At 34.7% G+C, this 40,703-nt stretch carries 39 protein-coding genes and 5 tRNA genes; 21 read left to right on the top strand and 23 right to left on the bottom strand.

Annotation, left to right across the window (positions count from 1 at the left end; genetic code table 11):
- Positions 1-318 precede the first annotated feature (318 nt).
- From ABEG63_RS20615 to ychF, 3 genes are all read left to right on the top strand, one after another.
- The gene (locus tag ABEG63_RS20615) at positions 319-870 is read left to right on the top strand and encodes a ferritin (RefSeq protein WP_267406805.1); all 552 of its coding nucleotides are present in this window, start codon (positions 319-321) and stop codon (positions 868-870) included.
- 360 nt (positions 871-1,230) lie between these two features.
- Positions 1,231-1,419 (top strand): hypothetical protein, encoded by a 189-nt coding sequence (locus tag ABEG63_RS20610; protein ID WP_346587265.1) that lies wholly within the window; start codon positions 1,231-1,233, stop codon positions 1,417-1,419.
- 215 nt (positions 1,420-1,634) lie between these two features.
- Positions 1,635-2,726: a redox-regulated ATPase YchF gene (gene ychF, locus ABEG63_RS20605; RefSeq protein WP_267406801.1), complete on the top strand. Its 1,092-nt coding sequence runs from the start codon at positions 1,635-1,637 to the stop codon at positions 2,724-2,726.
- Between the two features lie 114 nt (positions 2,727-2,840).
- Here the strand turns inward: ychF and ABEG63_RS20600 are convergent, their stop codons facing one another.
- Genes ABEG63_RS20600 through ABEG63_RS20590 form a run of 3 tightly spaced genes read right to left on the bottom strand, consistent with a single transcriptional unit; the run spans position 2,841 to position 3,429 of the window.
- Positions 2,841-3,008 (bottom strand): hypothetical protein, encoded by a 168-nt coding sequence (locus tag ABEG63_RS20600; RefSeq protein WP_267406800.1) that lies wholly within the window; start codon positions 3,006-3,008, stop codon positions 2,841-2,843.
- Between the two features lie 26 nt (positions 3,009-3,034).
- Entirely contained in the window at positions 3,035-3,196 is a 162-nt protein-coding gene (locus tag ABEG63_RS20595) for a hypothetical protein (RefSeq protein ID WP_267406798.1), read from the bottom strand.
- 38 nt (positions 3,197-3,234) lie between these two features.
- Positions 3,235-3,429 (bottom strand): hypothetical protein, encoded by a 195-nt coding sequence (locus tag ABEG63_RS20590; protein ID WP_267406797.1) that lies wholly within the window; start codon positions 3,427-3,429, stop codon positions 3,235-3,237.
- Between the two features lie 158 nt (positions 3,430-3,587).
- Between ABEG63_RS20590 and ABEG63_RS20585 the strand changes: the two genes are divergently transcribed.
- On the top strand, positions 3,588-4,535 hold the full coding sequence (locus tag ABEG63_RS20585) for a helix-turn-helix transcriptional regulator (protein ID WP_346587263.1): 948 nt from the start codon (positions 3,588-3,590) through the stop codon (positions 4,533-4,535).
- An 87-nt stretch (positions 4,536-4,622) separates the two neighbouring features.
- A complete protein-coding gene (locus ABEG63_RS20580) occupies positions 4,623-5,387 on the top strand; it encodes an SDR family oxidoreductase (RefSeq protein ID WP_346587261.1) in 765 nt (254 codons plus the stop codon).
- A gap of 200 nt (positions 5,388-5,587) precedes the next feature.
- On the opposite strand, the gene ABEG63_RS20575 is transcribed toward ABEG63_RS20580, so the two are convergent.
- Entirely contained in the window at positions 5,588-6,736 is a 1,149-nt protein-coding gene (locus tag ABEG63_RS20575) for a methionine aminotransferase (protein ID WP_346587260.1), read from the bottom strand.
- Positions 6,737-7,003: 267 nt separating this feature from the next.
- Here ABEG63_RS20575 and ABEG63_RS20570 point away from each other — a divergent pair, with 267 nt between their 5' ends.
- Genes ABEG63_RS20570 through ABEG63_RS20555 form a run of 4 tightly spaced genes read left to right on the top strand, consistent with a single transcriptional unit; the run spans position 7,004 to position 12,671 of the window.
- Positions 7,004-8,893: a DNA topoisomerase IV subunit B gene (locus ABEG63_RS20570; RefSeq protein WP_346587259.1), complete on the top strand. Its 1,890-nt coding sequence runs from the start codon at positions 7,004-7,006 to the stop codon at positions 8,891-8,893.
- A 58-nt stretch (positions 8,894-8,951) separates the two neighbouring features.
- The gene (locus tag ABEG63_RS20565; protein ID WP_346587257.1) at positions 8,952-9,428 is read left to right on the top strand and encodes a hypothetical protein; all 477 of its coding nucleotides are present in this window, start codon (positions 8,952-8,954) and stop codon (positions 9,426-9,428) included.
- A 10-nt stretch (positions 9,429-9,438) separates the two neighbouring features.
- Positions 9,439-12,021, top strand: coding sequence for a DNA gyrase/topoisomerase IV subunit A (locus ABEG63_RS20560; RefSeq protein WP_346587270.1), 2,583 nt, complete (start codon positions 9,439-9,441; stop codon positions 12,019-12,021).
- Between the two features lie 8 nt (positions 12,022-12,029).
- Positions 12,030-12,671, top strand: a complete 642-nt coding sequence (locus ABEG63_RS20555) for a rhomboid family intramembrane serine protease (RefSeq protein WP_312392553.1) — start codon at positions 12,030-12,032, stop codon at positions 12,669-12,671.
- 125 nt (positions 12,672-12,796) lie between these two features.
- Here the strand turns inward: ABEG63_RS20555 and ABEG63_RS20550 are convergent, their stop codons facing one another.
- Positions 12,797-15,298 (bottom strand): T9SS type A sorting domain-containing protein, encoded by a 2,502-nt coding sequence (locus ABEG63_RS20550; protein ID WP_346587255.1) that lies wholly within the window; start codon positions 15,296-15,298, stop codon positions 12,797-12,799.
- Positions 15,299-15,657: 359 nt separating this feature from the next.
- Between ABEG63_RS20550 and rhaM the strand changes: the two genes are divergently transcribed.
- The gene (gene rhaM / locus ABEG63_RS20545) at positions 15,658-15,975 is read left to right on the top strand and encodes an L-rhamnose mutarotase (protein WP_346587254.1); all 318 of its coding nucleotides are present in this window, start codon (positions 15,658-15,660) and stop codon (positions 15,973-15,975) included.
- Between the two features lie 19 nt (positions 15,976-15,994).
- Here the strand turns inward: rhaM and prmC are convergent, their stop codons facing one another.
- The 3 genes from prmC to ABEG63_RS20530 all read right to left on the bottom strand — a co-directional run bounded on the left by prmC (position 15,995) and on the right by ABEG63_RS20530 (position 18,344).
- Positions 15,995-16,864 (bottom strand): peptide chain release factor N(5)-glutamine methyltransferase, encoded by an 870-nt coding sequence (gene prmC, locus ABEG63_RS20540; RefSeq protein WP_346587252.1) that lies wholly within the window; start codon positions 16,862-16,864, stop codon positions 15,995-15,997.
- Positions 16,865-17,623, bottom strand: a complete 759-nt coding sequence (yaaA, locus tag ABEG63_RS20535) for a peroxide stress protein YaaA (RefSeq protein WP_346587250.1) — start codon at positions 17,621-17,623, stop codon at positions 16,865-16,867.
- A 109-nt stretch (positions 17,624-17,732) separates the two neighbouring features.
- Positions 17,733-18,344: an L-threonylcarbamoyladenylate synthase gene (locus tag ABEG63_RS20530; RefSeq protein WP_267406774.1), complete on the bottom strand. Its 612-nt coding sequence runs from the start codon at positions 18,342-18,344 to the stop codon at positions 17,733-17,735.
- A 101-nt stretch (positions 18,345-18,445) separates the two neighbouring features.
- Between ABEG63_RS20530 and ABEG63_RS20525 the strand changes: the two genes are divergently transcribed.
- From ABEG63_RS20525 to ABEG63_RS20505, 5 genes are all read left to right on the top strand, one after another.
- A tRNA-Met gene (locus tag ABEG63_RS20525) sits at positions 18,446-18,518 on the top strand.
- 38 nt (positions 18,519-18,556) lie between these two features.
- A tRNA-Met gene (locus ABEG63_RS20520) sits at positions 18,557-18,629 on the top strand.
- 38 nt (positions 18,630-18,667) lie between these two features.
- Positions 18,668-18,740: transfer RNA gene (locus ABEG63_RS20515), tRNA-Met, on the top strand.
- Between the two features lie 38 nt (positions 18,741-18,778).
- Positions 18,779-18,851: transfer RNA gene (locus ABEG63_RS20510), tRNA-Met, on the top strand.
- 38 nt (positions 18,852-18,889) lie between these two features.
- Positions 18,890-18,962: transfer RNA gene (locus ABEG63_RS20505), tRNA-Met, on the top strand.
- A gap of 77 nt (positions 18,963-19,039) precedes the next feature.
- On the opposite strand, the gene ABEG63_RS20500 is transcribed toward ABEG63_RS20505, so the two are convergent.
- Complete coding sequence (locus tag ABEG63_RS20500; RefSeq protein ID WP_346587249.1) at positions 19,040-19,843, bottom strand: GLPGLI family protein; 804 nt, start codon at positions 19,841-19,843, stop codon at positions 19,040-19,042.
- Positions 19,844-20,001: 158 nt separating this feature from the next.
- Here ABEG63_RS20500 and ABEG63_RS20495 point away from each other — a divergent pair, with 158 nt between their 5' ends.
- From ABEG63_RS20495 to ABEG63_RS20485, 3 genes are all read left to right on the top strand, one after another.
- Entirely contained in the window at positions 20,002-20,412 is a 411-nt protein-coding gene (locus ABEG63_RS20495) for a hypothetical protein (RefSeq protein WP_346587248.1), read from the top strand.
- A 175-nt stretch (positions 20,413-20,587) separates the two neighbouring features.
- Positions 20,588-22,216, top strand: a complete 1,629-nt coding sequence (locus tag ABEG63_RS20490; protein WP_346587246.1) for a M1 family metallopeptidase — start codon at positions 20,588-20,590, stop codon at positions 22,214-22,216.
- A gap of 122 nt (positions 22,217-22,338) precedes the next feature.
- Positions 22,339-24,195, top strand: a complete 1,857-nt coding sequence (locus tag ABEG63_RS20485; RefSeq protein ID WP_346587244.1) for a PDZ domain-containing protein — start codon at positions 22,339-22,341, stop codon at positions 24,193-24,195.
- Between the two features lie 178 nt (positions 24,196-24,373).
- On the opposite strand, the gene ABEG63_RS20480 is transcribed toward ABEG63_RS20485, so the two are convergent.
- From ABEG63_RS20480 to pepE, 3 genes are all read right to left on the bottom strand, one after another.
- Positions 24,374-25,489, bottom strand: coding sequence for a HAMP domain-containing sensor histidine kinase (locus ABEG63_RS20480; RefSeq protein WP_346587268.1), 1,116 nt, complete (start codon positions 25,487-25,489; stop codon positions 24,374-24,376).
- Between the two features lie 57 nt (positions 25,490-25,546).
- Positions 25,547-26,920 (bottom strand): D-alanyl-D-alanine carboxypeptidase/D-alanyl-D-alanine-endopeptidase, encoded by a 1,374-nt coding sequence (dacB, locus tag ABEG63_RS20475; RefSeq protein ID WP_346587242.1) that lies wholly within the window; start codon positions 26,918-26,920, stop codon positions 25,547-25,549.
- A gap of 245 nt (positions 26,921-27,165) precedes the next feature.
- Positions 27,166-27,858, bottom strand: a complete 693-nt coding sequence (gene pepE / locus ABEG63_RS20470) for a dipeptidase PepE (RefSeq protein WP_346587240.1) — start codon at positions 27,856-27,858, stop codon at positions 27,166-27,168.
- Between the two features lie 198 nt (positions 27,859-28,056).
- Here pepE and ABEG63_RS20465 point away from each other — a divergent pair, with 198 nt between their 5' ends.
- The gene (locus ABEG63_RS20465; RefSeq protein ID WP_346587238.1) at positions 28,057-28,593 is read left to right on the top strand and encodes a tetratricopeptide repeat protein; all 537 of its coding nucleotides are present in this window, start codon (positions 28,057-28,059) and stop codon (positions 28,591-28,593) included.
- 36 nt (positions 28,594-28,629) lie between these two features.
- Here the strand turns inward: ABEG63_RS20465 and ABEG63_RS20460 are convergent, their stop codons facing one another.
- Positions 28,630-29,127: a YdeI/OmpD-associated family protein gene (locus tag ABEG63_RS20460; RefSeq protein ID WP_346587237.1), complete on the bottom strand. Its 498-nt coding sequence runs from the start codon at positions 29,125-29,127 to the stop codon at positions 28,630-28,632.
- A 222-nt stretch (positions 29,128-29,349) separates the two neighbouring features.
- On the opposite strand from ABEG63_RS20460, the gene fsa reads away from it, so the two are divergent.
- Entirely contained in the window at positions 29,350-30,003 is a 654-nt protein-coding gene (gene fsa, locus ABEG63_RS20455; protein WP_267406761.1) for a fructose-6-phosphate aldolase, read from the top strand.
- 57 nt (positions 30,004-30,060) lie between these two features.
- Here the strand turns inward: fsa and ABEG63_RS20450 are convergent, their stop codons facing one another.
- The 10 genes from ABEG63_RS20450 to ABEG63_RS20405 form a co-directional block, all read right to left on the bottom strand.
- Entirely contained in the window at positions 30,061-30,927 is an 867-nt protein-coding gene (locus ABEG63_RS20450) for a GLPGLI family protein (protein ID WP_346587235.1), read from the bottom strand.
- 16 nt (positions 30,928-30,943) lie between these two features.
- Positions 30,944-31,501, bottom strand: coding sequence for a sugar O-acetyltransferase (locus ABEG63_RS20445; RefSeq protein WP_346587234.1), 558 nt, complete (start codon positions 31,499-31,501; stop codon positions 30,944-30,946).
- Positions 31,502-31,607: 106 nt separating this feature from the next.
- Positions 31,608-32,507 (bottom strand): GLPGLI family protein, encoded by a 900-nt coding sequence (locus ABEG63_RS20440; protein WP_346587232.1) that lies wholly within the window; start codon positions 32,505-32,507, stop codon positions 31,608-31,610.
- An 80-nt stretch (positions 32,508-32,587) separates the two neighbouring features.
- Entirely contained in the window at positions 32,588-34,429 is a 1,842-nt protein-coding gene (locus tag ABEG63_RS20435) for a M56 family metallopeptidase (protein ID WP_346587230.1), read from the bottom strand.
- 3 nt (positions 34,430-34,432) lie between these two features.
- Positions 34,433-34,798: a BlaI/MecI/CopY family transcriptional regulator gene (locus ABEG63_RS20430; protein WP_267406752.1), complete on the bottom strand. Its 366-nt coding sequence runs from the start codon at positions 34,796-34,798 to the stop codon at positions 34,433-34,435.
- Between the two features lie 422 nt (positions 34,799-35,220).
- Complete coding sequence (locus ABEG63_RS20425) at positions 35,221-36,141, bottom strand: helix-turn-helix transcriptional regulator (protein WP_346587229.1); 921 nt, start codon at positions 36,139-36,141, stop codon at positions 35,221-35,223.
- A gap of 66 nt (positions 36,142-36,207) precedes the next feature.
- Complete coding sequence (locus ABEG63_RS20420; protein ID WP_346587227.1) at positions 36,208-37,035, bottom strand: SDR family NAD(P)-dependent oxidoreductase; 828 nt, start codon at positions 37,033-37,035, stop codon at positions 36,208-36,210.
- 199 nt (positions 37,036-37,234) lie between these two features.
- The gene (locus tag ABEG63_RS20415; protein WP_346587226.1) at positions 37,235-37,828 is read right to left on the bottom strand and encodes an HD domain-containing protein; all 594 of its coding nucleotides are present in this window, start codon (positions 37,826-37,828) and stop codon (positions 37,235-37,237) included.
- Between the two features lie 45 nt (positions 37,829-37,873).
- The gene (locus tag ABEG63_RS20410; RefSeq protein WP_346587224.1) at positions 37,874-38,263 is read right to left on the bottom strand and encodes a RidA family protein; all 390 of its coding nucleotides are present in this window, start codon (positions 38,261-38,263) and stop codon (positions 37,874-37,876) included.
- Positions 38,264-38,338: 75 nt separating this feature from the next.
- Positions 38,339-38,911 carry a Crp/Fnr family transcriptional regulator gene (locus tag ABEG63_RS20405; protein WP_346587223.1) on the bottom strand — a complete coding sequence of 191 codons (573 nt, stop codon included), beginning with the start codon at positions 38,909-38,911 and terminating at the stop codon, positions 38,339-38,341.
- A gap of 170 nt (positions 38,912-39,081) precedes the next feature.
- On the opposite strand from ABEG63_RS20405, the gene ABEG63_RS20400 reads away from it, so the two are divergent.
- The gene (locus tag ABEG63_RS20400) at positions 39,082-40,167 is read left to right on the top strand and encodes an NADH:flavin oxidoreductase (RefSeq protein WP_346587221.1); all 1,086 of its coding nucleotides are present in this window, start codon (positions 39,082-39,084) and stop codon (positions 40,165-40,167) included.
- Positions 40,168-40,703 lie beyond the last annotated feature (536 nt).

Below are 40,703 nucleotides of genomic sequence, written 5' to 3'. Positions count from 1 at the left end.
TCTATATCTATTTTTTTCTATTTGCAAACTTACCATTGCAGCGGCATCCTTTTTTGTTGCGGCTGGAGCAAAGCGGAAGCCGTAATGAAAAAGATATAGCGGAAAGCGGGATTAAGCTCCTAAAAAAGTTTAAACAAGTTCAATGAATAAAAAAGTATTCAGAATAGCAAAAGAAGTTTAGAATAACTATAAATTATTAACTTAAAATAAAGTCATTCAATAAATTATAAATTGATATTCTCTACTTTTGTTTAAATTAAAAACTTCTCGGAATCATTTTTGTATCGTATTCATTAATCACAACAAAAAATATACATTATGAATACTAAAAGACTTTCCGAGACTATCGAAAAAGCATTGAGCGACCAAATGAACAAAGAAATTCATGCTTCACACGTTTTTTTATCGTATGGAATCTGGGCAGATGATAAAGGATATCAGGGGATTGCCAATTTTTTATACAGACATGCTCAGGAGGAAAGAAATCATTCAATTAAGTTTATGGAATATGTACTAAACCGCGGTGGAAAGCCAAAAGTTGATACAATTCCTGCGCCGCCGGCAGATCCACAGAATTTAACGGAGTGTTTCGATGGCGTTTTCAAACATGAAGTAGATAATACGACGGCAATTTATAAAATTGTAGATCTTTCATTAGAGGAAAAAGACTGGGCAACATGGAACTTCATGCAGTGGTTTGTTCAGGAGCAGATTGAGGAAGAAACATTGGCTCAAAACCTGATTGATAAATTGAAAATCGCAGGTGGAGACAGAGCTACAGACGAATCTCTGTTTACTTTAGATAAAACTTTACAAAGCGCACCAAATGGTGTTCCGTTGGCTCAGGAAGCTACAGGAGATAATCCATAAAAACCGTTTGGTGAAATTTAAATTATTGAAAATCTGTCAGAATACTGGCAGATTTTTTTGTTGAGATCTTTACAACATTTGTTACTGTTTCCCGTAAAGATGGCCATACAAGTAATGATTATATTTGCAGAAAAATAATCATGAGAAAAATATTTTTGCTGATTGTAATTCTATTAATTAATTTCACTTTTTCACAACAATTTATTTTAACTGAAGCAAATTATAAATTAAAAGACGAAAATTCTAAAAATTACGTCGTTATCCGGACATAAAAAAGAAGATCTTTTCATCAATAGGAAAGGGGCAAATGTTTGGAAGGTTGTTAATAAATATGAAATCAATTTTAAGGATGATAAAATTATGATAAAGCCCAGTTTTGTAAATTTAACCAATACAAATAATGGAAATGTTGTCACAATTGGAAATTTTTTTGATAGCAGAGGAGTTGTTCGATTTCAAAATGCAATACTTTTTGCTGAAGCATTCACTAATACATTTATAAAAGATTTTAAAGTAGATTTAATTGAAAATAAAAGTAATGATTGGTAATAATATTGTTACAGCTTTTATATTATTGAAAATCTATCAAAATTATTGGCAGATTTTTTTATTATGAAACTCTCTTTAAAATCACTATCTTTGCACGCTGAAAGTTTAAAGTTCAATTCATCATTAAACTTTAAACGCTAAACCTTAAACTTAGAATTTTACAATATGAAACCGAAAGGTTACATAACACTATAAATAAAAAATAAAATTTCGTTATGAAATGTGGAATCGTAGGCTTACCGAATGTAGGTAAATCAACTCTTTTTAACTGTCTGAGCAACGCAAAAGCACAGTCAGCAAACTATCCTTTCTGTACAATCGAACCGAATTTGGGAACAGTTTCTGTACCAGATCACAGATTGTTTGAATTGGAAAAATTAGTAAAACCGGAAAGAGTTTTGCCGGCGGTTGTAGAGATCGTTGATATTGCAGGTCTTGTAAAAGGGGCGAGCAAAGGAGAAGGTTTAGGAAACCAGTTTCTTGCTAACATCCGTGAGTGTGAGGCGATTATCCATGTTTTGAGATGTTTTGATAATGGAAATATCGTTCACGTAGAAGGTTCGGTAGATCCTTTAAGAGATAAAGAAATTATTGATATTGAACTTCAATTAAAAGATTTGGAAACTGTTGGAAAAGCAGTTGAAAAAGCGAAAAAGTTCATTAAATCAGGTAAGAAAGAAGATATTTTGACGTATGAAACACTTCAGAATCTTCAGAAATTCTTAGAAGATGGTAAAAATGCAAGAGAATTTGCAATGGATGATTTTACAAAATCAATCATTGGAGAAGTCCAGTTGTTGACCAATAAGCCTGTTCTTTACGTTTGTAATGTGGATGAAAATTCAATTAAAAACGGAAACGAATGGATCGGAAAGATCGAAGAAATGGCGAAAGGTGAAGGTGCTGAAGTGGTAGTTTTAGCTGCACAAATTGAAGCAGATATCAACGAACTGGAAACTTTCGAAGAAAGAGAAATTTTTCTTGAAGAGCTTGGTCTTACTGAGCCGGGTGTAAACCGTTTGATCAGAAAGGCTTACGATTTATTGAAGCTTCAGACGTATTTTACAGCTGGTGTTAAAGAAGTGAGAGCTTGGACTATCGGGCAGGGTTGGACGGCGCCTCAGGCTGCTGGAGTAATCCACACCGATTTCGAAAAAGGCTTCATCCGTGCAGAAGTTATCAAGTTTGATGATTATATGACGTATGGTTCTGAAGTAAAAATCAAAGAAGCTGGAAAACTTTCTGTGGAAGGTAAAGAATATATCGTGAAAGATGGCGACATCATGCACTTTAGATTCAACGTATAAAAGAATATTAAAGTTAGTTATAAATGAAAAACGCTTCCGATGTATTTTGGGAGCGTTTTTTGCATAAAAAATACCATTCAGGTTAATGAATGGTATTCTTTTTTGAAAATATTATTAATCGATAGGGTTTATTTCTGGTCTGCATTCTAGTTGTGCGCAACCGATCGAGATCAATTTACATGCGCCGGTTTGAGGATCAATACAGTCTCTCAAACCTCCCGTAATAACTCTTAACTCTCTTTTGTTAAGCTTTTTGCCTTGTGGTAAGTTTTGATTTTTCATAGTGGTAATTTTATGATTTAGTTAAATTATGGTAAAATAGGGTATCTGCATTCAAATTCGCCACAACGAACGCCGTAAGCGATGCATTGTCCGGTTTCTCTGTCTAAGCACATCTGAAGTCCGCCTGTGATTACTCTCAGTTCCTTTTTGTTTAATTTTTTACCGTTTTGTAAATTTTGATTTTTCATAGCTGTTGAATTTTAATGATTTAGCTTAAGTTTAGTGATTAAAGAGGTCTGCAAATTTTCTGTGCGCAACCAATTGAAATTTGTGAGCAAGATCTCGGGTCGTCTGGCCCGTAAATTTCACATGGAGGATCTGTGCAGACAATGGGCTGCATACAGTCGAGTAATCCGCCTGCAATCATTTTTAACTGCTTTTTGTTGAGTTTCTTTCCTTTTGTTAAAAGTAAATCTTTCATAGTGTTTGATTTTTAGTAATTTAGCTTAAAACTAAGGTAAGAAAAATATCAATAGTAAATCACTATTTGTAGAAAAATTTTCAATAGTTATAATAAATGATAGATTCAGGATTCTATTTTTAGAAGTTTGTATATTTGAATTTTACAAATGTTCAGTTATGGAAAAAATGGCTCACACTTCGCATACTTCACTCGAAGATTTTTATCAGGAGATGACGAAAAAGCTGGGAAAGGATGTCGAAAGTATTTTCCCGAAAGGTCTTCATAAAGATATTGGTCATTTTAATGTTTTTGATATTGCCCAAACGATTGAAAAAATCCGGATGACTTCCCAAATGCCTTATAATAGAAGAAAATATTATAAAATTAGTTTAATAAGAGGAAAGAATAGGGCAGAGTATGCAGATAAAATTATTCAGATTCAGAATAATGCTTTGCTTTTTGCCACTCCCAAAGTTCCTTACCATTGGGTTCCTGAAGATCCACAGCAGTCGGGAAATTTCTGTGTGTTTACAGAAGATTTTTTTATCAGAGATCGCGTTCACAATGGTCTTCAGGATTTGCCTATTTTTCAGCCGGGAAATGTTCCGATCTTTGAAATTGATGATGAACTCGCCGATGAAATTCAATTATTATTCAATAAAATCAAAAAAGAAATTAATTCTGATTATATTTTTAAATATGATTTAATCAGAAATTATGTGGTTGAATTGATCCATTACGGACAAAAACTTCAGCCTGCTTCTAAGCTGTCAACATCCAATGATGCTTCTTTGCGGGTGGTTTCGTTGTTTATAGAATTGTTGGAAAGGCAATTCCCTATCGAAACTTCAGAGCAAAGAATTCAGTTGAAATCTGCCAAAGACTATGCCGATCGACTGTCGGTTCATGTGAATTATTTAAACAAAAAAATAAAAGAAAGCACAGGCAAAACCACCACCGAAATTATTGCGGAAAGAGTGATTCAGGAAGCTAAAATTCTATTGAAGCAAACAAAATGGAACGTTTCTGAAATTGCTTATGCGCTAGGTTTCGAGGAGATTGCTCACTTTTCTAATTTCTTTAAAAAGAAAACATCCCTGGCTCCTTTAGAATTTCGTACCTGATTTGAATTTTGCAAATTTCAGATTGATTCGAGCAAACACTTGCTTTCAAAAATACACCAACTTTGTATCATTAAATAACATAATAATATGAGCGCAAGAACAAAAATCGCATTAATAACTGGCGGAAGCCGTGGTTTAGGAAAAAATTCAGCTATAAAAACTGCTCAAAAAGGACTTGATATCATTATTACCTACCGAAGCAATAAAGAAGAAGCGGATGCTACCGTGAAAGAAATTCAGGCTTTAGGACAAAAAGCTATTGCTTATCAATTAGATACAAGAGATACGAAGAGTTTTGATGCTTTTGTGAAAATCGTGGGAGATCATCTGGAAGAAAATACGGGAAGCAGAAATATCGATTATCTTGTAAATAATGCAGGAACTGCTTTGTACGCTCCTATTCAGAACGTTACAGAAGAGCAGTTGGATGATATAGTAGATATTCACTTTAAAGGGGTGTTTTTCTTAACGCAGAAATTTTTACCATTTATCAATAACGAAGGCGGAATCATTAACGTTTCTTCAGGATTAGCAAGATTTGCTTTGCCGGGATCGTCTGTGTATGGTTCTATGAAAGCAGCAGTCGATATGCTGACTAAATATCAGGCTAAAGAATTAGGCGCAAGAAGAATCAAGTCTAATGTTGTGGCGCCTGGAGCTATTGAGACTGATTTCGGCGGCGGAAGAACGCGTGATGATGAACATGTAAATGCTTTGGTGGCGGGAAATACAGCTTTAGGAAGAGCAGGTGTTCCGGATGATATTGGCGGAGTAGTAGCTTTCCTTTGTACCGAAGATGCACGTTGGATCAATGGACAAAGAATCGAAGCTTCCGGAGGAATGTTTTTATAATAAATTGCGTGATTTTGAGAGCCTTAATAGTAGTTGAGGTTAAGAATCAATGATATAAAATTAAAACTGGCGACTTCAAGAATCACTCGGTTGCCAGTTTTTTATTTTTCTCTCACAGATTTTGCAGATTGCGCAGATTTTTTTTAATAAAAATTATACTCAATCATCTTTATCATCAGCAAAATCTGTGAGAGATTTATTTACAACTTTGCCAAATTCTCAATCGCCCTTTCCAAAGTTTCCTGTTTTTTCGCAAAACATAAACGAATCACATTTTCATTTAGTTTATTTTTATAAAAAGATGAAAAAGGTACGCTGGCAACTTTGTGGTTGATTGTCAGTTCGCTGGCAAAATCAAAATCATTTTTATCTGAAATTTTATCATATTTTAAAGCCTGAAAATAAGTTCCTTCGCAATCCAGCAATTCAAAAGATGTGTTAGCTAAACCTTTTCTTAAAAAATCTCTTTTTTCCTGAAAAAATTGGTTTAACTGATTGTAATGTTCGTCATTTTTCATGTATTCAGCCAAAGCCAGCTGAATAGGCGTGTTCACCGAAAAAACATTAAATTGATGGATTTTTCTGAACTCATCAGTTAAAATTTTTGGTGCAGCGCAATATCCAACTTTCCAGCCCGTGACATGGAAAAGTTTTCCAAAAGAGGCGACTAAGAGACTTCTTTCCTTTAATTCAGGATATTTGCAGATGCTTAAATGCTGTTTTCCATCAAAAACAATATTTTCATATACTTCATCACTTAAAATAAGAATTGAAGTTCCTTTTACAATATTGATAAGTTCCTGAATGTCATTTTCTTTTAAAATCTTTCCTGAAGGATTATTCGGATTATTCAGAATAATCATTTTTGTTTTGTCAGTTACCAGACTTTTAATCATATTCCAATCTATTTCATAATCGGGAGCTTTCATTTCAAAACGTTTTACAATTCCTCCGAAAAGTTCCACGGTTGGTTCGTAGCAATCATAAGCAGGTTCAAAAATAATCACTTCATCATCTTTTTTCACAAAAGTGGCAATGGCAGTGAAGATTGCCTGAGTTCCGCCTGCGGTAACTGTAATTTCGGAATCTGGATGATAAATCGCTTGATGCGAATTTTCAATTTTTCGGGCAATTTCTTCCTTCAAACCAATCATTCCGCCCATTGGAGCATATTGATTAAAACCTTTTTTAATGAAATGATCCACATGATCTAGCAATTCAGAATCTGGCATAAAATCCGGAAATCCCTGTGATAGATTAATTGCTTCATTTTCATTGGCAAGCTGCGTCATCTGACTGAAAATTGTGGTTCCGACATTGGAAAGTTTAGATAAAGGAAGTTGTATCATGTAACTGAGTTTTTAAAACTTCATCGAATTTAATTTATTTTTTATGAATTAAATCTAAAAATATTGATTTTCTTACCTTACATTTTAAATAAATTATTCTGTTCAGGATGATTTTAAAGAAAAAACAAAATTCACATTTGAGAATATATGATCGGGTGGTGAATTAATAATCAGAAAAATAAAATGAAATTTTACGTAAATCTGACTTGAAAATTACCTGATAATTTTGACAATTTTCGTATTTTTGTATGTTTGCTGAAAATACATATGTCACAAGAAATAAATCCAACTTATTCAGAAGATAATATCAGAACCCTCGATTGGCAGGAGCACATTCGTCTACGTCCCGGTATGTACATCGGGAAGCTCGGTGATGGCTCATCTGCAGACGACGGAATCTATATTTTGCTAAAGGAAATTCTGGACAACTCGATCGATGAGTTCAGAATGAGATCAGGGAAAAGAATTGAAATAAAATTGGACGATGGTAAGGTTACCATTCGTGACTTTGGTCGTGGAATTCCTTTAGGGAAGGTGGTTGACGCTGTTTCTAAAATGAATACCGGAGGTAAATACGACAGTAAAGCCTTCAAAAAATCGGTAGGTTTGAATGGGGTCGGTACGAAGGCGGTAAATGCCCTTTCTGATTATTTCCGTGTGCGTTCTTTCCGTGATGGAAGGTTAAAAGTTGCTGAGTTTTCGCGTGGTCTTATCACTGAAAATTTTGAGGAAAAAGAAACTTCAGACCGTAATGGAACGGAGATTTCTTTTATTCCGGATGGAGAAATTTTCCTTCATTTTAAATTCAGAAAAGAATATATCGAAAGAATGCTTCGTAATTATTCTTATCTGAATCCGGGCTTGAAAATTCTTTTCAACGGTGAAACTTTTTACTCTGAAAATGGTCTTAAAGATTTGTTGGAAGAAGAGTTGGAAAGTGAAACGCTTTATCCTATCATTCACCTGAAAGACAGTGATATAGAAGTAGCGATTACGCACACCGATAAATCTCAAACAGAAACGTATTTTTCTTTTGTAAACGGACAAAATACAACACAGGGAGGTACGCATTTGAATGCTTTTCGTGAAGCGTATGTAAAAACAATTCGTGAATTTTTTAATAAAAGTTTTGATGCTTCCGATGTTAGAAAATCGATTGTAGCAGCGGTTTCCATTAATGTGGAAGAACCTGTTTTCGAATCTCAGACGAAGACAAAATTAGGTTCCAATGACGTAGGACCCAACGGACCAACGGTAAGAACTTTTATTATTGATTTCCTTAAAAGTAAATTAGACAACTTTTTACATAAAAATCCTGAGATTGCAGAAGCGATTCAGCGTAAAATTTTAATTTCAGAAAGAGAAAGAAAAGAGCTTTCAGGAATTCAGAAACTGGCTCGAGAAAGAGCGAAAAAAGTGTCTCTTCACAACAAAAAACTTCGTGATTGCAGACAACATTACAACGACCAGAAAAATGAGAGAAAAGGGGAAACCCAGATCTTCATTACCGAGGGAGATTCTGCATCCGGATCCATCACAAAATCAAGAGATGTTGAAACCCAGGCGGTATTTTCATTGAAGGGTAAGCCATTGAACTGCTATGGTTTAACAAAAAAAGTAGTGTATGAAAATGAAGAATTCAACTTGCTTCAGGCTGCTTTAAATATTGAAGAAAGCTTAGAAGATTTAAGATATAATCAGATAATTATCGCAACCGATGCCGATGTCGATGGGATGCATATTCGTCTGTTGATGATCACGTTTTTTCTTCAGTTTTTCCCGGATTTAATTAAGAATGGTCATCTTTATATTTTACAAACCCCCTTATTCAGGGTAAGAAACAAAAAGGAAACGAGATATTGTTATTCTGAACTGGAGCGAATTAAAGCTTTGAACGAGTTGGGAAAGAACCCGGAAATTACACGATTCAAAGGTTTGGGTGAGATTTCTCCTGATGAATTTAAACATTTTATCGGAAAAGATATTCGTCTGGAGCCTGTGGTGGTAGGAAAAGATCAAACTATCGACCAGCTTCTTGAGTTCTACATGGGTAAAAATACACCAGACAGACAGACTTTCATCCTCGAAAATCTGGTGGTGGAAGACCCTGATATTAACAGCAAAGAAATGCTTACAGAAGCAGTAGAAGAAATTTAATAATAAAAAAACACAAATAAATCTGTATGAAACAAATTTTAAATCTAAACTAATAATTATGAGACTGAGTAATCGCAACAAAGCTCCGGTTTATAACTTTATCAATACTGTACTTCTTATGATTTTGGCAGTAGGCATTGCGGGGTTTTTGCTGGAAGAATTCAGATTTAATGTCTTAGGAGTTGAAAGCTATTTGCTGCTCGTTATTCCTGTCGCTCTCATTGTTTTCTTTTATCTAAACGGAAGACAGGTATTTGAATACGATAGCGATGGCGAGGCTCTGAACTTTAAAAACAGAAATGTGATTCCTTTTTTAGACAGGCCTCTACATGATGAATTCCCGAAATATAAGTTGATAAGCTATGATATCATCAATATATTTTTTGTAAAAAGGTTATATATTACAATTTCTAGTAAGAACAGCGGTTCTACGATATTAAAATATCAAATTTCGTACTTAACGAAGAAAGAAGTGAACGATCTGAAATTCTCATTAAGTAAGGTTATAAAAGCAAATAACGAGAAAAAGGGTTAAAAAATAGATGATGACAGAAGAATACTCGCATGAAGGTGAGAGTTTGAAAAAGGTGTCCGGTTTATACAAAGACTGGTTTCTGGATTATGCCTCTTATGTAATTTTAGACAGGGCGATTCCGTCGGTTTTTGATGGTTTCAAGCCTGTTCAACGTAGAATCATGCATTCCATGCGGGAGCTGGAAGATGGACGTTATAACAAAGTTGCCAATATCGTAGGAAATACCATGAAATATCACCCTCATGGTGATGCTTCCATTACGGATGCCATGGTGGGAATCGGGCAGAAAGAACTGTTGATAGATACTCAGGGAAACTGGGGAAATATTTATACGGGTGATTCTGCGGCGGCGGCGAGATATATCGAAGCCAGATTGACGCCTTTTGCGCTGGAAGTGGTCTTCAACCCAAAAACTACGGAATGGTCTAAATCTTATGACGGCAGAAATAACGAACCGATCGATCTCCCGGTAAAATTTCCTTTGCTTTTGGCTCAGGGAGTTGAAGGAATCGGGGTTGGACTTTCCACGAAGATTCTTCCGCATAATTTTAATGAATTAATTAATGCTTCTGTTGCTCATTTAAAGGGTAAAAAGTTTGATTTATATCCGGATTTCCTTACGGCGGGGATGCTCGATGTTTCGGAATATAATGACGGTCATAGAGGTGGGAAAGTGAGAGCAAGAGCGAGAATTACGCAGGTTGATAAGCATACCTTAATGATCACAGAACTTCCTTTTTCTAAAAATACGGGAGATCTTATTGATTCTGTGTTGAAAGCCAATGAAAAAGGAAAAATCAAGATCAAAAAAATTGAAGATAATACTTCAGATAAGGTTGAGATTTTAATTCACCTTCCTAATGATGCTTCGCCGGATAAAACGATTGATGCTTTATACGCGTTTACCGATTGCCAGGTGACGATTTCTCCGAATGCGTGCGTAATTGTTGGTGATAAACCAATGTTCTTGAATGTTTCTGAAATTCTTAGAAGAAATACAGATCACACCGTTTCTTTGCTTAAAAAAGAGCTTGAAATTGAACTTCACGAACTACAAGAAAGCTGGCATTTCTCTTCACTGGAAAGAATTTTCATTGAAAACAGAATTTACCACGATATTGAAGAGGTTAAAAGCTGGGAAGAAGTTCTTAAAACCATTGATGCAGGATTAAAACCTCATACAAAACATCTTTTAAGAGCGGTTACCGAAGAGGATATTTTAAAATTAACGGAAATTAGAATTAAAAGAATTTCGAGATTCGATTTAGATAAATTTAAAGAAAATATTGCTGCGCTTGAAGGTAAAATTGAGCAGGTAAAACATCATTTGGCGAATCTTATTCAGTATGCGATTGATTATTATTTAAATATTCAAAAAAAATACGGAAAAGACAGACAAAGAAAAACTGAACTTAGAATTTTTGATACGATCGATGCGACGAAAGTTGCAGTGGCGAATGAGAAATTCTACGCCAATTTTGAAGAAGGTTTTATAGGAACTTCTTTGAAAAAAGATCAGTATTTATTCGATTGTTCGGATATCGATGACATCATTACTTTCAGGAAAGACGGAAGTATGAAAGTCGTAAAAGTGGAAGCGAAAACGTTTATCGGAAAAGATATTCTTCACGTTGCGATTTGGAAGAAAAATGATAAGCGAACCGTCTATAACATGATTTATCGTGAAGGAAGGGAAGGACCTTATTATATGAAACGTTTTTCGGTGACGGGGGTTACGAGAAATACGGATTATCCTTTGGCTTCCGATAAAAAAGGCTCAGAAACGCTTTATTTTTCAGCTAATCCGAATGGAGAGGCAGAAACGGTGAGTGTTTTGCTAAAACCTAATCCGCGCATCAGAAAAAATAAAATGGACATTGATTTCTCTGAATTAGCGATCAAAGGTCGTGATTCTAAAGGAAATCTGGTGACCAAATATGCGGTGAAAAAAGTAGACATGAAAGAAGAAGGTGTTTCCACTTTAGCGCCGAGAAGAATCTGGTTTGATGATACCGTAAGGAGACTAAATGCGGATGCAAGAGGAACTTTGCTGGGTAGTTTCAAAGGGGATGATAAAATTTTAACCATCAATACGAACGGTGAGGCAAAACTCGTTTCTTTTGATCTTGGAAACCGTTTTGACGATGAATATTTAGTGCTTGAAAAATGGCGCCCAGATCAGCCGGTGACCTGTATTTATTATGATGGTGAAAAAGATATTTACTTCATTAAGAGGTTCTTATTCGAAAATACGCCAAACGTTCAGACCTTTATGCCGTCGGAACATTCCAAATCATTTATTGAAAATGTAATTGTAACGAATGGTGCTTCTGCGGAAATTATTTTCGCTAAAGATAAAGGAAAAGACCGCGATCCTGAAACGGTACATATTGATGAATTTATTACCGTAAAAGGAATTAAAGCCATTGGTAATCAGTTTACTAAATTTAAAGTGAAAGCTATTAATATTACAATTCCTGAACCTGAAGAGGAGGAACCGGAAGTGTATGAAGAGCCGGAACGTATTGAAGGTGAAGAAGATGGAGGAATGATAGGAGATTTGTTTCAAAGTGATGAAAATCCTGAAAATTAAATAAGATTATGAGTCCAATTGTTTTAATAGTCATAGCCGTTACCTGTATCATCAGTTATATGGGGCTTAATAATGCGAGTTTATTCGAAAAGTATAAATTTAATGTAAGTGCTATTACGAGTAGAAAAGAATATATAAGATTGATAAGCTCCGCGTTTTTACATGCTGATTTTATGCATCTATTCTTTAATATGTTATCATTATACCTTTTTCAAAGCATTGTCATCATGTTTTTTGGAAATATAGGATTTTTGGTACTTTATTTTGGTTCGATGATTTTAGGAAATCTATTCAGCCTATTAATTTATAAAAATCAGCCGTGGTATTCTGCGATTGGAGCTTCTGGAGCTGTTTCAGGAATTATTTTTGCAGCTATTGCAATGGCTCCGAATGATATCAGCGTGAATTTTTTGCCAGGCTGGATCTTCGGAACTTTATACTTCGGATATTCTGTTTATATGATGTTAAATCCTAAACAATGGGATAATTTAGGACATTCTGCACATTTAGGAGGTGCATTTTTCGGACTTGTATATTCTATCGCGTTACATCCGCAAGTGGCTTTAAGCAATCTTTATTACTTAGGAGTAATGTCACTTCCTTTAATTTATTTAGGCTATCAGATTTTCGTTAAGAAAAAAATTAGATAAAACAAATATTTAATTGAAAAAATACGAACCAATGTCTTAGGCATTGGTTTTTTTGTGTTTTAATTTAAATAAAAAACCGCCCCAAAATCTGAGACGGTTATGAAGTTTAAATTTAGATATGAAGCTTATTTTTTAATAATTTTTTGCTGAATAATTCCTTTGTTAGTTTTAATCTGAAGGAAATAAATTCCGCTCATCATACCTTCCATGCTGATAATTTTTGTATTTCCTTTGATGTTTTTCATTGTTTCTCCCATTGAATTGCTGATACTGATCTGTTCAATATCTTCTTTCCCTAAAGTGGAAATTGTGAAGAAAGTTTCCACGGGGTTAGGGTAAATTTTAACCTTTTCCACAGAATTTTCTTTTGTCGCTAAAACGATAGATGATGCGTATTGAATTTTAATATAGAATAAATTGGCAACGCTTCCTTTAGTGATTGAGTGGTTTCCTGCATTGAGATTAGGAATATTCACAATACCTGATGAAGCCGTGTAAGACACATTATCTACTTTTATGGTTCCGCTGAATGTTGGGTCAAAAACCAAAGTCAAAGCTGAAGAAGCTGTCGTTGTAAAATTAATAGCTGTCGATGATTCTATTTTTAATCTTTTGGTTAAAGTTAAACCGTCATAATTTGCAGAACCATCTGTGGAATTCATATTAGCTGAAGTAAAGCTGTAGAATGAACTGCTGAGATTGGAAGCTGTAAAATTATGAATTTCATTTCCTTGAGGATTCGTCCCTGTAGATGTTACCGTAATACTTCCCGTTCCCGAAACAGGATTTCCTGAACTTCCGGTTGTTGTGATGGTAAAGTCAACATCAGCTGTCGGAATTCCTGAAACAGTAATGGTTTTATTAGCTGAATTTTTCACGAAACTGATTCCTGAAGCCGGAAGTCCTGTCACATTAGCATCGGTTGCAGTTCCTCCCCAGGTGAAGATCATTGGAGAGATGGCGCTTCCTGAGCTTACGTTTTGCTCGTTGTTGGAAGCAATCGTTAATGTCTGAGAACTTACCGTAGCCGATGTTTCACCCTGAACCGATACAAGAGAAGAAGTATATCCTTGTAAAACGGCCATTAAACCTGTATTCACAGCATCGGAAGTATCATCATTGGCGTTACTGAAAGTCCAATTGATATCGCCACCCGAAACTCTTCCCGAATATTGCATGGTTTTATCTCTTGCCATGGTGGGAGAATCCGGAACTAAAGAATTAACATAAAGTGAAGCATCTGTGTCAAAATTATTATAATTTCCGTTGCCTTGAAGTGCCTTAACAGAAGTTCCTAATACTTCATTTCTAGCGGAAGCCACATACGCATCAAAATGACTTGCAGCTGAACTTACATTGTAAGGAATAAAAGCATTCTGACCAATCATGTAATTATTGAAAGCCTTTACCACACCACCGTTTTCACCAGAAAAAGTTCCTGTTGAGCCGTTCGCCACATCTGTTCCCTGTTTTGAGGTTAGCATCGGATATTTACAGTTTCTGAAATAATTTCCTTCCACAAAAACAGAAGAACCCATCGTAGAACCCACACCATATTTGGAATTTCCGTCATAGTAATTATTGTAAACATGCGCCGAATAATATCTCACTCTTGGATGCCTGGAATCAGAATGATCAAACCAATTATGGTGATAGGTAATATACAATCCTGAAGTTGTGCCTTCGCTTAAACCCAAAAGACAGCTTTTTCCATTGTCCCAAAAATGATTGTAAGAAAAAGTGACATACGTAGATTTTTTAGCATCTAAAGCGCCGTCTCCTTTTGCCTGATCGGCATCACCGCCCGGTTTTCCGTAAAAAAGATCACAATTGTGAGCCCAAACATAACTGTTGTTTTGCTGTAAACTCAGGTTGTCACCTTCTGCCGCATCGGTAAGCATGAAACCAAGGTTTCTCACCTCGATATTAGTCGCATTTTTAAGCCTGATTCCCCATCCGTTGGCCACAGCATCAGATCCGACACCTTCCAAGGTGATTGAACTTGCTGCAATATTTTTATTTTCTACCACGATGTCACCATTTAATAAGTAATTGGGGTCTGTGATATTTCCTATAAATCTTACGGCTAAAGGGCGGGTATCATTTCCTTTTTTGAATCCATCCAAGATGGTTTGAAGACCAACACAAGGGTTTGAATTGGCTCCCGTTACATTGAGAGAAACCGTGTTTTTTGTATTTTGAGTCACATAAATTACTACGGCATTGGCTTTTAACGTTCCATCCATATTATAAGCCCCCGGAATTCTTCCATTGCTGTGGGCAAAACCCGTTCTGTCTTGTGGAAGTACAGTGACAGAATTTGAAACAGTTGCCGCTCCTTCAATATTATTCGTTACCGGAACAACTTTTATGGTGTAATTGCCAGGGCTCAATCCCAGAATATCCGCTCTGAAATAGGAACCGTAACTTCGTATGAGTTGATTATCAATAATTTTGTCAGTTACGCCATTTCCTGAATAATATACTTTATAACTGTCGGCTCCATTTACAGGATTCCATTTTACATAAGCTGTTTCCAGCCAGCCCGTTGCTTGGGTAATTGTCACCTGTGCTTTCAGTAGAATACTACCGAATATAAGCACGAAAAAAGATAGTGTATTTTTCATGATTAGATAAAATTAGTTTAGTTTTGAAGTTAATTTGATAAAATGTAATCGATTACACACAAATATATATAAATAATTAACATAAATCATTTTGATGTGAATTTAGTGTTAAATTTATTTATAAATCATTTATTTAAAGGCTTTGTGAGATTATATTGAAAATTCCTTAATCGTATAACCTTACGTGTTTTCTTAAAATATCTCTGCTGAATTACATTGCTAAAATGATTATTTAGATAAGAAATAACAAATAAACGTTTTAGATTTTTATTAATTTTATAAAAAGTAAATAGTACTTTAGTCAAGAATTATAATTTTTCAAAATAATTCTTTACATTGATTGCTGAAAATAATTAAATATGAAAAAAAGAATATCCTTTAAAATGTTTTTAAAACCTGGCTTTGAAGAAGAATATGAAAAAAGACACAGCGAGATTTGGCCGGAATTGAAAGCCCTATTAAAAGATTCAGGTGTTTCTGATTACACAATTTATTGGGATAAAGATACCAATATTCTGTTTGCCCATCAGGTTATTTCTGAAGGCGCGGGTTCTCAGGATTTGGGTGATTCTGCAATTGTTCAACAATGGTGGAAATATATGGCTGATATTATGGAAACCAAAGCCGATTATTCACCAAAAACTATTCTTCTGCAGGAAGTTTTTCATTTAGATTAAAAGCAAATGAATGATCGATTTATTTCAGACCAAAAATAAATCGATCATTTTCAGATAAATCTTTAATTAACTGAACTTCTGCGAGCTTTTCGGTATAAAGATCAGCGGTTTCCGAGCCTAATTTTTGGTTTATTTCCAGAAATAATAATCCATTTTTATTTAGAAATTTTTCAGCATCATTTGCAATTTTCCTATAAAAAATTAAGGTATCGGAAGTAGGAGAGAAGAGTGCCATCTTCGGCTCAAATTCCTTTACTGAATCTGCGATTTCCTCTTCTTCATCAATGCCAATATATGGTGGATTGGAAATGATGACATCAAAATTTTCATTCAGGTCATCATTCAGATAATCTGCATGGATGAAATTAACTTCAAGTTGATGAAATGCTGCATTTCTTTTCGCCGTTTCCAATGCTTTTTCTGAAAAATCAATAGAAGTAACTTCTGCTTTTGGAAAATATTTTTTTAAAACCAAAGGAATAACACCGCTTCCTGTGCCGATGTCGAGGATTTTAATGGGAGCGTTTGAGAGTCTTAGCGTTTGATAATTTTCCGAAGTTTTTATTTTTTGTATTGCTAATTCCAACAATTCCTCTGTTTCAGGGCGGGGGATCAAAACGTTTTCATCCACAAAAAACTTCATTCCGTAGAATTCAGTTTCGCCTAAAATCTGTAAATAGGGTTTTCCTGTTTGTAATTCTGAAATAATATGAAGGAATTTTTCTTCATTCTCCAAATTAATTTCCTGATCCGCCAACTGTCTTAGCTGAATGCTATTGATAGCCAGAATATGTTCCGCAAAACCCTGAAAGATAAATCCACTTTCAGATTCAGTGTAGATTTCTTTCAGATTTTCTGAAAAATATTTTTTAAGTTCTGAAATCGTCATTTATCTTGTAAAAACCAGTTTAGTATCTGTCGATTTTTCCTCGTCAATTCTGTATCCTTCATAATTGAAAGCTTTTACGTCGTCTAATGTCTGAGCATTATTTTCTGCACAATATCTTACAACCAAACCTCTCGCGTGCTTTGTGTAGACAACGATAGTTTTCAGCTTTCCTTCTCTTAATTCATAAAAATCAAAATCAATAACGGTGTGGTTGAGTTTCTTACGATCAATCACTTTAAAATATTCATTACTTCCGAGATTTAAAAGAATTTCATTTTTCTTCATTTCGGAATTAAGCTGCTCGGTAATTTTTTCTTTCCAGAATTCATACAGATTTTTGTATTTATCAAATTGGAAGGGTCTTCCCATTTCAAGGCGGTAAAGCATCACTTTATCAGATGGCTTCAGTAAACCATATAATCCGGAAAGCATTCTGTAATTTTTTTGAAGATAATCTACTGCGTTTTGATCTAACGTTTTTGCATCCAAACCTCTGTAAACCTCTCCGGTAAAGGCGTACATTGCCGGAGCTGATTCTTTTGCAGTAGGTTTAGATTTCCAGTTTTGGTTTCTTTCCCAGTTTTCGTCTGCTAATTTCGGCGAAATCTCCATTAATTCGGAAAGATATTTTGGTGATTTTTCTTTTAAGTAGGTTTGAATATATTCTGCTTGCTCAATGAATTTCGGAGTTGTTGTTTTCAAAAGATCTGTTGAATTTTCTACGTTCATTAATTTCGCAGGAGATGTTACTATTTTCATGAAAAAAATAAAAATTTAAAAATATTGTGATGGGACGGTATTGAATTTTTGATTGTTTAATTTTGAACTATCAACTATCAACTATCAACTATCAACTATCAACTATCAACTAAATAATCCCTTTTCCTTGTCGGATAATTTCAGGTTCCCCAGAAGTAAGGTCTACGATTGTGGAAGCCATATTATCTCCATATCCTGAATCGATCACGATATCCACCAAGTGGTCATATTTTTCAGCAATCAGTTCGGGGTCGGTAGAATATTCCAAAACTTCATCATCATCTTTAATGGAAGTGGATGCAATAGGATGCCCTAATTTTTCAACAATAAGCTGCGGAATCGAGTGATCCGGAACACGAATACCAATTGTTTTGTGACCTTTATAAGCTAAAGGCAAACTTTTGTTGGCTTCCATAATAAAGGTGAAAGGCCCCGGGAGATGACTCTTTAAAAATCTGAAAACAGAAGTGTCAACAGGTCTTGTAAAGTCTGAAAGGTGACTCAAATCATTACAAATAATAGAGAATTGCGCCTTCTCGAGCTTAATTTTTTTCATCTGAGCCAACTTTTCCATGGCTTTTATGTCAAAAATATTACAACCTAACGCATAAACTGTATCAGACGGATAAATAATTAATCCGCCATTGTTTAAAGTTTTAATAACCTCATTGATAAGGTTTTCCTGTGGGTTGTCAGGATAAATTTTCAATATTTTTGCCATAGCACAAAGATACGAATATTAAAATAGTTTTCATAAAAGTCCTTTATTTAAAAGAAAAATTAGGATTTGTAAAAAATATTCGTACCTTTGCAATCCAATATCGCGGGATGGAGCAGTAGGTAGCTCGTTGGGCTCATAACCCAAAGGTCATCGGTTCGAGTCCGGTTCCCGCTACTAAGTAAGTGCTTTCGGTAAGCACTCTAAAAATACACCGCGGGATGGAGCAGTAGGTAGCTCGTCGGGCTCATAACCCGAAGGTCATCGGTTCGAGTCCGGTTCCCGCTACTAAGCAAGTGCTTTCGGTAAGCACTCTAAAAATACACCGCGGGATGGAGCAGTAGGTAGCTCGTCGGGCTCATAACCCGAAGGTCATCGGTTCGAGTCCGGTTCCCGCTACTAAGTAAGTGCTTTCGGTAAGCACTCTAAAAATACACCGCGGGATGGAGCAGTAGGTAGCTCGTTGGGCTCATAACCCAAAGGTCATCGGTTCGAGTCCGGTTCCCGCTACTAAGCAAGTGTTTTCGGTAAGCACTCTAAAAATACACCGCGGGATGGAGCAGTAGGTAGCTCGTCGGGCTCATAACCCGAAGGTCATCGGTTCGAGTCCGGTTCCCGCTACTACATTAAGAGAATCATAATTATGGTTCTCTTTTTTATTGTTTAAAAGCTCCGGCTCACCGAAGGTGAGCCGGAGTCTATTTTAATTCTATTGGATTATTTCCTTTTTTATTAATGTTTCGTTGAATATCAGCTTTATCTTTTGCTTGAAATGTTATTCCTTGACTTTCTACATTATTCACATAATTATTTTTTAGATTGTCCCTCGTCACAAAATATTCTTTCCTCGAAATTTCTTTATAATTATTAAAAGATTCATCATAGAAAATAGGATAATCCTTATTCGCTTGAACTTCTATTAAAGAAAAGTTGTATTGATTTTTAACATCATATAATTGGATAATCATTCCCGGTAATCCTTTAAATTTATAAGGACCTTCCGAGATTGGAATTTCGGTTGTATACCAAGCGATCCATTCTCTGCCACCATAAGTAAGAGTGGCTTTATTACAATTATAAGTATCAATCTTCTTTTTTTCTTTAGAAAGTTTCCAATCAAAAGATGCTTTTTCATTATATTTCAGTCCAAATGAATATACTTTTTCATAAAAAGCAATATCATTATTTTCTTTATAAATAGAATATCTGAAAGCACTTTTCGGTAGTTTCATAAGGTTTCCCGCAGCAACTGCCAATCCTTGGCCACTAGCTGCCATCATTCTGATGTTTTGATAACCAAATTTATAATTAGTACTGACAAAGCAGGATTTATTTCCTAAAATTTGCAAATCAAAATCTTCTTGTTTACTACTTTCCGTGTTCGTCGAATCTGAAAAATAAGTTAACCGATAAGTGAAAATTTTCATGTTCTCATTTTTTAAATTTTGAGAATGAATTGAATTAAAACAAAGAAAAAGCGTAAAGAATAATAATTTAATCATGGAAATAGTTGGTAAATAGAAATGATCACAATGATACGAATAAATTTTATTACCTAGTTTGAGATTATAATTTCTTTTAATAAATACCACATTTTATACTGTTTTTATCCGCTGGCTCAATTTATGTACATCTTTTACCACACCAAAATTTTAAAAATATGTATAAGAAAATTCTTGCAGGATTAGGCGGCGCAGTTGCCCTAAATGTTTTACACGAAACTCTAAGAAAAAACTTTGAGAATGTTCCGGAGGTTAATAAAGTAGGCGAGGAAGCTTTAAATATGGCTCTTGACAAAGTAGATATGAAAATTACAGACAAAGATCAGTTGTATGCTGCAACATTGGCTGGAGATGTTGTAAGCAACGGAATTTATTATGCAACTACAGCAACCAGCGGATTTAATATTGCTTCAGGAGTTGCGGCTGGCTTAGGAGCTGTATTTTTACCACAGAAAATGGGACTTGATGATACTCCCGTGGCGGAAAATAATCAGAAAAAAATAATGACGGTTGCCTATTATCTTTTTGGAGCCATTGTCACAAAATTGATCTACGACAAAATAAAATAGTAATATATTGTATCATTAAAAGCCACAAATTTTGTGGCTTTCATTTTTATATTTGAATAAAGAAGTCTTTTATTCTTACATACGAAATGAATGTATAATTAATTTAAAATACATTTTTCCTACCTTATTTGGCATTAAATTTTCTAATTTTGGAATGATTTAATTTAATTTCAAAATGAAAAAGCTGTCGTATACTCTTTTGTTCGCTTCCGGATTGGCTTTCGGGCAATTCTTCGAAAAAGATAAAACTTTCACAAAACAAGATACCTTAAAAGGTTCCAATACAGAATTCAGGAACTTTTGGGATGTCAAAAAATATGATCTTTCCGTAGAACCGGATTTTGTTTCAAAAAGTATTAAAGGAAATAATAAGATCAGTTTTGAAATTATTAAAGACGTAACGAACCCTACTTTTCAGATTGATCTTCAGCAGCCGATGAAAGCTGATAAAGTGGAAGGTAGTTTTCCTATTGCTGAATATAAACAAGAGGGCGATTTCATTTGGATTAAAACTAAAAAAAGCTTTAAAAAAGGAGAAAAATATACCATTGATGTTACCTATTCGGGAAATCCTACAATTGCTAAAAATGCGCCGTGGGATGGCGGTTGGGTGTTTACCCAAGATGAAAAAGGAAATCCGTGGATGAGTGTTGCTGATGAAGGAATTGGCGCTTCGATCTGGCTTCCGACTAAAGATATTTGGAGCGATGAGCCCGATAACGGAATCATCATGAAAATTATTACACCCAATGATTTGGTAGGTGTAGGAAACGGAAAACTGATCGATAAAAAAACAAGCGGAAATAAAACCACCTATACTTGGGAAGTCAAAAATCCTATCAATGCTTACTCTATTATTCCGAATATTGGAAAATATGTGAATTTTAAAGATACTTTTAACGGAGAAAAGGGAAAACTTGATCTTGACTACTGGGTAATTGATTATAATTTGGATAAAGCTAAAAAACAATTCCAGCAGGTAAAACCGATGCTTTCTGCTTTTGAATATTGGTTCGGGCCTTATCCTTTTTATGAAGATTCTTATAAATTGGTCGATTCTCCGTACTTAGGAATGGAACATCAAAGTAATGTTGCTTACGGAAACGGTTATCAAAACGGCTATCGAGGAAGAGATCTGTCAGGAACCGGAGTTGGGTTGAACTGGGATTTTATTATCATTCACGAAAGTGGTCATGAATGGTTTGCGAATAACATTACTGCAAAAGATCAGGCAGATATGTGGATTCATGAAAGTTTTACCAATTATTCTGAGGTCTTATTTACCGAAAAATATATGGATAAAAAATCTGCCGACACGTATGCCTTGGGAATCAGAAATATTATTCAAAACGATATTCCAATTATTGGAAAATACGGGGTTAGAAATGAAGGTAGCGGCGACATGTATCCGAAGGGAGCGAGCATGCTTCACACCATCCGCCAAGTGATTAATAATGACGAAAAATTCCGACAGATTTTAAGAGGAATCAATAAAGATTTTTATCATCAGACGGTAACAACAGAACAAATTGAAAATTATATTTCGAAAAAATCTGGAATTGATTTTTCGACGGTTTTTAACCAATATTTGAGAACTGTACAAGTTCCGACACTAGAATACAGTCAAAACGGAGATTCATTGAAATTCAGATATACAAACGTGGTGAAAAACTTTAAATTACCTATCAGAATCAATGGTGATCAAACCATTAATCCAACAGAAGAGTGGCAAACTGTAAAGCTGAAAACATCGGCTCCGGTGCAATTAGATCCAGCTTATTATATCAATTATCAAAAGATGTAAGATGAAAAGGCAAAATCGTGACTGCGATTTTGCTTTTTTATTTTTTTAAGAAAACTTTAATACACATTGTCGTAACAAAATGATTTTTAGAGCAACTACTTAAATTATAAAATATAAACTCAATGAAGAAATTAGCACTAAGTTTAGGTGTTTTAACCACTTTTTTGGTTAATGCCCAATCAATAAAAACCACCATCGATCTTGTGAATGTAAAGGGCGATAAAGTAGCCGTTACGATGGAATTTCCCAAAATGAAGTCTGGAGATGTGAAATTTCATTTTCCGAAAACTGTTCCGGGAACGTATTCTGAGGACGATTACGGAAGGTTTGTAGAAGGTATTAAATTTTATGACAATAAAGGAAAAGAATTGGCTTTCACAAAAGTAAATGATAATACTTATTCATTAAAAAACGCTCAGAATTTAACCAAAGTTACCTATTTGGTTAATGATAGTTTTGATGATGAGATGGATACTTCAAAACATAAAGCCGTATTTTCACCTTCAGGAACAGATATTGAGGAAGGAAAAGTGTATCTGATCAATACGCACGGTTTTGTAGGCTACATCGATAATATGCAGGATGTTCCTTATCAATTGGTAATTCAGAAACCAGCCGATTTTTACGGAACTACGGCGTTGGTAGATCAGGATAAATCTGAAGCTACGGATACTTTTACATTGGCAAATTATGCTAAAGTTACCGACTCTCCGTTAATGTACACAAAACCCGATTACGTTACCTTCAACGTAGGTGGAATGGATCTGGTCTTAGGTGTTTATTCACCAACAGGAAAGTATAAGGCTGCGGATTTTAAAGATAATTTAGAAAAAATGGTGATTGCTCAAAAGAAATTTTTGGGAGATATGAATACCAATAAAAAATATGCGGTGATGCTGTATCTTTCAGGTGGTGATGGCCCACAGATAAAAGGTTTTGGAGCATTAGAACATCATGAATCTACAAGTGTTGTGCTTCCCGAAATGATGCCGAAAAGTGATATTGAAAAAACACTTACTGACGTTATTTCTCACGAATTTTTCCATACGGTGAATCCTTTGAAAACACATTCCGAAGAAATTCATTACTTCGATTATGCAGATCCTAAAATGTCTCAGCATTTGTGGATGTATGAAGGTGGAACGGAATATTTTGCCAATTTATTCCAGATTCAGGAAGGTTTGATTAATAAAGATGAATTTTTACAGAGAATAACTGAAAAAATTACCAATTCTAAAAATTATGACGACACTATGCCTTTTACGGTAATGAGTAAAAACGTGCTAAAAGAACCTTATAAAGATCAATACAGAAATGTTTATGAAAAAGGAACTCTGCTGGCGATGTGTCTTGATATTGAGTTGAGAAAACTATCAAACGGTGAAATGGGCTATCGTGATATGATCCGTAAATTATCTCAGAGATTTGGAGAGAATAAGCCATTTAAAGATGATAAACTGATTGATGAATTGGTAACAATTACGGGATATCCTCAGGTGAAAGATTTTTACAATAAATATATCGCCGGAAACCAACCAACGCCTTACGAACAATATCTGAATATGGTAGGAGTAGAGGTGAAAAAACAAGAAACTCCACCAATTTTCTGGTTTGTAAAAGATCCTCAGCAAACGGGTTATAACGAAAAGAATAAAACGTTTGTATTTGATGAAAACTCTCCGTTATCGCCATTCGCAAAAAGTGTAGGCTTTAAAATTACCGATGAGGTGCTTGCTTTGGATGGAAAATCCATCAATATTCAAAATGTTCAGGAATTTATCGGCTATACGAGAACTATTAAAGAAGGGCAGAATGTTACCGTAACCGTTCTAAGAAAAAATGGTGATAAACTGGAAAAAGTGAATCTTACAGGAAAAGCAATTCTTGATAAAATGACTTTAGAAACATTGCAATTTAAGCCAAATCCAACTCCGGCAGAACAAAAACTGCAAGATCAGTGGTTGACGGGAAAGAAGTAGTTTTAAATAAATCTTAATGAAGCGGGGAAGTTTTTCTCCGCTTTTTTTGTCATTGTGAGAAACGAAGTGACGAAGCAATCTTCTTAATAATCTTAACTTCTTAATTTAAAACTTAATGGATGAAAAATTTGAGCTTGTTCGCTCGCAACAATAATTTTCGTTAAAAAATAAAGTTGAATCAGGCTTTTTTAATCGTAATTCTAAAAGTAGTTCCTTTCCCAACTTCAGTTTGTGCAATTTTAATATCACCGGCATGATATTCCTGAACCACTCTTTTCGCTAAAGACAAACCAAGTCCCCAACCTCTTTTTTTTGTTGAATAACCAGGCTTAAAAGCGTTTCTAGCTTGCTGCTTGGTCATTCCGCTTCCTGTATCCTGAATTTCTACGACGATATTTTTATTTTTCTCAAAAACTGACATCGCGATAGAGCCTTCGCCTTTCATCGCATCTACGGCATTTTTAACTAAATTTTCAATCACCCAGCTCATTAGAATTTTATTATGAGGAACCGAAATTCCTTCGGGTGGAAGGTGTAATCCGAAATTTATTTTTCGTGAAATTCTTGTTTTTAAATAATCATAATTTTCCTGAATACTTTCGTTGAAATTAGTGTCATTCAGTTCCGGAACTGATCCGATTTTTGAAAATCTTTCAGAGATTGTACGAAGCCTTTCAATATCTTTTTCTATTTCGTGAACCCCTTCAGAATCGGGAGTTTCCAGCTTCATAATCTCCATCCAGCCAATCATAGAAGAAAGGGGAGTGCCGATTTGGTGTGCCGTTTCTTTTGCTAAACCTGCCCAAAGATAGCCTTCATCAGTTTTTTTGATTGTTTTGAAAAACCAAAATGAAAAACCAAAATACAGAAGAATAAAAAGTCCTAAAATATAAGGTGAATACCGTAAATTATTAAGCAAATGAGAGTTGTCGTAGTAAACAAACTGGTTATTTCCATCAGGAACCTTAATTTCTATAGGATCATAATTTTTCTCCATAGATTTTACCAACTGATCCAGCTTTACAGGGTCATTAATTGTACTTTCCGGAATATTTCTGTAAAATCCTAAATCGAGAATTGGTTTTTTATTTTTATCAGTAACAATAAAAGGGATATTGTTGTTAATGTTCAGAATTTCAGGCAATAAATCTAAGACATCCGTATCTGGAGATTTAACTTCCTGCTGAATCCTAATAGCCTTCGAAAGCAGATTAATCCTTTTAATTTCCTCTTTTCGAAGGTAGTTGATAAGTGAAGTTGAGGCGATGACAATCGTGGTAACAACCGCTGTCATTACTACAAAAATGATCCAGTTATTCAGTCTTGCAAAAATGGTTCTTCTCAAAGCAAATTATTTTAAAATATTCAAAATTTTCTGCAGCTCACTGCTTCCGCTTCCCTGATAATTATTGATAATGATTGAAAAAACGTACTTTTTTCCGTCTTTTGCGGTATGATAGCCTGCAAAAGATTTGGTATCTCTCATGGTTCCGCTTTTCATTTTCATGCCATTGTCCTGCGTGGGAAAACCATCATAATAAGCCTCAAACCAAGATTGTTTTTTAGCATATAATAAAGCCTGAACTTCTGCTTTTGCTGCTACATAATTTTGAGGTGAAAGTCCGCTTCCATCAGCAAAATTGATCATATTTCCATTAATTCCCTTGGATTTCCAAAATTCTTTAATAAAGGCAACACCACTTTTAAAATTTGAATTCCCTTTCTTTTCTTTGCCTAATGTTTTAATCAAAGTTTCACCATAAAGATTGATACTTTTTCTCAAAAACCAGTAGACGATTTTATCTAAAGTTGGCGATTCATAAGTTAAGATGGTGTGATTTTTAGGGAAATCCAAAGTGTGTTTTCCTTCAATCTGCAGTTGAGAATTGGTGATTACTTTTCCAGAAATATCGATTCCTGATTCTTTCAACCATTTCATCGCTTCAACACCTAATTGCAAAGGCGGATTTGGAGTTGCACCAGATACTGTCACTGTTTTTCCTGAAGGCAAAGTTCCATTAATCAAAGCAACATCAGAATGCGGAGCGGTGAAGATTAAACTTTGATCTGAAGATCCGCCCGTTTTTAATTCATTCATCCATTTTACGCCTTCTAAAGGATAGGAAAAACTTTTAAAATCGGTTCCATTGATGTTAATATCAAACTGATTTTCACGCCAATTAACGCCCCAAACGCCTGCTCCATAATAGTTTCCTAAATCATCCCAAGGCCATCCTCCAGGAATGGTTTGAGCATCAAAATAAGAATCATCAATAATCAAGTCACCTGATATTTTTGCGATTCCCAAAGTTTTGACTGCTTCAATCAATTTCTTTTTAAAGCTTTCAGATTTGTAATTCTCGTATCTCCAGCTTCCTAATGTTGGATCGCCGTTTGACGAAATAAATAAATTTCCGTTAAGCGTTGATCCGGAAATCGTTCCTGAATATCCTGAAGTTGTTTTGTAGGTGTAATTTTTACCTAAAGTTTCCAAAGCGGCGCCAGCAGTAAATATTTTTTGCGTGGAAGCAGTCGAAAGTCCTTTATTTCCCTGATAATCGTAAATGAAATTTCCGTTTTCATCAGCAACATAAAATGAAAGATTGGAAGCAATTGCTCCAGAAGATTCCATTAAATCTTTGGTTGCTTTTTCCAGTTTCTGAGCTATATTTTGAGCAAAAATCACTTGTGTGGAAAGGGTGAGAACTGCTAATGTTTTTTTCATTGCGCTTTTGTTTTTCTAAACTTATGGTCATTATGAAAAACGAAAAATTTATTTCTTTATTTTTCAAAATGATTGTTTGGAATGCTTCGACAGGCTCAGCATGACATCGCTAAAAACTTACCGTTTAATTTTTAAAACCGTTAGCATTAGAAGTGTCATGCTGAGCGAAGTCGAAGCATCTCGTTTTATTTAAATATGATTAAAAAAAATCACATTCTTTAATTCAAATATATAAAAAAGAAAATTTAGAGTTCTGAACCCGCCTCGATCTCGTAAGGTTCTTTATCTTTTTCAAAAATCCTCGTCAGTTCACTTCCTTCAACGGTAATATTATCGCCAATTCTTCTGATCCAGTTTCCTTCACGAAGTCCGACAACTTTTGTATCATTCTGTGTTAAAAATTCTTTAATTCGCGTTTCTCTCGTTTCTCCGTTATGCTTCAGTTCCGGATTCGGATCAAGATAATGCGGATTTAAATTAAAAGGAACCAATCCCATACAATCAAAACTTGGCGGGTAAACGATGGGCATATCATTCGTGGTTTTCATATTTTGTCCGCCAACATTGCTTCCTGCGCTGCATCCTAAATACGGTTTTCCGTTTTCTACATTTTGTTTTAGAACTGACATTAAACCCTCCTCATGTAACGTTTTAACCAACAAAAAAGTATTTCCGCCGCCTGTAAAAAAACCTTTGGCATTATTTACGGCTTCAATTTTATCTTTAAATTCGTGAAGTCCTTTTACTTTAATATGAATGGTTTCAAAGAAAGATTTTGCCTTTGCGGTATAATCATCATGAGAAATCCCACCGGGACGAGCGAAAGGAACGAAAATAATTTCGTCAATGCCTTTATAAAGCTGAATTAATTCTTCTTTTAAGTATTCTAAATATTCCCCTCCGAAAAGGGTAGAAGTGGAAGCTAATATGATATTCATAAAAATGTATTGATAAAAATTCTTTACATACAAAGATAACTCAAACGGGAACGAATCAAAAATTTAGATAAAAAAATAGTTGAACCTCTTAATATTTTCCAAAAAAACTTAAAGGTTCTAAAATTCGGGCTTTTGTGGAATTATTATTGAACTTTACTCATCACAACTCGAAAATGTAAGATTATGACAATGATTAAAATGAACACGAAAAACCTTTTCTTAGGTTTGTTATTATTAGGAAGTGCAGGTTTTGTAAATGCGCAAACCACACAAACAGATAGTGCAAGTAATACGGCGGCAGTAAATCAGACAGGAAATCCAGCGATTGATGGTCTTAAAAAACAAATTGAAACCAACCCTAAAGATACAGAAGCTTTAGCAAAATTGGCAACAGCATATCAAGAAGCTTCAGATTGGACGAATGCAGTAGATACATGGAAGAAAATTTCAGTTTTATTGCCAGATTGGGCTCCGTCATATTATAGTCAGGCCTACGCTTATCAATCTGCAAAAGATGATGCGAACGCAAAAATAGCGTATGAGAAATATATTGCGACCGTAAAACCTGAAGAAGTTGAGCAAAATAAGAAGAATCTGGCGTATGCCTATTTCTACCTAGCTTTCTCTGAACAGAAAAGCGATCCGAACAAAGCGAAAGAGCATATTGCAAAATCAATACAGTATGATCCTAGCAACCAGGATGCTGTAAAGCTTAATCAAGTTTTAAACTCGTAATAAAAAAGATCCGAAATTGTTCGGATCTTTTTTTATTTATGATGGTTTTGAATTAATTGTTTTTCCAAAAAAATCGGTTTCACCATGAAGATGTCTTATAATTTTTTCAATATTTCGTTGAATGCTAGCTTCGGTTTTTAGATTATTGATGTAACGAATTAACTCTAATTTTCTTGAAGGAATTAAACTTTCAAAATTAGCCAAAGCTTCAGGGCTTTCCTTTATTGCCTGATCCAATTTCGGATGAATGGAAATTGTTCTCTCAGCATCATCAAATTCTACAAAAATATCAATGGTTTCTCCAATTCTTTTTGGAGAATCTTTCAGCATCATCAGATTAATATATAAACGCCATTCTCCTAAATATTTCATTAAATTTTGTTTGAATTCTTTACCGTTTACAGTTCCTTTTACTGGAATCGGACTTTTATTCTTTCCTGAGACTTCGAAAATTTGGTTTAAAATTTCTTCGGGAATGAATACAAAAGGATTGATGCCGATAATTTGGAGTTGGGTGGTGTAGTGATTTTTCATTTGGTTTTATACTTTAGGCTAATTTAATTATTATTTTAACTACCCCGTCTTTTTGCTTTGCAAAAATCCACCCCTTCAGGGAAGGGGAATGTAAAATTTCTGATACTACGCGCAATTAACAACCAACAACCAACAACTAACAACAAGTTAAACCATAACAAAATTAGTTCCCTACTCGAAAAGGAATCGTTATATTTGTATAAAATTAAATCTGTAAATCAAATGAAATTTTTTATTGACACTGCCAATTTAGAGCAAATTAAAGAAGCAAGAGACCTTGGAATTCTTGATGGAGTAACAACAAACCCGTCATTAATGGCAAAAGAAGGTATTCAGGGAGCTGAAGCGATCAAAAATCACTATAAAGCAATTTGTGAAATTGTAGACGGAGATATTTCTGCGGAAGTACTTTCTACAACGTATGAAGAAATGATTAAAGAAGGGGATGAGTTGGCGGCAATCCACCCGAATATTGTGGTTAAAATTCCGATGATTAAAGACGGAATTAAAGCATTAAAATATTTTTCTGATAAAGGAATCAGAACAAACTGTACCTTGATTTTCTCTCCAGGACAGGCTCTTTTAGCAGCTAAAGCAGGTGCTACTTATGTTTCTCCTTTCTTGGGAAGATTAGATGATATTTCAACTGACGGATTAAATCTGATCCAGGAAATCAGATTGATCTTCGATAATTACATGTATGAAACTGAAATTTTAGCGGCTTCTATCCGTCATTCAATGCATATTATCGACTGTGCGAAGATTGGAGCAGACGTGATTACTTCACCACTTCCTCCGATCTTGAGTTTGCTAAAACACCCATTAACAGACAGCGGATTGGCTCAGTTTATTGCAGATTCTCAGAAATTAGCGTAATCATCAGAATCCAGTTTAAAAATAAAAAATCCCGAAATGATGTTTCGGGATTTTCATTTATTTCAACAGGTCAAGTTCTAAAATATTATTCTCTTTTTTCAGCTTTTCCTTCACTCTTTTTTCATCATCCCGAAGCATTTTATTAGTATCTATCACCTTTCCGTTATCATCTCTCATTTCTACAATCTTGCCGTTGTTTAGCATCTGACGCAGGCCTTTCATCGGATCTTGAAGATACTCGGTATATACTTTTTTAAATTTATTCTCATCCACATTAATAAGAGGATTGTATCTTTTTTTATCCTTTCCGCTTACCCATTCTTGTGCTTTGTCAAGTTTTTTCACTCCTTTAAGTTCAAAAATATGAGAGTGGCTTTGATCTTCTATTTTCACAATCAGCCCCGGCAGACCATGAAATTTATACGGGCCATCCTGAATAGGTACTTCGGTTGTAAACCACACCGTCCAACGTCTTCCTACAAAATCACATACTGCCTTCTGAACGGAAAAATTTCCTATTTTATCCTTATCTGAAAGAATTTTCCACTGAGGTACTCTGGAATCCTGTACGAGATATTCTTCATTACCAATTGAATTAATAAAGCTTACAACATAATCCGGATAACTTTTTTCAACAGAATATCTCAATTTGCCTTTATATCCTACTCCTTTCAAACTAAAATCATTGTTTCCCGATTTCACCTGTTTTTCGATGAATGCATGCATCAGAGAATCGGCTTCATGGTATGCATTACTGTAAAATTTTGATCCTTTTGGAGCAATATCGAGGTTCATCAATTCAGTTTCAACTTTATCTTTTGCTGTTGAATCTATGGCAAATTTGTATTCATAAACGAACCTTTGATATTGTGCATGAGAAAGGAATCCTACTGACAGGACTACTAGAAATAATAGTTTTTTCATAGTATTAGTTTAATTTTTAATTTTCTATATTTTTAATCACTTTACATGGGCTTCCAACTGCTAATACATTATCGGGAATATCCTTAGTTACTACGCTTCCCGCTCCAATCACCGAATTATTTCCAATTTTAACACCTGGAATAACCACCACATTTCCACCAAACCACACATTGTCTCCAACTGTAATCGGATGAGCAGTTTCCAACCCTGAATTTCTTTGTTTTACGTCTAAAGGATGATTGGCAGTGTAAAAACTACAATTCGGGCCAATGAAAACATTATCTCCGAAAGTTACCTTTGCACAATCTAAAATCACAAGATTATGATTAGCGTAAAAGTTTTCTCCGACTTCTATATTGTATCCGTAATCACACCAAAAATTAGGTTCAATACAAATATTTTTCTTTGTTTTTCCTAAAATTTTCTTGATGAGTTGGGTTCTGTTTCCAGCATCAGAATTTTTCAGTTGATTATATTCCCAGCATAAATCTTTGATGGCAATTCTTTCATTCGTAAGTTCATGATCATTGGCATTATACAGTAGTTCCTGTTTACATTTTTCTTTCTCTGTCATTATTTTGGTTTAAAATTTTAAGTATCACTTTTAAGCCTTAAATATAACAAAAGAAAACAGGATGACTTATGACAATCATCCTGTTTTATATTAAAAATTATGTATTTTATTTATACAAATCCGGTTCTATGGAGTTGTTATTTTTCTTCAAGCTTTCTTTCGTTTTTTTCTCCATATCTCGGAAAACCTCATTAGGATCTGTAATTTCTCTTCCGTCAGGATTTTTCACCTTAAAAGAAATATTTGTACCGTTTCCGTTTTTCATCATCATTTCCCTCATATTTTTTGTAGGATCATTTACATACGCTTTCCAAACTTTTTTGAATTGATCTTTTGTTACTTCAATATCTTTTCCGCCAACTCCAATTAATCTCACATTTCCAGGCAGTTCAAGCTCTTTTTCCTGTGAAGCAACTGTTTTTTTATTCCCAACCAATATCATACTGTGAGATCCAGTAGCATCTTCCAGCTTCACAATTAAACCTGGTAAACCATAAAATTTATAAGGCCCATCCTGAAAAGGAATATCTGTAGTAAACCATGCTGTCCAGCTTCTTCCGCCAAAATTTGTCGTTGCTTTTTGAGTATTGTATTCGCCTACTTTTTCTTTTTCGGGAAGAATTTTCCATTCCGGTTTTTTATCTTCTTTTACCTTATAAGCATCTGTTGAAACTCTTGTGAAATAATAGGTGGTAAAATCGGGATATTGCTTGGTTACACTATAAGAAACCTGCCCGGGTTTTTCTCTCTTTGTGATATTGATGTTTCCGGCGCCGGCTTTTAACTGCTTTTCCAAATCTGCTTTTTGAGTAGAATCGGAAACAAATTTATCATAGCTGTAATACTTCGATCCCGCTTTATCGATATCCAAAAGCATCATTTCTTTTTTTACATCAGCTTTATTGGTAGAATCGGGAATAAATTTATATTCATAGAAAAATCTGTTGGTTTGAGCATTGGCAAGTATGCCAACAAAGAATAAAAAAAGGAAATTAATTTTTTTCATGGTTTAAAATTATTTAATTAAAAAAAACTTTGCTAACGATTGATTTTGATGTCATTAACAAAGCTTTATTGGAACTTTATTTATTTCGTTTCTACTCTTATTTCCCCAGAATATACTCCTGAATAATTCTTTTTATTTACTGTAACACTTTTTATCTTTTGCGGATCCAGAGCTTTAAAGTCAGATTCTGTGGCTTCTTTTCCATTGATGAAGTATTTTATTCCTTCCATATCACCACTAATACTTTTTACACCATTGGCGGTTATCGTATTGTTTCTGTGGTCAATAATCATATTGTCTGCATTTACTCTTACATTTTTAGGAAATGTAGTGGTAGAATTGCTATAAATATATAATCTTCTGTTTCCGTCTAACGCTCTTCTTTCAGCTTCCAATTTCGCTCTTTCTCCTTCCAGTTTTGCCCTTTTCTCTTCTAGCTTTGCTCTTTCTTTTTCAAGCTTAGCTCTTTTTTTTGCCGTTGCTGCCGATTCTTTCTCTCTGGCTTCAGGTTTGAAAATAATATCTGCACCGGGCGACCATTTTGTATCATTAAAAGAGTATACTTTTACTTTCGGGGCATTCGGTGCTTTAGGAGATTTTGGAGCACCAGGTGGCGATGGAGGTGAAGGTGGAGCATCGGGAAATTCAAAATTAAATTCAGGAATTTCTGGCATTTCAAAATTCATGCTTTTCAATTCAGACATTTTATTTTTCCATTCGCTAGATTTGAAAAAATCATTGATTTTTTTTGCATCTATCGGATCTGTAGAATAAGACATTTTGAATTCCTGAGAATTAGTAACTTTATTAATCTCTCCAGAAAGATCATTAATCTCATCTACTTTCTTCTTAAATTCATCACTTTCAGGGTTTAAAGTTTTTAAATCTTTACTTTTTTCCTGAATTTTTTTGCTTAAATCGACTAATTTTTCCTGAGTTTCAGCTCTTTTAGCTAATTTCGGAGCAATAACTTCAATTTCTTTGGTTTTTTTAGGCGCAATGGTATCTTTTTTAATTTGAGAAACCGCTTTCTCAATTTCTATATTTGTGGCTTTAATTTCTTGATTTTTAGCATTTACCAAATAAGCAAACGCTACTGAAAATACTACCGGTAATGCAAAAATTCTACGCGCATACCCGAATTTGGTTTGAGGTTTTTGTAACATTTTGAGTCGTTTTTTTAGATTTGAACTTAAAAACGGACTGGTTGCAGGCAACTGGTTTCCGGAAAAGTGGCTTGCTAAAAGCATCTGCGCAAATGCTTTGGTGTCCGATTGTTTTACAGCCTTTTTATCGGCTAAATACTCATGAATTAAACTAATTTCTTTTTTAATGATATGAAAAAATGGGTTGAACCAGAAAACAGAAGTAAGAATTTCAATAAAAATTTTATCAAAAGAATGTTTCTGTTCAATATGAACCATTTCGTGCTTCAAAATTTGTTTTCCGACGTCGGAATTCAGCGTAATTGAAGTTTTCCAGAAAAGGTTTCTGAAATAGGAAAATGGTGCTTCTGTAAGATCGGTCTGATAGAAATTAATTCCATCAAAGCTTTCTTTTTTAAACTGATTTTTAAGCTGTTGAATCCTGAAGATTCCGAATAGTAATTTCCCTAAAAAATAGAGAGAAACCAATCCCAAAGCTGAAAAAATAATTCGAAAATAAATGTGGTCATTGCTTATGTTTTTAGTTGAGTTAAAATTCTGTACCCTATCTATTAGCTGGTAAAGATCATTGCTTACCTCAATTGTAAAATCTTCGATCTTTATTAAAGGAAGCAGCAATGAGATCAACATCGCAGACAAAAGATAAAATCTGTTGTAGTGATGAAAGGTCTTGTCTTTTAAAGACAACTGATAATACAAAAACATTACACCGGAGCATAAAATAACTTTGCCGAAGTATAGAAGTACAGTTTCCATGGTTTAGTTTTTTTCTTTGAGTTCGTTTAGCAGCATTTCAAGATCTTCAACGGTCATTTCGTTTTTTTCAACAAGGAAAGAAACGGCACTTTTGTAAGAACCTTTGAAATAATTTTTCACAAGACTTTTCATCGTTTTTCCAGAATATTGCTCCTGAGTAATCAACGGAAAATATTCGTGTTGCCTTCCGTAGACGTTGTAATCTACAAACTCTTTGTCTTTCAATACTTTTAAAATGGTAGAAACCGTGTTCGTATGAGGTTTTGGCTCTGGAAAAAGATCAAGAATATCTTTGAGAAATCCTTTCTCCAATTTCCATACATACTGCATCACCTGTTCCTCTGCTTTTGTTAAAGTCTGAATTTTCATATCACGTTTGTTTAATCATTAAATGTAGTGATATAAAAATTATACTTCATTTCATATCACTAAGAAATTAGTTATACAAATGTAGAAATAAAATCTATTCAAACAACTATTTTTTTAGTGATAAAAACAATAGTGGATTAATTATTTGAAAATCAATCGAATAAAAAATATTAAAATATGTTAAATTTTAAAATGATGGAAAAATTTGATGATTTTTAAAGAAGAAAAGGAAAAATTGAAGCATTGAGTTTTGAACACAAAGTTCCCTAAGTTTTTGGAATATTGAGTGTTTTAAGTTTCACAAAGTTGCTTCGCTTATAAGAGCTGATAGAAATATTTTAATGCTATTTATTTTTAAAATAAAAAATACACTATTAATGAAAATTCGTGTTTTCATGGCTATAAAAACTTAAAATTTCAAATCAATTAAAAGATTTTCTAAATTCTAAAGGAGAAAGATTGGTTTTTGCTTTAAATAAATTACTGAATGATTGTGAATGTTCAAAACCTAAAGCATAAGCCACTTCTCCAACCGATAAATTCGTTGTAGAAAGTATTTCTTTCGCTTTACCAATCAATCTTTCGTGGATATGCTGCTGGGTACTTTGCCCCGTTAATGAACGAAGCATATCGCTTAAATAGCTTGGAGAAAGATTGAGGTTGTCTGCAAAATAACTTACTGTAGGAATTCCCTTGTTTAAAGAAGTTTCATCTTCGAAATAAGCATCTAGCAACGTTTCAAATTTTTGCAGAAGCCCGCTACTGCTTGCCTTTCGTGTAATAAACTGACGCTTGTAAAAACGATTGGCATAATTCAGCAATAAATCAATCTGAGAAATCATCAGATCATGACTGAAATCGTCTATTCTTCCGTTGAGTTCCGATTCTATAAAATTGAAAATGGAGAGAATGGTTTTCATTTCTTCCTCCGAAAGATGCAAGGTTTCTTTAATTGAATAAGAAAAAAAGCCGTATTGCTTTATTTTTTTAGCCAAAGGATAACTTAAAAAGAAATCTGGATGAATGAGCAAAGAAAACTGAGAACATACGATATCTTCAGAGCCTTTGCCGCCCATAATCTGCCCTGGCGCGGCAAATAGCAATCCGCCCTGATCAAAATCGTAATAGTCTTGTCCGTATTCTACTTTCCCGCTTAACTTCGGTTTGTAGGAAATTTTATAAAAGCCTAAAACATGGCGTTGAGATATCTTTTCAGACGGAATAAACCGATGTGTTTCATTGATTAAACTAATCAATGGATGCTTGGGTTTAGGCAAATCAAAGAAAAGATGTGCTTCTGTAAGTGATTTGAACTTGATGAGTGTTTGGTCGTCTTTTTTCATAATTCTTATATAAAGATAGGAAAACCGATTATAAAAATAACCGGTTTTTGTTTGAACTTATTTTGTTTAGCCTTGAGCGGAGCGGGAAACTTCATCCCAAGATTCCCAAAGCGCAATTCTGTCTGCATAAATTTCTTTGATTAAAGGAAGATTATTACTTCCCAAATTAAAACGTAACGGCGGATTTTCATCATCAATGACTTTGAAAAGAGCCTGTGGCGTTGCGTTTGGATCTCCTTGTTCGAAAGTAGATAAGTTTTTGATAAATTCAGCTTTAAAATCATCGTAAGCCTCAATATTTCCTGAAAACTTCAATGATTCCTGGCTTCCGAATTCTGTAGCATAAGCTCCTGGTTCGATGATTGTAACTTTAATTCCGAACTGCTTTACTTCGGCAGCAAGACTTTCGTGAATAGCTTCAAATGCCCATTTCGAAGAACTGTAATATCCGATAACGGGCAATGTGAAATGCCCGATATTGCTGGAAGTCCCTAAAATGTGTCCCGAACCTTGCGCTCTTAAAATCGGCAACGCAGCCTGAATTACACTTACCGGACCAATAATATTCGTTTCATACAAATCACGAATTTCATCTGCACTGGCTTCTTCAATGGTTCCAACCAATGAATATCCTGCATTATTTAAAACGATATCTAATTTTCCAAAATGCTCATGCGCCTTGTTTACGGCATCTTTTACCTGCTCCGGTTTTGTAACGTCCAGTGCCAACGTCAATACCTGATCGCCATATTTTTCATTAAGATGAGAAATGCTTTCCAGCTTTCTTGCGGTAGCCACGACTTTATCGCCACGTTCGAGAGCAGCTTCCGTCCAAACTTTTCCAAAACCTCGGGAAGCTCCCGTAATAAACCATATTCTATTTTGCTGTTTCATAATATTTTATTTTTACAAAGCAAAATTAGCAAGCTTCAAAAAGATTTTTGTAGGCGAATCGCAGAGGTTTGTAGGCTAAATGAGGAAATTGAAGTAAGACTGGAAGTTGGAAGATAGAGGCTGGAAATTCATTAAGTTCATCAATCATTATTTTAAATAGCTTCCAACATCAAGCTTCCCTCTTCCAACCTAGCAAGCCTTACTCTTTTCGAAGAATACCTTTTTCTACGCTTTCGTTGAGTAAATTTTCAGCATAATCCCAAATCGATGAAGAACCGTTGGCAATGGCTTTCTTCTTATTGTACACTGTTTGATATTCCACATCAAATTCTTTCCAGGTTCCGCCACTGTTGCTGATGTTTTGAAGCAAAGGTTCTAATCTGTCCATCGTACGGGCGAATTTAGCTTCATTGGTAATACCTTCTTCAAATTCTTCCCAAACCGCTAAGAATTCTTTAGCCTGAACTTCAGGTAATAATCCGAAAATTCTTTTGGCAGCCAGAAGTTCTTCTTCGGTATTGGTGTGATTTTTTTTGGTATCATATATAAAAGTATCGCCTGCATCAATTTCTACCAAATCATGAATCAAAACCATTTTTACCACTTTCAAAACATCGATTGGTTGATCCGAATATTCAGCCAAAACTAAAGTCATCATCGCCAGATGCCAACTGTGTTCGGCATCATTTTCATTTCTATCGCTGTTGAACAGTTTTGTTCTTCGTTGGATGTATTTTAATTTGTCGATCTCTTTAATGAAATCAATCTGTTTTAATAAATTTTCGGTCTTCATTTTACTTTAAATTCGATTGAGTCCCAAAGATAATACAAACAAAATTTACTTCACCACCGTAGCTTCAAACTCTACTTTTAGCGTTTCAAATAAAGTTTTTACTTCCATCACGGTAGTTGCCTGCTGAACTTCATGCTTGGTAATCCAATTTTGTAGGACATCGAAATTTTTAAAGAGTTCTTCGTGTTCTGTGGTGTATACATTCAGCCGAACGATATTTTTAACTTCAAAATCTGCCTGAATGATTACTTTTTTCAAATTTTCCAGTGCTTCGGTGATTTGAGTTCTCATGTCGGCATTGCTTGAAATTCCATAGTCATTAATCGCAGTTTGTCCCGAAATATAAAGCGTACTCTGAGCATTTTTTACTTCTACGGCTTGTGCATAATTTCTCGCATCTTGCCATTTCCAAGGGTTGATGATTCTTTTTTCCATGTTGAATATTTTTAATTAAATAGAACAACAAAGTTCAGAATCACCCTTTCCTTTTCTGTGTGATCTGCATCACAATTATTTTGATTCTTTAAAAAATCGGCTTAATGTTTCGCGTGATAAGCCAAAATAAGCTGCCAACGTGATCTTAGGAATTCGCTGAGCTAAAGAGGGATAGTATTTTATAAATTGCTCGTATCGTTCTTTTGCGCTCAAAGTCATTAAAGACAAAATTCTCCGTTGGTTTGAAATGTGTCCGTTGACCGCTTTTGAAAGGAAAAACTCGGTCATTTTAGGAACTTCCTTTAATAATTGATGGTAATTCTTAAAAGAAAGTTTTAAAACTTCGGTATCCTCAAGACATTGCAAAATTTGGTTAGCTTTTGTTTGATTGTAAAATGCCATAAAATCGGTTTCCCACCAATCTTCCATCGCAAAAGAAATAATATGTTCCCTTCCTTCCTGATCGCTGCAAGAAAGCTTAATTAATCCTGAAACAATAAAATAAATAGAGTCTACCTTATCATTTTCCTGAATGATAAAATCTTTTTTGCTAAAATGCTCTTCCTCGAAAAAAGCACTCACTTTTTCCCATTCATGATCGGAAAGAAGTATTGTTTTTTGAATATGATTTCGGAGAATATGATTCATTTATAATTATCTAAAATGATTCTTTACCACAAAAATAATAAAACCACAGTTGGTTATTTAAAAATCATCCATCATATATTAGAAATCCTCCATTTTATGAGATTTTATATCAACCCAACTTTGCAACAGATTAAAATTCATATCCGTAAAATCTTAAAAATTGAAATATAATGTCTGTTTCTGATCTATTTAAACCTCTCACACTGCTGCATGGCCCGGCGATGAAAAACCGTTTTATGATGGCTCCATTAACGAGCCAGCAAAGTGAGAACGACGGTTCCGCTTCAAAATACGACCAATATTGGATCGAGCAACTCTCTAAAAGCGGTTACGGCTTAATTCAAACCGGAGCTGCAACTGTAGAAGCTGGAGGAATTGCTTTTGAAAGACAATTGGGCATTCACAGCGATAAACATTTGTCCGGATTGAAGAAAATGGCGACCGCCATCCGAGAAGGAGGTGCATTATCTGCCGTACAGCTTCATCACGCGGGTCATCGTGCCGTACCTTCATTGGGAGGAATCGTTTCTCCAGCTTCAGGTAAAACAGTTCCTCATGTAAAAGCTTTGACAACCGAAGAAGTGGAACGAATTCGTGATAGTTTTATTGAAGCTGCCAAAAGAGCGCAGTTAGCCGGATATAACGGAGTTTCGGTTCATGGCGCCTTTGGCTGGATCTTATCAGAATTTTTATCGCCAAATCTTAATGATCGCACCGATAAATATGGTGGCAGTATTGAAAACCGTGCACGATTTACCCTTGAAGTAATTGAAGGAATTCGAAAAGCCTGTGGTCCGGATTTTCAGATTGGCTGGCGACTGTCGATTGAACGGTATGGACTTCGGCTGGAAGAATTACGCGAGATTACTGCAGAAATTTTTGATAAAGAATTGATTGATTATCTTGATCTGGCTTTGTGGGATTCTGCTCAGCTTGTACGCGAAGGTACTTTTCAGGGAAAAACAATGCTCAGCGTTTTTACCGAACTTCCACGTAAAGGCGTGCGTTTAGGCGCTGCAGGAAAAATAATGAGTGCTCACCGAGCCGCAGAATTATTAGATGAAGGTTGTGATTTTGTACTGATCGCAAGAGCGGGAATTCTTCAACGCGATTTTCCACTTCAGGTAAAGGCAAACCCGTTGTATGAAAGTCGGGATCTTCCTGTAACGGCAGATTATCTTCGTGAAGGTGGATTGAGTGAACGTTTTATAGAAACCATGCGCGGTTGGCAAACTTTCGTAAAATTTGGATCTTAATTCGCACCAATTTGTTGCTGAACTTTCCTTTAAATTATTTAACCCTTTCAGGGTTATATCATCATGGAATACATATTCATCGGGTTTCATCCGACGCTATTCATATAAACCACTTCGTGGTTTTGAAGGTAAATTTAAAACATAAATGGTATAACCTATTTTTTTTAATATTAAACCAAAGCGGACTTTTATAAAGTTCGCTTCTTTTTTTATATACAAATTTTTAAATTAATGACTAAAACCCTAGCCCCGATGTTCTATGTTAAATTGCAAATTATTTAGGTTAAAATTTTAAAGTTTTTTTGATAATCCGGTTGATATTTCGTTTTATTTTTCACCACTCCAAAACATATTCGCAAAAGCTTATTGCAAACCGCTATCAATGCCAATTTCTTCGCCTTTCCTTGACAAAGAAGCTTTTCATAAAACTCCTTGCAATGCTTGTTATACCGAATTGCCGACCACGAACAAACATACAACAAACCACGGATATGAGTCTTGGATGTCCTACATTTTCCAGGTGAATAAGATTTCTT

Source organism: Chryseobacterium sp. C39-AII1 (genome assembly GCF_039672645.1).
In the GTDB taxonomy this organism is placed as follows: Bacteria; Bacteroidota; Bacteroidia; order Flavobacteriales; family Weeksellaceae; genus Chryseobacterium.
The sequence above is the reverse complement of the archived record's forward strand: the minus strand, read 5'-3'. Positions and strand labels throughout refer to the sequence as shown.

Bases quoted from the DNA above. Each gene is read 5' to 3' on its own strand.
- ABEG63_RS20615 (WP_267406805.1), top strand. From the start codon at position 319: ATGAATACTAAAAGACTTTCCGAGACTATCGAAAAAGCATTGAGCGAC.
- ABEG63_RS20610 (WP_346587265.1), top strand. From the start codon at position 1,231: ATGATAAAGCCCAGTTTTGTAAATTTAACCAATACAAATAATGGAAAT.
- ychF (WP_267406801.1), top strand. From the start codon at position 1,635: ATGAAATGTGGAATCGTAGGCTTACCGAATGTAGGTAAATCAACTCTT.
- ABEG63_RS20600 (WP_267406800.1), bottom strand. From the start codon at position 3,008: ATGAAAAATCAAAACTTACCACAAGGCAAAAAGCTTAACAAAAGAGAG.
- ABEG63_RS20595 (WP_267406798.1), bottom strand. From the start codon at position 3,196: ATGAAAAATCAAAATTTACAAAACGGTAAAAAATTAAACAAAAAGGAA.
- ABEG63_RS20590 (WP_267406797.1), bottom strand. From the start codon at position 3,429: ATGAAAGATTTACTTTTAACAAAAGGAAAGAAACTCAACAAAAAGCAG.
- ABEG63_RS20585 (WP_346587263.1), top strand. From the start codon at position 3,588: ATGGAAAAAATGGCTCACACTTCGCATACTTCACTCGAAGATTTTTAT.
- ABEG63_RS20580 (WP_346587261.1), top strand. From the start codon at position 4,623: ATGAGCGCAAGAACAAAAATCGCATTAATAACTGGCGGAAGCCGTGGT.
- ABEG63_RS20575 (WP_346587260.1), bottom strand. From the start codon at position 6,736: ATGATACAACTTCCTTTATCTAAACTTTCCAATGTCGGAACCACAATT.
- ABEG63_RS20570 (WP_346587259.1), top strand. From the start codon at position 7,004: ATGTCACAAGAAATAAATCCAACTTATTCAGAAGATAATATCAGAACC.
- ABEG63_RS20565 (WP_346587257.1), top strand. From the start codon at position 8,952: ATGAGACTGAGTAATCGCAACAAAGCTCCGGTTTATAACTTTATCAAT.
- ABEG63_RS20560 (WP_346587270.1), top strand. From the start codon at position 9,439: ATGACAGAAGAATACTCGCATGAAGGTGAGAGTTTGAAAAAGGTGTCC.
- ABEG63_RS20555 (WP_312392553.1), top strand. From the start codon at position 12,030: ATGAGTCCAATTGTTTTAATAGTCATAGCCGTTACCTGTATCATCAGT.
- ABEG63_RS20550 (WP_346587255.1), bottom strand. From the start codon at position 15,298: ATGAAAAATACACTATCTTTTTTCGTGCTTATATTCGGTAGTATTCTA.
- rhaM (WP_346587254.1), top strand. From the start codon at position 15,658: ATGAAAAAAAGAATATCCTTTAAAATGTTTTTAAAACCTGGCTTTGAA.
- prmC (WP_346587252.1), bottom strand. From the start codon at position 16,864: ATGACGATTTCAGAACTTAAAAAATATTTTTCAGAAAATCTGAAAGAA.
- yaaA (WP_346587250.1), bottom strand. From the start codon at position 17,623: ATGAAAATAGTAACATCTCCTGCGAAATTAATGAACGTAGAAAATTCA.
- ABEG63_RS20530 (WP_267406774.1), bottom strand. From the start codon at position 18,344: ATGGCAAAAATATTGAAAATTTATCCTGACAACCCACAGGAAAACCTT.
- ABEG63_RS20500 (WP_346587249.1), bottom strand. From the start codon at position 19,843: ATGATTAAATTATTATTCTTTACGCTTTTTCTTTGTTTTAATTCAATT.
- ABEG63_RS20495 (WP_346587248.1), top strand. From the start codon at position 20,002: ATGTATAAGAAAATTCTTGCAGGATTAGGCGGCGCAGTTGCCCTAAAT.
- ABEG63_RS20490 (WP_346587246.1), top strand. From the start codon at position 20,588: ATGAAAAAGCTGTCGTATACTCTTTTGTTCGCTTCCGGATTGGCTTTC.
- ABEG63_RS20485 (WP_346587244.1), top strand. From the start codon at position 22,339: ATGAAGAAATTAGCACTAAGTTTAGGTGTTTTAACCACTTTTTTGGTT.
- ABEG63_RS20480 (WP_346587268.1), bottom strand. From the start codon at position 25,489: ATGACAGCGGTTGTTACCACGATTGTCATCGCCTCAACTTCACTTATC.
- dacB (WP_346587242.1), bottom strand. From the start codon at position 26,920: ATGAAAAAAACATTAGCAGTTCTCACCCTTTCCACACAAGTGATTTTT.
- pepE (WP_346587240.1), bottom strand. From the start codon at position 27,858: ATGAATATCATATTAGCTTCCACTTCTACCCTTTTCGGAGGGGAATAT.
- ABEG63_RS20465 (WP_346587238.1), top strand. From the start codon at position 28,057: ATGAACACGAAAAACCTTTTCTTAGGTTTGTTATTATTAGGAAGTGCA.
- ABEG63_RS20460 (WP_346587237.1), bottom strand. From the start codon at position 29,127: ATGAAAAATCACTACACCACCCAACTCCAAATTATCGGCATCAATCCT.
- fsa (WP_267406761.1), top strand. From the start codon at position 29,350: ATGAAATTTTTTATTGACACTGCCAATTTAGAGCAAATTAAAGAAGCA.
- ABEG63_RS20450 (WP_346587235.1), bottom strand. From the start codon at position 30,927: ATGAAAAAACTATTATTTCTAGTAGTCCTGTCAGTAGGATTCCTTTCT.
- ABEG63_RS20445 (WP_346587234.1), bottom strand. From the start codon at position 31,501: ATGACAGAGAAAGAAAAATGTAAACAGGAACTACTGTATAATGCCAAT.
- ABEG63_RS20440 (WP_346587232.1), bottom strand. From the start codon at position 32,507: ATGAAAAAAATTAATTTCCTTTTTTTATTCTTTGTTGGCATACTTGCC.
- ABEG63_RS20435 (WP_346587230.1), bottom strand. From the start codon at position 34,429: ATGGAAACTGTACTTCTATACTTCGGCAAAGTTATTTTATGCTCCGGT.
- ABEG63_RS20430 (WP_267406752.1), bottom strand. From the start codon at position 34,798: ATGAAAATTCAGACTTTAACAAAAGCAGAGGAACAGGTGATGCAGTAT.
- ABEG63_RS20425 (WP_346587229.1), bottom strand. From the start codon at position 36,141: ATGAAAAAAGACGACCAAACACTCATCAAGTTCAAATCACTTACAGAA.
- ABEG63_RS20420 (WP_346587227.1), bottom strand. From the start codon at position 37,035: ATGAAACAGCAAAATAGAATATGGTTTATTACGGGAGCTTCCCGAGGT.
- ABEG63_RS20415 (WP_346587226.1), bottom strand. From the start codon at position 37,828: ATGAAGACCGAAAATTTATTAAAACAGATTGATTTCATTAAAGAGATC.
- ABEG63_RS20410 (WP_346587224.1), bottom strand. From the start codon at position 38,263: ATGGAAAAAAGAATCATCAACCCTTGGAAATGGCAAGATGCGAGAAAT.
- ABEG63_RS20405 (WP_346587223.1), bottom strand. From the start codon at position 38,911: ATGAATCATATTCTCCGAAATCATATTCAAAAAACAATACTTCTTTCC.
- ABEG63_RS20400 (WP_346587221.1), top strand. From the start codon at position 39,082: ATGTCTGTTTCTGATCTATTTAAACCTCTCACACTGCTGCATGGCCCG.